This window comes from Micromonospora sp. WMMD1155 (assembly GCF_029581275.1).
Taxonomy (GTDB): domain Bacteria; phylum Actinomycetota; class Actinomycetes; order Mycobacteriales; family Micromonosporaceae; genus Micromonospora.
This window is the reverse complement of record NZ_CP120742.1, coordinates 1,421,481-1,478,540: the sequence shown is the minus strand read 5'-3', so window position 1 is coordinate 1,478,540 and position 57,060 is coordinate 1,421,481. Positions and strand designations below refer to the sequence as shown.

The 57,060-nt window shown below is 71.1% G+C and carries 52 protein-coding genes and 1 tRNA gene (2 of these 53 running past the window's edge); 31 read left to right on the top strand and 22 right to left on the bottom strand.

All coding sequences use genetic code 11. The annotated features are described in order from the left end of the window. The 5 genes from O7617_RS06480 to O7617_RS06460 all read left to right on the top strand — a co-directional run. Positions 1–101, top strand: partial view of a VWD domain-containing protein gene (locus O7617_RS06480; RefSeq protein WP_282262179.1) — the end only. It extends 2,980 nt beyond the left edge of the window; only the last 101 of its 3,081 coding nucleotides appear in the window; its start codon lies off the left edge, out of view; the stop codon is at positions 99–101. A 65-nt stretch (positions 102–166) separates the two neighbouring features. Next, positions 167–242, top strand: a tRNA-Lys gene (locus tag O7617_RS06475). A gap of 465 nt (positions 243–707) precedes the next feature. After that, complete coding sequence (locus O7617_RS06470; RefSeq protein WP_282262178.1) at positions 708–1,127, top strand: carboxymuconolactone decarboxylase family protein; 420 nt, start codon at positions 708–710, stop codon at positions 1,125–1,127. Positions 1,128–1,565: 438 nt separating this feature from the next. Next, entirely contained in the window at positions 1,566–1,958 is a 393-nt protein-coding gene (locus tag O7617_RS06465; RefSeq protein WP_282262176.1) for a pentapeptide repeat-containing protein, read from the top strand. A 15-nt stretch (positions 1,959–1,973) separates the two neighbouring features. Then, positions 1,974–2,543, top strand: coding sequence for a kinase (locus O7617_RS06460; protein WP_282262172.1), 570 nt, complete (start codon positions 1,974–1,976; stop codon positions 2,541–2,543). 62 nt (positions 2,544–2,605) lie between these two features. Here the strand turns inward: O7617_RS06460 and O7617_RS06455 are convergent, their stop codons facing one another. The 4 genes from O7617_RS06455 to O7617_RS06440 all read right to left on the bottom strand — a co-directional run bounded on the left by O7617_RS06455 (position 2,606) and on the right by O7617_RS06440 (position 11,291). Next, positions 2,606–5,728 (bottom strand): hypothetical protein, encoded by a 3,123-nt coding sequence (locus O7617_RS06455; protein ID WP_282262170.1) that lies wholly within the window; start codon positions 5,726–5,728, stop codon positions 2,606–2,608. A 108-nt stretch (positions 5,729–5,836) separates the two neighbouring features. Beyond that, on the bottom strand, positions 5,837–6,949 hold the full coding sequence (locus O7617_RS06450) for a ricin-type beta-trefoil lectin domain protein (protein WP_282262169.1): 1,113 nt from the start codon (positions 6,947–6,949) through the stop codon (positions 5,837–5,839). Positions 6,950–7,388: 439 nt separating this feature from the next. Beyond that, positions 7,389–8,114, bottom strand: coding sequence for a hypothetical protein (locus tag O7617_RS06445; protein WP_282262168.1), 726 nt, complete (start codon positions 8,112–8,114; stop codon positions 7,389–7,391). A gap of 30 nt (positions 8,115–8,144) precedes the next feature. Continuing rightward, positions 8,145–11,291: a hypothetical protein gene (locus O7617_RS06440; RefSeq protein WP_282262167.1), complete on the bottom strand. Its 3,147-nt coding sequence runs from the start codon at positions 11,289–11,291 to the stop codon at positions 8,145–8,147. 284 nt (positions 11,292–11,575) lie between these two features. Here O7617_RS06440 and O7617_RS06435 point away from each other — a divergent pair, with 284 nt between their 5' ends. Continuing rightward, the gene (locus O7617_RS06435) at positions 11,576–14,560 is read left to right on the top strand and encodes a glycoside hydrolase family 3 protein (protein ID WP_282262166.1); all 2,985 of its coding nucleotides are present in this window, start codon (positions 11,576–11,578) and stop codon (positions 14,558–14,560) included. A gap of 366 nt (positions 14,561–14,926) precedes the next feature. Beyond that, complete coding sequence (locus O7617_RS06430; RefSeq protein ID WP_282264655.1) at positions 14,927–17,590, top strand: ricin-type beta-trefoil lectin domain protein; 2,664 nt, start codon at positions 14,927–14,929, stop codon at positions 17,588–17,590. 44 nt (positions 17,591–17,634) lie between these two features. On the opposite strand, the gene O7617_RS06425 is transcribed toward O7617_RS06430, so the two are convergent. Together O7617_RS06425 and O7617_RS06420 are read right to left on the bottom strand one after the other, a co-directional pair. Continuing rightward, positions 17,635–18,846: a DUF1996 domain-containing protein gene (locus tag O7617_RS06425; protein WP_282262165.1), complete on the bottom strand. Its 1,212-nt coding sequence runs from the start codon at positions 18,844–18,846 to the stop codon at positions 17,635–17,637. A 187-nt stretch (positions 18,847–19,033) separates the two neighbouring features. Continuing rightward, positions 19,034–19,333, bottom strand: a complete 300-nt coding sequence (locus O7617_RS06420) for an amphi-Trp domain-containing protein (protein WP_282262164.1) — start codon at positions 19,331–19,333, stop codon at positions 19,034–19,036. Positions 19,334–19,470: 137 nt separating this feature from the next. Between O7617_RS06420 and O7617_RS06415 the strand changes: the two genes are divergently transcribed. Both O7617_RS06415 and O7617_RS06410 read left to right on the top strand, forming a co-directional pair. Beyond that, positions 19,471–19,767: a DUF6582 domain-containing protein gene (locus O7617_RS06415; protein ID WP_282262162.1), complete on the top strand. Its 297-nt coding sequence runs from the start codon at positions 19,471–19,473 to the stop codon at positions 19,765–19,767. A gap of 63 nt (positions 19,768–19,830) precedes the next feature. Further along, complete coding sequence (locus O7617_RS06410) at positions 19,831–20,196, top strand: hypothetical protein (RefSeq protein ID WP_282262161.1); 366 nt, start codon at positions 19,831–19,833, stop codon at positions 20,194–20,196. A gap of 109 nt (positions 20,197–20,305) precedes the next feature. On the opposite strand, the gene O7617_RS06405 is transcribed toward O7617_RS06410, so the two are convergent. Continuing rightward, positions 20,306–20,734: a VOC family protein gene (locus O7617_RS06405; protein ID WP_282262160.1), complete on the bottom strand. Its 429-nt coding sequence runs from the start codon at positions 20,732–20,734 to the stop codon at positions 20,306–20,308. A 175-nt stretch (positions 20,735–20,909) separates the two neighbouring features. Between O7617_RS06405 and O7617_RS06400 the strand changes: the two genes are divergently transcribed. Then, positions 20,910–22,739: a glycoside hydrolase family 15 protein gene (locus O7617_RS06400; RefSeq protein ID WP_282264654.1), complete on the top strand. Its 1,830-nt coding sequence runs from the start codon at positions 20,910–20,912 to the stop codon at positions 22,737–22,739. Positions 22,740–22,744: 5 nt separating this feature from the next. Here O7617_RS06400 and O7617_RS06395 read toward each other — a convergent pair whose 3' ends face one another. Further along, positions 22,745–23,560: a DUF72 domain-containing protein gene (locus tag O7617_RS06395; RefSeq protein WP_282264653.1), complete on the bottom strand. Its 816-nt coding sequence runs from the start codon at positions 23,558–23,560 to the stop codon at positions 22,745–22,747. A gap of 156 nt (positions 23,561–23,716) precedes the next feature. Between O7617_RS06395 and O7617_RS06390 the strand changes: the two genes are divergently transcribed. The 3 genes from O7617_RS06390 (at position 23,717) to O7617_RS06380 (ending at position 28,702) form a co-directional block, all read left to right on the top strand. Then, a complete protein-coding gene (locus tag O7617_RS06390) occupies positions 23,717–24,469 on the top strand; it encodes a Clp protease N-terminal domain-containing protein (RefSeq protein ID WP_282262159.1) in 753 nt (250 codons plus the stop codon). 410 nt (positions 24,470–24,879) lie between these two features. Next, on the top strand, positions 24,880–28,206 hold the full coding sequence (locus O7617_RS06385) for an ALF repeat-containing protein (protein ID WP_282262158.1): 3,327 nt from the start codon (positions 24,880–24,882) through the stop codon (positions 28,204–28,206). A 10-nt stretch (positions 28,207–28,216) separates the two neighbouring features. Next, positions 28,217–28,702: a hypothetical protein gene (locus tag O7617_RS06380; protein WP_282262157.1), complete on the top strand. Its 486-nt coding sequence runs from the start codon at positions 28,217–28,219 to the stop codon at positions 28,700–28,702. A gap of 10 nt (positions 28,703–28,712) precedes the next feature. On the opposite strand, the gene O7617_RS06375 is transcribed toward O7617_RS06380, so the two are convergent. Continuing rightward, a complete protein-coding gene (locus O7617_RS06375; protein ID WP_282262156.1) occupies positions 28,713–29,231 on the bottom strand; it encodes a hypothetical protein in 519 nt (172 codons plus the stop codon). A gap of 121 nt (positions 29,232–29,352) precedes the next feature. Continuing rightward, positions 29,353–29,547 (bottom strand): DNA repair protein, encoded by a 195-nt coding sequence (locus O7617_RS06370; RefSeq protein ID WP_282262155.1) that lies wholly within the window; start codon positions 29,545–29,547, stop codon positions 29,353–29,355. 170 nt (positions 29,548–29,717) lie between these two features. Between O7617_RS06370 and O7617_RS06365 the strand changes: the two genes are divergently transcribed. Further along, entirely contained in the window at positions 29,718–30,380 is a 663-nt protein-coding gene (locus O7617_RS06365) for a GNAT family N-acetyltransferase (protein WP_282262154.1), read from the top strand. 269 nt (positions 30,381–30,649) lie between these two features. Here the strand turns inward: O7617_RS06365 and O7617_RS06360 are convergent, their stop codons facing one another. Beyond that, positions 30,650–32,104: a glycoside hydrolase family 3 N-terminal domain-containing protein gene (locus O7617_RS06360; protein WP_282262153.1), complete on the bottom strand. Its 1,455-nt coding sequence runs from the start codon at positions 32,102–32,104 to the stop codon at positions 30,650–30,652. 168 nt (positions 32,105–32,272) lie between these two features. Here O7617_RS06360 and O7617_RS06355 point away from each other — a divergent pair, with 168 nt between their 5' ends. Then, complete coding sequence (locus O7617_RS06355; protein WP_282262152.1) at positions 32,273–33,448, top strand: ROK family transcriptional regulator; 1,176 nt, start codon at positions 32,273–32,275, stop codon at positions 33,446–33,448. A 109-nt stretch (positions 33,449–33,557) separates the two neighbouring features. Here the strand turns inward: O7617_RS06355 and O7617_RS06350 are convergent, their stop codons facing one another. Further along, the gene (locus tag O7617_RS06350) at positions 33,558–34,568 is read right to left on the bottom strand and encodes an ABC transporter permease subunit (RefSeq protein WP_282262150.1); all 1,011 of its coding nucleotides are present in this window, start codon (positions 34,566–34,568) and stop codon (positions 33,558–33,560) included. Continuing rightward, a complete protein-coding gene (locus tag O7617_RS06345; RefSeq protein ID WP_282262149.1) occupies positions 34,565–35,572 on the bottom strand; it encodes an ATP-binding cassette domain-containing protein in 1,008 nt (335 codons plus the stop codon). Before O7617_RS06345 ends, O7617_RS06350 begins: the two co-directional genes overlap by 4 nt. 131 nt (positions 35,573–35,703) lie before the next feature. On the opposite strand from O7617_RS06345, the gene O7617_RS06340 reads away from it, so the two are divergent. Together O7617_RS06340 and O7617_RS06335 are read left to right on the top strand one after the other, a co-directional pair. Continuing rightward, entirely contained in the window at positions 35,704–36,531 is an 828-nt protein-coding gene (locus O7617_RS06340) for an ABC transporter ATP-binding protein (protein WP_282262147.1), read from the top strand. Between the two features lie 24 nt (positions 36,532–36,555). Continuing rightward, positions 36,556–37,452, top strand: a complete 897-nt coding sequence (locus O7617_RS06335; RefSeq protein WP_282262145.1) for a ribokinase — start codon at positions 36,556–36,558, stop codon at positions 37,450–37,452. A 9-nt stretch (positions 37,453–37,461) separates the two neighbouring features. On the opposite strand, the gene O7617_RS06330 is transcribed toward O7617_RS06335, so the two are convergent. The 3 genes from O7617_RS06330 to O7617_RS06320 form a co-directional block, all read right to left on the bottom strand. Continuing rightward, complete coding sequence (locus tag O7617_RS06330; RefSeq protein ID WP_282262144.1) at positions 37,462–38,190, bottom strand: hypothetical protein; 729 nt, start codon at positions 38,188–38,190, stop codon at positions 37,462–37,464. Between the two features lie 54 nt (positions 38,191–38,244). Beyond that, positions 38,245–38,727: a DUF6232 family protein gene (locus tag O7617_RS06325; protein ID WP_282262143.1), complete on the bottom strand. Its 483-nt coding sequence runs from the start codon at positions 38,725–38,727 to the stop codon at positions 38,245–38,247. A 385-nt stretch (positions 38,728–39,112) separates the two neighbouring features. Beyond that, positions 39,113–39,592, bottom strand: coding sequence for a DUF6232 family protein (locus O7617_RS06320; RefSeq protein WP_282262142.1), 480 nt, complete (start codon positions 39,590–39,592; stop codon positions 39,113–39,115). A gap of 98 nt (positions 39,593–39,690) precedes the next feature. Between O7617_RS06320 and O7617_RS06315 the strand changes: the two genes are divergently transcribed. Both O7617_RS06315 and O7617_RS06310 read left to right on the top strand, forming a co-directional pair. Beyond that, positions 39,691–40,464 (top strand): enoyl-CoA hydratase-related protein, encoded by a 774-nt coding sequence (locus tag O7617_RS06315; protein ID WP_282262140.1) that lies wholly within the window; start codon positions 39,691–39,693, stop codon positions 40,462–40,464. Between the two features lie 85 nt (positions 40,465–40,549). Beyond that, positions 40,550–42,172 carry an acetolactate synthase gene (locus O7617_RS06310; RefSeq protein ID WP_282262139.1) on the top strand — a complete coding sequence of 541 codons (1,623 nt, stop codon included), beginning with the start codon at positions 40,550–40,552 and terminating at the stop codon, positions 42,170–42,172. Positions 42,173–42,219: 47 nt separating this feature from the next. Here the strand turns inward: O7617_RS06310 and O7617_RS06305 are convergent, their stop codons facing one another. The 3 genes from O7617_RS06305 to O7617_RS06295 are packed head-to-tail and all read right to left on the bottom strand — an operon-like array spanning position 42,220 to position 43,358. Continuing rightward, positions 42,220–42,636, bottom strand: a complete 417-nt coding sequence (locus O7617_RS06305) for a PLD nuclease N-terminal domain-containing protein (protein ID WP_282262137.1) — start codon at positions 42,634–42,636, stop codon at positions 42,220–42,222. A gap of 27 nt (positions 42,637–42,663) precedes the next feature. Continuing rightward, on the bottom strand, positions 42,664–42,969 hold the full coding sequence (locus tag O7617_RS06300) for a DUF202 domain-containing protein (protein ID WP_282262136.1): 306 nt from the start codon (positions 42,967–42,969) through the stop codon (positions 42,664–42,666). Then, entirely contained in the window at positions 42,966–43,358 is a 393-nt protein-coding gene (locus O7617_RS06295; protein ID WP_282262135.1) for a DUF202 domain-containing protein, read from the bottom strand. Before O7617_RS06295 ends, O7617_RS06300 begins: the two co-directional genes overlap by 4 nt. Positions 43,359–43,400: 42 nt before the next feature. Here O7617_RS06295 and O7617_RS06290 point away from each other — a divergent pair, with 42 nt between their 5' ends. The 4 genes from O7617_RS06290 to O7617_RS06275 all read left to right on the top strand — a co-directional run bounded on the left by O7617_RS06290 (position 43,401) and on the right by O7617_RS06275 (position 46,551). After that, positions 43,401–44,198, top strand: coding sequence for a GNAT family N-acetyltransferase (locus O7617_RS06290; protein ID WP_282262133.1), 798 nt, complete (start codon positions 43,401–43,403; stop codon positions 44,196–44,198). Further along, complete coding sequence (locus O7617_RS06285; RefSeq protein ID WP_282262132.1) at positions 44,195–44,608, top strand: hypothetical protein; 414 nt, start codon at positions 44,195–44,197, stop codon at positions 44,606–44,608. The genes O7617_RS06290 and O7617_RS06285 overlap by 4 nt, the downstream gene beginning before the upstream one ends. A 189-nt stretch (positions 44,609–44,797) precedes the next feature. Next, positions 44,798–45,577 carry an electron transfer flavoprotein subunit beta/FixA family protein gene (locus O7617_RS06280; RefSeq protein WP_282262131.1) on the top strand — a complete coding sequence of 260 codons (780 nt, stop codon included), beginning with the start codon at positions 44,798–44,800 and terminating at the stop codon, positions 45,575–45,577. Positions 45,578–45,591: 14 nt separating this feature from the next. Further along, a complete protein-coding gene (locus O7617_RS06275) occupies positions 45,592–46,551 on the top strand; it encodes an electron transfer flavoprotein subunit alpha/FixB family protein (protein ID WP_282262130.1) in 960 nt (319 codons plus the stop codon). Positions 46,552–46,646: 95 nt separating this feature from the next. On the opposite strand, the gene O7617_RS06270 is transcribed toward O7617_RS06275, so the two are convergent. Together O7617_RS06270 and O7617_RS06265 are read right to left on the bottom strand one after the other, a co-directional pair. After that, on the bottom strand, positions 46,647–47,456 hold the full coding sequence (locus tag O7617_RS06270) for an anti-sigma factor (RefSeq protein ID WP_282262129.1): 810 nt from the start codon (positions 47,454–47,456) through the stop codon (positions 46,647–46,649). Continuing rightward, complete coding sequence (locus tag O7617_RS06265; RefSeq protein ID WP_282262128.1) at positions 47,410–48,012, bottom strand: sigma-70 family RNA polymerase sigma factor; 603 nt, start codon at positions 48,010–48,012, stop codon at positions 47,410–47,412. Before O7617_RS06265 ends, O7617_RS06270 begins: the two co-directional genes overlap by 47 nt. Positions 48,013–48,242: 230 nt before the next feature. Between O7617_RS06265 and O7617_RS06260 the strand changes: the two genes are divergently transcribed. From O7617_RS06260 to O7617_RS06230, 7 genes are all read left to right on the top strand, one after another. Beyond that, complete coding sequence (locus O7617_RS06260; protein WP_282262126.1) at positions 48,243–49,073, top strand: DUF4397 domain-containing protein; 831 nt, start codon at positions 48,243–48,245, stop codon at positions 49,071–49,073. Next, the gene (locus O7617_RS06255) at positions 49,070–49,723 is read left to right on the top strand and encodes a class F sortase (protein WP_282262124.1); all 654 of its coding nucleotides are present in this window, start codon (positions 49,070–49,072) and stop codon (positions 49,721–49,723) included. The genes O7617_RS06260 and O7617_RS06255 overlap by 4 nt, the downstream gene beginning before the upstream one ends. 102 nt (positions 49,724–49,825) lie before the next feature. Beyond that, entirely contained in the window at positions 49,826–50,995 is a 1,170-nt protein-coding gene (locus O7617_RS06250; RefSeq protein WP_282262122.1) for a cysteine desulfurase family protein, read from the top strand. Positions 50,996–51,139: 144 nt separating this feature from the next. After that, positions 51,140–52,213, top strand: coding sequence for a tRNA 2-thiouridine(34) synthase MnmA (gene mnmA, locus O7617_RS06245; RefSeq protein ID WP_282262120.1), 1,074 nt, complete (start codon positions 51,140–51,142; stop codon positions 52,211–52,213). A 38-nt stretch (positions 52,214–52,251) separates the two neighbouring features. Further along, positions 52,252–53,256 (top strand): methionine synthase, encoded by a 1,005-nt coding sequence (locus O7617_RS06240; RefSeq protein WP_282262118.1) that lies wholly within the window; start codon positions 52,252–52,254, stop codon positions 53,254–53,256. Between the two features lie 54 nt (positions 53,257–53,310). Then, entirely contained in the window at positions 53,311–53,676 is a 366-nt protein-coding gene (locus O7617_RS06235; RefSeq protein WP_282262116.1) for a VOC family protein, read from the top strand. Between the two features lie 27 nt (positions 53,677–53,703). Then, entirely contained in the window at positions 53,704–54,717 is a 1,014-nt protein-coding gene (locus O7617_RS06230; RefSeq protein ID WP_282262114.1) for an ADP-ribosylglycohydrolase family protein, read from the top strand. Between the two features lie 196 nt (positions 54,718–54,913). On the opposite strand, the gene O7617_RS06225 is transcribed toward O7617_RS06230, so the two are convergent. After that, positions 54,914–55,456 carry a type II toxin-antitoxin system PemK/MazF family toxin gene (locus O7617_RS06225; RefSeq protein WP_282262112.1) on the bottom strand — a complete coding sequence of 181 codons (543 nt, stop codon included), beginning with the start codon at positions 55,454–55,456 and terminating at the stop codon, positions 54,914–54,916. Between the two features lie 368 nt (positions 55,457–55,824). On the opposite strand from O7617_RS06225, the gene ligA reads away from it, so the two are divergent. Next, positions 55,825–57,060: the 5' portion of an NAD-dependent DNA ligase LigA gene (gene ligA / locus O7617_RS06220; protein WP_282262110.1), read on the top strand. Its footprint extends 900 nt past the window's final position; only the first 1,236 of its 2,136 coding nucleotides appear in the window; the start codon lies at positions 55,825–55,827; the stop codon falls past the right edge of the window.

Below are 57,060 nucleotides of genomic sequence, written 5' to 3'. Positions count from 1 at the left end.
GCGACATCAGGCCGACGGTGCTTCCGGCCTCGGGCACGTACACAGTGGTGGTGGACCCGTCCGGGATCGCGACCGGGCAGGTCACGCTGACGCTGAAGTAAGGCGGACCCCTGCCTGTTCGGGGCGGCGTGCGGGACGTGCTAGCGTCTCGTCCCGTTGCCGACGAGCGCCGCTAGCTCAACTGGCAGAGCAGCGGACTCTTAATCCGCGGGTTCGGGGTTCGAGTCCCTGGCGGCGCACCACTGAGATAGGCCCTGACCTGGGTTTCCACCTGGGTCGGAGCCTTCCGTGCCCGTAGCCGGGTGATCGGAAGCCGTTGGACGTTCCGTGCCTGGAGCGACAGGGTTTGCGTTGGTGGACGTCGCCGGGCATCTTCGATTCGTGGTCTCAGGTTGGTGCCGTCGGCTGGTGGGCGACAATCGCCGCGTCACTGCGTCGATCCCGCGCCCGGGCGAGCATCCGATCGAATGGCAGATCTCCTGACCACGCGCTGACTCCGTCTCGGGTAACAGGCAGCTCGGTCGGCTGGCCGACCCCGGCAACCGCCACCGGGGTCGGCCAGCGGCCGTCAGCAATGGCTCCCACAGCGAGACGCTGCCCGGTCCCGACATGCGACTTGATCAGCTCGACTGAGGTGACGATCCTCAGTCACCTTCGAAATGCCGGATCCCGACTGCTTTGTCCTCGTAGATGGAAGAGTGATTATCGTGACGACGAACCATCCGACAGACCCGGGGTATGCCGCCGCGCTGGACACGGCTGAGCGTCTGCTGGGATTCCGCTTGGAGCGCTTTCTCGGCGCCACGCCTGGTGAGCCAGCTAACGGCGCAGACTTCAAACGGATCGCGACGATGCACGCCTTCGGCGACGTCTGGCCGCGCACCGAGCACCTGGATACACGGACGCGGGCACTGGTGTCCGTCACCATCGCGGCGACACTCGGCGTCCTGGAGCCCCTCCGTGGTCAACTTCGCATCGCGCTCAACGCCGGCGCCGCCAAGGAAGAGATCGCCGAAGTCTTTCTTCAGGTCGCGGCCTACGCTGGTGTAGCACGCGCGTTCGACGGCTACCAGGTCGCGGCTCAGGTCTTCGCAGAGAACCCGCAACGTTCAGACCCTGGTAAGTAAGGGGTTCAGGGGTCAGGCTCGGTCCGGTTGGACCGGGCCTGACCCCTTCCGGCCGGCGCCATGAGCCGGACGAAGTGCCGGTTCAGGTTCCGCGGCTCGATGGGGTATCGATGCCGGTTGTGAAGACGGGTCGAAGTCCAACCGCCGGCCGACTCCGCTGGCTTCCGTGTCGGATCCGCCGCGATGTGTGGGTGTTCGTCGGGTGCTCGCTCGCCGGACAGGTGGCTAGCGGTTGGCGCGCAGCGGCCGCAGACGCTGGATCAGCACGGGCACGTGGGGCCGTCGATGCCACGTGGGACCCATGAACACGACATAGGCGGCGCTCTCAATCCGCGGGTTCGGGGTTCGCGTCCCTGGCGGCGTACCAACGATCAAGGCCCTGACCTGGTGGGTAACAGGGTGGCGTGCCTACCCCGCGCCCACACAGGTTGAGGACACATGCGCACCACCACGGTCGGCGACGTGAAGGTCCTGCTGCCGGACCTCGAACCGGACGGCCTCGACACCACGACGAACCTGGGCGGCGGCATCACCGAGGCCCTCGTCAACGGTGCGGCGCGGCGCCGCTCGGTCGCCTTCTCCGAGTGCACTCTCACGAACGGCGCGTGGTCTTCCTGCCGGCTACCCCGCATCGCACTGCGATCATGTGACCTCGCCGGTCTGGAACTGGACTCCTGTCAGCTCGATGGGACCGACCTGCGGGGCAGCCGGCTCCAGGGCCTCAAGACGCCACTGGACAACCTGCGCGGCGTCACCGTCGGTGAGGACCAACTTCCTGACCTCACCCGGCTGACCGTGGCCGCCCTCGACCTCACCGTGCGCAACGACTGAAGCCGAGGAGGCATCGTGCTCGCTGAACCCACTGGCAGCCCGGACACGATCCTCGTCTCTATCCGCGGCAACTCCGGCTCGGGCAAGAGCAGCATCGCCCGCGAGCTACGACGCCGGCACGGCCGGGGTTGCGCCCTGGTCGAGCAGGACTACCTGCGCCGCATCCTGCTGCGCGAACGGGACAAGCCCGGCGGCGCGGCACCGGCGTTGATCGGGCAGACCGTCCGGTTCGCTCTGGACCACGGCTACCACGTGGTGCTGGAAGGCATCATGCACACCAGCCGCTACCGAAGCATGCTGACCTCCCTGCGGGACGACCACCGCGGCCGGTCGCTGTTCTGCTACCTCGACGTGTCCTTGGCCGAGACCCTGCGCCGGCACCTCACCCGCCCGCAGGTCACCGAGTTCACCGCCGAGCAGATGAGCGGCTGGTACGCCGCACACGACGTCCTGGGCTGGCCCGGCGAGCTCGTCCTGCCCGAGACCACCGGACTGGACGAGGCGGTCGGGGCCATCGCCGCTGCCGCCGGGCTACCCCAGACCGGACGCGACGACGACCTGCTACCGAACGTTCCGTCCCCGTAGAGCAGCTCAGCCGGCTACCGGTATCGCCGTTCCGGCGCCCCGTTTTCAGGCGCCGTTCCGGCTCAGTCGGCGTGGGTCAGACGTGTGGTGATGCGCAGGCCGGTCAGTGTGTCGTTCAGCCAGGGCACCCGCTCGCGGTGCAGACCGGCGGTCATCTGGTCGGCCCAGACCTCGTACCGCTGGGTCAGCGCGCTGGCGCGGGACCGTGCGCTGGTGACCAGGCAGTCGCCGAGCGGATCACCGGGCAGGTTGGACGAGTCGACGGCGGGCTCACAGGGCAGCTTGAGGCTGACCTGGTCGCGCAACGGTCGGCTGGGGTCGGGCGCGCACGGCGCGGGCCCGCACGCCGCGTAGTTTCCGCCCGCCTTCGCGTACGCATTGCCGATCTTGGCGTCGGTCGGCATGTTCACCGGGATCTGGTACTGCCCGAACAGGTTCGCCGACAGCACGTCGTCCGCGTCGAGGGCGTTGGGCAGACCCAACCTGGTGTACGCCTGGAGCAGCCGCGCCGCCGTGTTCATCTTCTTCAGCGCGGTGGGCACCGGTCCGCTGGTCTGGTTGCTCAGGTCCCGGACCCGGTCGTACATCGACTTCTGTCGGGCCTGGAGGAAACCGCGCAGCGTCGGCGTCAGTGAGGCGTCCAGCGCCGGGTTGGGCACTGCCGTGGCGACGCTCGCGAAGGTGTATCGGCCGGACGGCCACTTCTGGGTCAGCGCCTGGTCCGGGCTGGTTTCGCTGTCACAGTTGAACAGCTCGCAGTCGACCTGGTAGACCTGCTCGTCCGGCCAGGTGAAGTCGGCCGTCCGCGAGGTCTGCCAGGCTGACGAGGAGTTGAGCCGGAACCGGCTGTGGATCTGCAACCGCAGCTTGCCGTAGTACCGGATCACCCCGGTGCCGTAGCCCGTGGTGCGGGTGTGGACCCAGCTCGGCGTGTAGCAGTGGCCCACCTCGGGCAACTCCCGGACCCCTGCCGGTGGCTCGTCGGGGCGTGGCGTGTACGCGTAGTGCAGCGTCCGCACCACGTTCGACATCAGGTCGTAGCGGACGTTGCCGGGTCGGTCGATCTGCCGGGTGCCGTTGCACGACGGCACTGTCGCCTCGTCGGCCTTCGCCGGTGCCGGGGCGAGCTGCTTGTCCGTGTCCCAGAACAGGTCGTAGTCCTTCGGGGTCTTGACCTGCACGCCGTTGGCGTCGGGCTCCCAGCGGACCTGGATCTCGTTGGTCCGGAACGCCCTCAGCGCGGTCGACAGCTCGTTGGTGGCGCCGAGGTACTCGTCGACCAGCCCGGTGATCAGGCTGTTGGCGTTGCCGTCGACCGGTCGGCCGAAGCTGGCCGTGAGGTCGGCGATGCGGGTGCCCTCGGCCTCGATCTGCGCCGCGCGACTGGCGCTGACCTGGGCGGCGTATGTCGGGTTCTGGAGCATCAACATGGAGTACGCCTGCGCTCCGAGGTTCCAGACCGTGGGGTTGCCGACCGGGGTCGCCGGTTCGACCATCGACGGGTCGCGTCCGCGGGCCACCCGGGCCAGGTAGTTGATCGACCGGGCCTCGCCGAAGCTGTTCAGGACGGTGGTCGGGTCGAGCGCGGGGTTGTCGGCGTCGGCCTTCGGCACCACGAAGGCGGCACCGCCGGCCAACTGGGTGGCGGTCAGGTGGAACTCGTTCTCCGGGCCGACGAACTCGCCGTACGTCGGGATCGGTTGGCCGAAGTTCTCCAGGTAGCCGATGTACTTGTTGATGTCCGCGCGGGCGTCGTGCAGGGTGGCGTCGCCGATCGCGGCCAGGACGGTGGCGGCGATGTCCTCCAGTCGCAGCCCGAGCTGGGCGACCTGCTGCTGGACGAGGGTGAGCTGCGCGGTGTTGCCGGCGATCGCCGCGTTCAGCTTGTCGAACTGGGCCATCATGTTCGCGTACACCGTGTTGATCTGGGCCTCGACCCGCGCGAAGCCGGCGCGCATCTCGTCGCCGAGGGCCCGCACCTCGTCGCGCAGTGCCTTGACCTGGGCGAGGATCTGCGCGTCCAGCGACGGGGCGCTGTTGCCGAAGAGTCCGACGATCGACATCACGGCACCGAAGATGTTGCCGGTCATCGCCAACGTCGCGGTGTTGAAGACCGAGCCCGCCAGACCGCGGCCGGTGATCGCCGCCGCGTACTTCGAGATGGCGCTGATCGTGGTGAGGACCGCCTCGCCGATCACCTTGGCCTTCTTTCCGGCGTCGGGGTCGGCGAACCCGATGAGGGTGGACACCATGCCCAGCCCGGCTTTGACGTCGGAGATGGTCTGCTGCCGCGCCTTGTCCCGGTCCTCGGCGGCCTTCTTGGCCGCTGCGGTGCACTCGGCGCTGGGTGGCCCCTCCGGTGGGCACTTGCTGTTGTTGGCGCCGATCTCGAGGCGGATCTCCACGCTCAGGCCGAGCAGTCGGGCGTGCAGGGAGGCGAGCTTCTGCTTGGCCGCCGCGACGTACGCCACCGGGTCGCCCTGTAGCGCCAGGATCGCCCCGAGGTTCACGTGGGACAGCCCGGGATCCTGGGTGAGCTGCTCGTAGGTACGGGTCACGTCGACCCCGAAGGGCGCACCGAGCACCGCGTTCCACGCGCTGGCGACCGGCGCGTCGGCGGTCGCCGCCTGCCGGACCGCGGACCACACGGCGGCGAGGGCGTCGTCGCGACCGCGCAACCACTGGGCGGTACGCAGAGCGCCGGAGGCGAGTTCCTCACGGGTGTCCCACGGCTCGACCGTCTTGCCGATCACCGCGGCGACCAGGCCGGTGATCTCCGGCGCGGTCCGGGTGTCTCCGCCGGGTGTGCCGAGCAGGATGTCGACGGACCGCAGCAGCAGGTCCTGCTCGGGCACCAGGAGGTCGTAGCCGGTCAGCGAGCTGTCGAGCACCTGCTTGCGTGCCGTGAGCTGGGCCTGCGCCTGTTCGGTGGTGGCGTTCGGGTGCAGCCGGTGCCACTGGACGAACTCGGCCGACAGCACGACGGCCTTGATCCGGTCGGCGCCCTGGATGTGGGTCTCGGCGACCTGGCCGAAGGCCCGGTCGGTGAGCGCTGCCGGTGGGATGGGGACGGGGGCGGGGTCGGCCGACGCGGGTTCGCCGAACAGCACGCTTGCCGCGGTGACCGCGATCATCGCCACCACGGCGGTCCCGCGCCTCGTACGCGTGGAACGGTTGAATGTCATGCCGCGAACGTATTGAGCGGCCTGAAAGGGCGCTGAAACCGCGCTGACCCGCGCCGTGCCGCCGAACACCGTCCTCGGCGGCACGGCAGGTCGCCGACGTCGTGTCGGCTATCGGCGGGTCCACTGCTGGTTTGTCTGACCGGTGCAGGTCCACAGGACGAGCTTGGTGCCGTTGGCGGTGCCCTGGTTCACGGGGTCCAGGCAGAGGCCGGACTGCACCCCGGTGATGGTGCCGTTCGCGTTGACGTTCCACTGCTGGTTCGTTCCGCCGTGGCAGTCGTAGATGGTGACCAGGGTGCCCGGGGAGGTGCCGTAGCCGGCGGCGTCGAGGCACTTGTTGCCGTACACGGTCAGGGCCTTGGCGCTCGTGTAGGTCCACTGCTGGTTGGTGCCGCCGTGGCAGTCCCACAGCTGCAGCTGGAGGCCGTTGGTGGTGGACGCCCCGGGGACGTCGACGCACCTGCCGGACCGGGTGCCCACGATGGCGGTGGTCTGCCCGCCGCCGCTGCCCGGGTTGCCGATGCTGCCGGGCACCGACTGTAGGGCGTTGTACCAGCGAGCGGCCATCTTGTCGTAGCCACCGGCGGTGGGATGTACGCCGTCGATCAGGTCGGCGGTGGTGAGGGCGCTGTGCATGTCGACCAGGTGCACCCGCTTGCCGGCGTTCACCTTGCTCTGCACGATGCCCGGGATCGCCGCGTTGAAGGTGCGGACGGCGGCTCCCTGGTTGCTGTTGGAGATCGGGATGAGTTGCGCCACGAACACCTCCGCGGTGGGCGCGGTGGTGGTGATGCGGTCGATCAGCGTGGAGAGCCGGTTCGGTGCGCTGCTCACGTTGTAGTTCTGCAGGATGTCGTTGGTGCCGATGTGCAGCAGGACGGTCTGCGGCCGTTGGGTGTTGAGCCAGTTGACGATGTTGGCGTCGATCTGGTCGATGCGCCAGCCGGGGTGCCCCTGGTGGTCGTGGTCACCCAGGCCGGCGGGCCCGTTGAACTGCGACCCGACGAAGTCCACCGTGTACCGGCCGTTGACCAGTCGCTGCCAGAGCCCGATGCGGTATCCGCCGGGCACCTGGGTGCCCTCGGTGATGGAGTCGCCGAGCGGCATCACCCGTACCCCGCCGTTGGACTCCGCGCTGGCCGGGCCGGTCGGGGTCAGCACACCGGCGGCCACGACACCGAGCGCGGCGAGTGCCGCGAGCCATCTTGCCCTCGTTCGCATAGATCTCTCCTGCCTCAGCACTGGGACGAGTGTGAGCGCTAACAACGAAGATTGTAGATGTGGTCATTCGCCTCGGTCTACCCGCGCACCGCACCCCGCGCACCGCACCCCGCACACCGCACCCCGCACACCGCACCCCGCGCCCCGCACACCGCACCCCGCGCTCCGCGCCCCGCGCCCCGCGCCCCGCGCTCCGCACCCCGCGCCCCGCGCACCGCACCCCGCGCACCGCACCCCGCGCCCCGCACCCCGCGCACCGCACCCCGCGCACCGCACCCCGCGCCCAAGATCCGAGCAACTTCCCGGATGTTGCTGCCTGCGGGAGGCGCGAGGCAGCAACATCCCTGATACTGCGCGGATCTTGGGCGCGGGGGGCGCGGGGGCGCGGGGGCGCGGCGCGCGGCGTGCGGCGTGCGGCGCGCGGCGAGGGTGGCTCGGGCTAGCGGACTCGGGTGGCTGCCGCGGCTGTGGCGATCAGGGCAGCGCCGGCTGCGGCGGCGAGTCGGACGCGGGGAGGTCGGTTCATGGACAGGGCCGTCGTCAGCAGCCCCCACCCGGACGCCAGCGCGAGCGGCAGCCGCCCTTGCCGGCTTCGCGCGACCGTGCCGGCTGCCACGGCGGAGGTGGCGAGTAGTCCGACGGTGGATGCGGTGACCGTGCGCGGCGCGTCCGGGGGCGTGCCGGAGGCGACCTTGGCCGCGGCGATGTTGACGGTGCTCGCCAGGGCCGTCCATCCCAGGAGGAGGCCCGTGCTCAGTGGTGTGAGCGCGGTCCACCTGGTCGTGGTGGGGGTGCGCTGAAGGCGAAGGTGGGCGGTGGCGGCGAGGCCGGCGGCGACCGGCAGCAGGTACGGGGTGTACGCGAAACGATCGGTCTGCGCTGCCACCGACCAGGCGGCGTTCACCGCATAGGCGCCAGCCAACGGCCAACCCACCCGGCGACTCACGGGGTGGCGTCGCCCCCGCGGCAGGCACTGACCAACGGTCGAGGCGACGCACCCGGCGAAGATCGGCCCCCAGACGGCGAAGGCGTAGTCCGGTGGCGTGATGACCGTGTCGTAGCGGGCGGTCTGCTCCCCGTCACCGACCAGCGCCCCGAGTAGGGGTGTGGCGACGAAGGCCGCGCATGTGCTCGCAAGGGCGATCGATCGCGGGCCGTCGTCCATGTCGTCTCCGATCATCGCCGTGCGGACCGGTCAACCTGACGCCGACGCTACCTCAGGATCCGGCGCCCGGCACGGGTCGTCGGCTGCTCCTCGCTGCGTGGTGGGGTCGGGCCAGGGCCGACCGACGGTGGTGGAGCCGTCGGTGCGTTCGGCGACGAGCCGGGCCAACTCGTCGAGGGTCTGCTGCGAGAAGTCGCCGGTCGACAGTGCGGGCAGCCAGGCCGAGCGCCACAGGGTGCGCTGCCGCGGCCAGAATGGACGGCTATCGTCGTCCCGTCGGCGTCGTGCGACGTCGACGATCATCTCGTCCAGGGCGAGCACGGCATCGTCGGTGCAGAGGATGCGCTGGCGGCGAAGGAGGGTCGCCAGCAGCCGCAGACCGTTGTCGGAACTCAGCCCGCCCACCACGTGCCGCATCGCGTCGGCGTCCAGCACGGTCTGCGCGGGCACCGCCAGCAGACGTCGACGGTCGGCCCAGTTCTGCCGAAGATGGGTCCCGGCCAGCCAGATCGCCACCAGGCCGATGAGGGCGTAGGCGACCGGCGTCACGGCGACCAGGGCCCACGGGTGAGTGGCTTCGGCCCACGCTGCCGCCCCGAGTACCAGGTTTGTGACAGCAGCGCTCGCAGCCAGCCCGACGATCCCCTTGAGCCGTCGACGCCAACCGATCCGGACGAATGCTGCGGCGGCCGCTGGGACGACGATCAGCGGAACAAGCGGCCAGGCCAGCTGCCGCGTGGGTGTGCCCCAGGCCACCGCAGCGACCGCAGCGATGGGCCAGACGATGGCGTAGAGCAGCGCGAGAAAGAAGAGCACGCCCCAGAGCCCGTGACCGACGGGAGCGTCCGGCAGCCCCGATTCCCGGTACAGAGCCATGCCCAACCCGATGAACAGGGCCAACGTTCGGATGCCCGTGCTGATGGTCGCGCTCGTCGCCCAGTGGCCGGGCGGTGCCGTCCTGGACCGGGCCCTGCTCGCCATCGTCCCGATGGCCCAGCACCCCGCGATGATGCCGAAGGCGACCGACCCTCCGGTCGCCCAGCCCATCAGCGGCTCGGCGCCCTGGAAGATCGCGCCGGAGACGAAGGTCAGGACGACGAGCAGGCCGGTCACCACCGGTTCCCACCGCAGAAGCCGTGCGGCGCGGATGTGCGGCCGCGGCTCGTACAGCCGGGACAGCTGCGCGCGAACGCTCGGCCAGTCGACCAGCAGACGCCCCTGACCGGCCTGGTCGATGAGTGCCATTCGGAGATGGCGGCTCAGGCGGGCGGACACCACGGGTAGCCGCCCGGCATACCGGTAGGCAGCCCCGCGCAGCAGCACGCTCATCGACGCGAACGACTTCTCCAGGATCGTCTCGGCCGTCGAGGGCTCGGCGAGGAGCGTGGCCTGCACGGCCCACAGTTGGTGGTGCCGGCGCTCCGACGCCCAGGCGGCGTCGAGCAGTGTCGTGACGTCGGCCCGGATCGAGGCGGGCACGTCCTCGGGTCGGGCGGCGAGACCGGTGTCCAGGAGGTCCAACAGGTGCAGGCTGTTGGGGGGCCACTGGAAGGCGGACGGCTCGGCCGGGGCGGCGAGTGTCTCCGCGCCTCGGGCGAGGATCCGGCCGGCCGAGGCGATCAGGGCGTTCACCGCGTCGCCGTCCTGGGTCTGCAGCAGCGCGACGGCGGTCTCCCGCCACCGGCCGTCGAGGAGCAGGGCCTCGGTCGGCACCCGTTCCGGCTCGCGGATCACCACGCAGGTGGCGAAGTACTCCTGGAATCGGCGGTGGGCGAAGGTGAAGGGCACCTCGTCGCCGGAATTTCCGCCCTCCGGCGCCTGGGCCAGCTTGACGTACTCCAGGGCGTCCAGCAGCCGGTTCAACCGCGCCGGGTCGATCGGCCGGCCGCCGACCAGACCGCCGTGCAGCAGCCTGGCCACCTGTGCACGCGAAGGGCTCAGTCCGACACCGAACTCGGCGGTCAGCCGGAACGCGATCTCCTCGGCGACCTGCCGCAGTTCGTCCGGGTCCACCGAGAACCGCTTGTCGATCCGCTCCCGGTCCCGCTCCAACCGGCTCTTCACGAAGGTCTCGAAGATCGCGTGCGAGGAGTTCGGGAACGAGCCGGTCGTCCGCACGTGCTCGCAGAGCAGGCCGAGCAGCATCGGGTTTCCGGACAGTCGGGTCACCATCGGGTCCGCGCCGGCCAGGGCGGCGTACACCTGGCCCTCGGCGTCCGGTGCCAGGTCGGCCTTGCGGATCAGCTCGCGCTTCTGGCGGTCGGTCAGGCGTTGCACGGTGAACCGGGGCCAGCCGAAGCGGCGCGGGCCCTTGAACTCGCGGGACGCGATGACGCCGGGGCTGACGTTCATGCCGTGCAGGAAGTCGTAGAGGGCGTCGGCGTAGCGGCCCACCGTGGCGTCGAGTTCGGTGGCGGTGAGGACCTCCGGGATCTCGTCGAAGGAGTCGAACAGGAACAGCCACGTGCCGTCCCGCATGCCCGAGGTGAACTCGTCGTCCAGGAACTGCTCGACGTCGCGGCTGTTGGCCCGGTTGAGCTGGTCCAGCACGAACGACCGGACGGTCTCCGCGTCCAGGCGCCCGTCCACCGGGCGCAGTTGCTTCAGGTTGACGTAGAGCGGGATCCGGCTGTCCAGCCGAGGACGTCGCATGGCCCGGACCGCGAGCACCCGCGCCGCGTTGCGCATCGCCACGCTCTTGCCCGACCCCGGTTCGCCCTGCAGGACGATCAACCGTTCGCTACTGCGTTGCAGCGCCGAGGACAGCGACTTCTCCCGCCGGAGGCCGTCGCGCCGGTGGTGGAGCCAACGGGGCAGCAGGAGGTGTCGAGCGCCCTCCGTCTCCACCTCGGCCTCCAGCCGGGCGAACCGATGGTCGCGCCACTCCTCGCGCTCGTCGAGTCGACGGAGTTGGCTGTCGACGTGGTCGGCGAACAGGGCCCGCCGTCGCACTCGTCGAGGGTCGCGGTGCCGGTCGAACCACCCCTTGAGCTGACGTACGGCGGCAGCCGCGCCGCGCAGGAGCGGGGCCAGCGAGAGCAGCGTCACCGTCGCCATCAACGCCCCGAACAACCAGGGTGCCCACGCGGGCCGACCGAGCCCCAGTCCGGAGAGGAGGACGAGGAAGTACTGGTAGAGGCTGGCCGAACCACCGGGATCCGGATCGGTCTGACCCACGTGTCACCCCTCCGACGGCGGCTGGAGATCCACGCTATCGACTCGGCGTCGGTGCGACGGTCGGCAATGAGACACATGCGTCCCTCGCCGCCCGAGTCGGCCTTGTTCATCAATAGATGCACACCTATAGTTGCGCGATCGCACACCTTTCTGACCGTGGTGGTGCGGTGGGGTCGTCGAAGCGCTTCGATGATTCGTCGTTCAGGCCCGTCAGCCGGGTGTCGAGCCTGGCCGAGCGGTCTTGGCGCTGAATCGCGCCTGTCGTACGACACGAGGAGAACCCCATGCGGAAGTGGCGCCTTCGGCGCGGAATCACCGCGCTCGCGCTCGCCCTGCTGGCCCTACCAGCCGTTCCCGGCACCGCGCTCGCCGAACCGACCTACCCGTTCCGAGATCCCGACCTGCCGGTGAACGCCCGGGTCGACGATCTGCTCGGCCGGCTCACCCTGGACGAGAAGATCTCCTGGCTGCACCAGTACCAGCCGGCCGTGCCCCGACTGGGCATCGGCCTGTTCAAGACCGGCACCGAGGCCCTGCACGGGGTCGCCTGGTCGACCGATATCGACAACAACGGCGCGGTGGTGAAGGCCCGTGGCACGGTCTTCCCGCAGCCGGTGGGCATGGCGAGCACCTGGAACACCGACCTGGTCCAGCGGGTGGGTTCCGCCGTCGGTGACGAGGCGCGCGGCTACCACGCGCAGAACCCCCGGGTCTGGGGTCTCAACCTCTGGGCGCCGGTGGTCAACCTGCTGCGCGACCCCCGGTGGGGCCGCAACGAGGAGGGCTACTCGGAGGATCCGGTGCTCACCGCCGCCATGTCCACCGCGTACGGCTCGGGGATGACCGGCGGCGACCCGGACCACCTGAAGAGCGCGCCGACCCTCAAGCACTACCTGGCCTACAACAACGAGCTCCGGCGGGACGTCACCTCGTCCAACGTGCCACCACGGGTGCTCAACGAGTACGACCGCGCCGCCTTCAAGCCCGCCCTCGCCGCCGATGCGGCGACCGGGGTGATGGCCGCGTACAACCTGGTCAACGGCCGTCCGGCCACCGTTGATCCGGACCTGAACACGGTGTTCCCCACCTGGACCGACCGGCCGCTGATGAACGTCACCGACGCCTGGGCGCCGAACAACCTCGTCAACTCACAGAAGTACTACGCCACCCAGGCCGAGGGGAACGCGGCGATCGTCAAGGCCGGCCTCAGCAGCTTCATCACCGACGACACGAACGCACAGCCGACGGTCACCGCCATCAGGCAGGCCCTCGCCACCGGCCTGCTGACCGAGGCCGACATCGACGCCCGGATCCGGGAGATCCTGAACATCCGGTTCCGGTTGGGTGAGTTCGACCCGGGCGGCGGTCGGTACGGCGGCATCACCCCGGACGTCATCAACAGCCCGCAGCACCAGCGACTCGCCCGCGAGGCCGCCGGTGAGGCCATGGTGCTGCTGAAGAACTCCCGGCAGGCGCTTCCGTTGAATCCGGCCCGGACCCGCAAGGTCGCCGTGCTCGGCCCGCTGGCCGACACCCTCTACACCGACTGGTACGGCGGTGACCTGCCGTACCAGGTGACGACGCTCGACGGCGTCCGCGAACGGTTGGGTGGCGCGGCCGACGTTCGAGGGCTCGACGGGGCGGACCGCATCGCGCTGAAGGTGGCGTCGACCGGCCGGTACGTCTCGGCCACCGGCACCACCGACGCCGACCCGGTCGCCGCCACCGGCGAGACGGCGTCACCCGCCGCCCAGTTCGACGTCGTCGACTGGGGGCAGGACGTGGTGACGCTGCGCAATGCCGCCAACGGCCGCTACCTCGGCTACAACTGGGGGCCGTTCGTCACCCGTGACGAGCAGCCGAACGGCTGGTACGTGCAGCAGCAGTTCAAGCTGGAGCCGCAGGCCGACGGCACGGTGGCGCTGCGCTACGTCGGCTACGAGACCAAGGAGAGTTGGTTCGGCGCGAACACGTACGTCACGGTCGGCGACGACGGCGCCCTCAAGCTCGGCGCGTCGACGGCGGCCGACGCGACCCACTTCAGTCGCGAGCTGATCAGCAGCGGGCTCGACCGGGCCGTGGCGGCGGCGAAGGCGGCCGACACCGCCGTGCTGGTGGTCGGCAGCAACCCGTTCATCAACGGCCGGGAGGCGCACGACCGGACCTCGACGGCGTTGAGCGCGAGCCAGGAGGCGCTGGTCAAGGCCGTGACGAGGGCCAACCCGCGGACCGTGCTGGTGCTCCAGACGAGCTACCCGGTGACGACGACATGGGCGCAGGAGCACGTCCCGGCGATCGTCTGGACCACGCACGCCGGGGCCGAGACCGGGCACGCCGTCGCCGACGTCCTGTTCGGCGACCGCAACCCGTCCGGACGGCTGACCCAGACCTGGTACCGCTCCGACCGGCAACTGCCGCCGGACCTGCTGGAGTACGACATCATCTCGTCCGGGCAGACCTACCTGTACAGCAAGGCGAAGCCGCTCTACCCGTTCGGCCACGGGCTGTCGTACACCCGCTTCCGGTACGGCCCGGCCCGCGTCGGTGCCGGGTCGGTCACCGCCGACGGCACCATCGCGGTCGACGTCGACGTGACGAACACCGGCGGGCGGGCCGGCTCCGAGGTGGTGCAGCTCTACACCCATCAGCGCACGTCCCGGGACCGGACGCCGATCCAGCAGCTCAAGGCGTTCCAGCGGGTGGAACTCGCACCCGGGCAGACCCGTACCGTGACGCTGCGGGTGCCCGCCGTCGACCTGGCGCACTGGGACGTCACCCGCAGCCGGTGGGTGGTCGAGTCGTCCACCTACGACCTGATGGTCGGGGCCTCCGCCGGGGACATCCGGGCTCGGACCGCGGTGCGCGTCGACGGGGAGACGATTCCGGCGCGCGACCTGTCCCGGCCCACCCGGGCGGAGAACTTCGACAGGTACGCGGGGGTCCGGCTCGTCGACGAGACGAAGGTCAGGGGTACGGCCGTCGGTGCCACCGAGGCCGGTCAGTGGATCTCCTTCGCGGGTTCCGCCCTGCGACCCGGCGCGCGCACCTTCACCGCGACCGTCGCCAGGGCCGGGACGGGCGTCGGTGCGATCCAGGTCCGGCTGGGCTCACCCACCGGCCGGCTGTTGGGGACGGTCACCGTGCCCAGCACCGGCGACGACTACCGGTACGTGAGCACCAGCACCGAGTTGGCCCGGGTGGCCGGCACCCGTGACGTGTACCTGGTGTTCGACTCCGCGCTGCGGCTGGCGGACTTCTCCATCAGGTGACGGGAGGTTCGGGGGTCGGGGCGGATGCCCCGCCCCGACCCTCGGCCGGCGCATCACCGGCATCGGTGCGGATTCATCTGATGATCAATCGACAGCGCCAAGCAGTGAAGGGTGATCCGTCCGGAAAATCAGCATTAGCGCATAGATGTACTACGATTCATGGTTGCATTCATCACACGTGTGACCTACGCTTCGGGAAGATTTCGTAGCGATTAACAACAGAGTGCGGTCGGGCGACAGGTGCCCACCGGTCCTTAGTGGTGTCGCTGTTTCCGCGCTCGTCGCTCGATACGCACGGGGCCCCCTGTCGACGGCAAATGAGAGGAACCGTACGTGAGGTCAAACGTGTCCACCGCTCGAACGTCGATGCTGGCGGTGGCGGCCCTCGTTGCCGCCACACTGCCGGCCGTGCTGAGCGCCCAAACACCGGCCGCGGCTGCGGTGCAGGCCACCTACTACGTCGCCCCCGACGGAAACGACGCCAACGCGGGGACGCTCCAATCCCCGTTCCGGACCCTGCAACGCGCACGAGACGTCGTTCGTACGGTGAACGCGAACATGACCGGCGACATCAACGTGTATCTGCGTGGTGGGAGTTATCCGATCAGCAGCACGGTCGAGTTCGGTCAGAGCGACTCGGGCACCAACGGATACCGGGTCATCTACGGCGCGTACGCCAACGAGAAGCCGATCCTCGACGGCGGCGTCCAGGTGACCGGTTGGACCCAGCACAGCGGCAACATCTGGAAGGCGCCGCTGGACCGCGCCAACAAGCTGCGGGCGCTCTACGTCAACGACAAGCGCGCCGTCATGGCGACGAAGACGGTCAGCTCGGGCGGCTGCTTCGGGACGTACAACATCACCGCCGGTCAGGCCGCGTGGGCCTGGGAGTCGGGGTCGCAGTGCGACGGCGCCAGGTACAACCAGAACGACTTCCCCGCCATCGCGCGCAACCAGGACGACATCGAGATCGAGACCGGCACGACCTGGACCACCGCCATCGTGGGCGTCCGCCAGGTGACCACCGACGGTGGGAGCCGCGTCGCCCTGTTCCAGCAGCCGGGTGCGGCCATCGCCCAGGGGGCCTTCAACGGCAACGCCCAGGTCGGCGGCACCCACAAGCTGATGAACGCGTACGAGTTCCTGGACGCGCCCGGTGAGTTCTACTACGACAAGGGCGCCAAGACGGTCTACTACTACAAGGCCGGCACCGAGAACATGTCCACCGCGACGGTCTACGCGCCGAACAACGTGACCACCGTGCTGCGGGTCGCCGGCACCTCGACGACCAGCCACGCCCGCAACATCACGTTCTCCGGTCTGACCGTGCGGCACTCGGACTGGAACCTGTTCAACGTCGCCGGTTCGTCCTACAAGCAGGCGCAGCAGGGCAACCTCGGCGCGCAGGCGTACGCGAAGGGCAACTTCCACGTCTACCACTACCGCAACGTGGACCTCACCCCCGGCATCATCCAGATCCAGAATGCCGACGGCCTCCTGCTGCACCGCAACCGGATCGAGCACACCGGCGCCGACGGCATCAGCCTGGTCAACGACGTGCAGGGCACGCAGTTGATCGGGAACGCCACCAACGACATCGCGGGGTCGGCCATCAACGTCGGTCATCCCCAGCACGTCTACATCGGAGACGGCACGTCGACCAACCGGGAGAAGTACCTCCCGCAGGTCGAGGGGCTGCCGAAGAACATCGACATCAAGAACAACTACATCTACGACAGCGCTGTCCTGTTCAACGGGCACAGCCCCATCTCGGCGTACTTCGTCGACACCCTGTCGATCCAGCGCAACCGGATCGAGAAGGCCCCGTGGTCGGGCATCACCATGGGGTGGGGATGGTGGAACTTCGACGGGTCATCGGGCTCAATCCAGCCGAACCGCCCCACCACGACGGCGCGGAACAACACGATCAGTCACAACCACATCATCGACACGGTGCAGCGTCTGAGTGACACGGCGCCGATCTACACGTTGGGCAGCCAGCCGGGGACGACGATCACCAACAACTATCTCCAGGGCGTTCCGTCGGGTCACAAGTACGGCCTGCACCCGGACGAGGGGTCGGCGTTCATCACCTTCCGGGACAACGTGCTGAGCATCGACAAGAACGTCACCTGGATGATCAATTCCGACGACTTCGGTCGGAAGCACGACCTGAGCATCACGCAGATCTACGGCCCGATCAACAAGGTCTCGAACAAGAACCTGCCGAACAGCACCGTCGCCGACATCCTCGTCTCCTCCGACTACGTCTGGCCGGCGGCGGCCTACAGCATCGCGGCGAACTCCGGCCTCGAGGACGCCTACCGGGACATCGTCCCGGCGAGCACCTTCACCTCGCCGAACTACGTGCTGCCGGCCAGCACGTTCGTCACCAGCGCCACGGCGTCGATCCCGATCCGGAGCACCGGCGACGCCACCAGGTCGGTCTGGCTGGCGCCGCCCGGCACGACCAGCTTCACCGCCGGGGCGACGATGACCAGGGCGGCCGGCAACGCGACCACCATCGCCGTGCCGGCGACCCCGGGTGAGTACCGGCTCTACGTCGTCGACGCCCAGGGCAACCGGTCGGCGGAGTCGACGTGGATCGTCCGCCAGCAGCAGGGCGGCGGCAGCGGTACGGGGCAGGGACAGCTCGTGGGCGGCCAGTCCGGTCGCTGTGTCGAGGTGCCCAACTCGTCGACCACCAACGGCACCCAGACGCAGCTCTGGGACTGCGGCAGCGGCGCCAACCAGCGGTGGACCCACACCAGCGGCAGGCAACTGACCGTGTACGGCAACAAGTGCCTGGACGCCTCCGGGAACGGCACGGCCAACGGCACCCAGGTCATCATCTGGGACTGCCACGGGGGCACGAACCAGCAGTGGAACGTCAACACCAACGGCACCGTCACGAACGTCCAGTCGGGGCTCTGCCTCGACGCCAACGGCGCCGCCACCGCCAACGGCACGAAGATCATCCTTTGGTCCTGCAACGGTGGCACGAACCAGCAGTGGACGCTGCGTAGCTGACCCAACCCGACCCCGGGGCCAGGCCGACACGGGCCTGGCCCCGGCTATTTCTGGTAGCCGTAGTTGTCGCAGGTCCGCCGCTGCAGGACGCAGTTCTTGGTGCGCTTGTTCATGGTGTCGACGTCCCACATCACGAACGCGTCCCCGTGCATCGACGAAGCGCTCTTCCCCTCCTTGTCGGAGGAGAGGTAGTAGCCCGCCGGAGTGCCCTTCGCCGGGTACTGGATGTCGAAGGTGATCGCCGGGATCCGCACCGGGTGGCTGCTCGGGCAGCCGTTGCCGCTGCCGTACGCCACATGGTCCTTGTGGTTGGGGCTGTCCAGGTGCTTGCCGTCCCAGCAGTCGGGGAACTGCATCATGAAGTGCAGGGTGGCGTCGCCGCCGCAGATGGGCCAGTTGCCGTTGGTGCTGCGGGCGATTCCGTCGAGGTCACCGGGGCCGTAGAAGGCGCAGTAGAACTGGCCGGTCGCGCCGCGCGGCGTCGGCTTCTTCTTCTTGGCGTCACCGGAGATCATGCGCAGGCCGTTGGGCATCGGCATCTGGCCGGTCGAGTTCTTCGCCAGCGAGCGGTAGTAAACCCGGAAACCGGTCGTCTCGACCGGCTTACCGGTCGCGTTGTCGTAGAGCGTGGGCACCCAGTAGGCGGAGTGGTCCTGGACCGGCTTGCAGGAGGTGGCGGTGAACTTCGTCAGGTCCCCGGCGACGGTGTCGGCGTCGACCGCCTTGTTCCCGACGAAGGAGTGCATGTGGGAGGCGCCCGGGAGACCGGGAGCGACGATCGGGTCGTCCGGCAGCCGGTGGCTGTACTGGCAGTCCGCCCGGAACTCCGGGAGGTTGCCCACGCCGGCCGGGACAGGATCGATCTTCAACCTCTGGTACGCGTCGGCCTGCGCCTTCCAGGCGGCCCGGTCCACGGGTATCCAACCGGTCGTCGGGACCTTCGGCGTGGCCGCGGTCGACGGTGTCGTGGAGGCCGACGGGGTCGAGGAGGCCGCCGGTGTCGCCGAGGTCGACGCCGCCATGGCAGGGGATCCGGGCTGCCCGGCCGACGTCGACGGGTCGTCGAGGGCGTTGGACGCGTTCGACGGCTCGGGTGTCACGTCACCGTTGCCCAGGTACACGCCGGTGGCGGCGATGACCAGCGCGACCGTCGCGCCCGCGGCCATCGCCAGTCGGGTGCGGGTGAACCGACTCGGCGGGCGGTGCCGGGACGGGGGTGGGCTCGCGTCCGGTTCGGGCGACGGGGCGTACGACACGGGTCACTCCCAACGAGCGGACGACGGCGTTGACCCGGACGGCCACGGCCGCCGTATGGTAGGCGCTTCCCGATCACACCCGACAGCTTCTTAAAGCTTCTTTAAAGGATGTTGGTCGTTCCGCTCTCGGCGTGGTGGCGGCCACCGGGGTCGATGGCCGCCGTGCGACGTGTCGTCGCCCCCGGGATCACGCCTCCGGCGCGGCCTCGTCCTGCTGCTCCCCGCTCGGCGATTCCTCGACCTCGTCCGCCGCCTGCCCGGACGTCGGCACCGTCCAGGAGAACTCGATCTCGACGGACAACTCCGTCTCGCTCTCCTGCTCGATCTCCAGCTCGCAGCGCACGGTGTCCGCCACGGACACGGAGCCCGCCGCGCCGTAGAAGATCCGCCCATCGGACTCCAGCTGGCTCGCCAACTGACGCAACCAGGCGGCCAGATCCGAACGTGACACCGTACGGGCGTCCTCGTAGATATCCATGTCGGCCATGCTCGCACTCCACAAGGGACGATCCGGTGCAGGGCTTCGGCCGGACCCGGATCGGCCGCATGATATGGATCTTGTGGTGGCCCGGAAAATCTCGTCGCCGGAGGTGCTGCCGCGCAGGTTGTGGGTACTGGTGACTGATGACGTCGACCTGGAAACCCCACGAGAAGCACGGTGGCCTGTCGGACAAGGACAAGCGCGAGCTGCCGGAGAGCGTCTTCGCGTTCCCCGACAAGCGCAAGGAACCGATGACCGACGCGAGCCACGTCCGCAACGCCATCGCCCGGTTCGACCAGGTGCAGGGGGTCACCGACAAGGAGCGTGACCAGGCGTTCCAGAACATCCTCGCCGCCGCCGAGCACTACGACGTCGAGGTGGCGGAGACGAACTGGCGGCAACTCGGCAAGTTGCCGCACACCCCGAATCCGGCCCACTGAGGCGAGCGACGCTGCTCCGCGTCGCCGACGGGATAGATCCGGCACCGCCGGGTAGACCGCGCGATGCCCGCGAAACAGGAGTCGTCAGGCGACTCCGACCCGTCCCCGACCGATCGGGCGTTGGCCGGCCTGCGTGACCGGCTGGGATACGGCGTGCGCTCCCGCGCCTGGCGACTGCGCCTCAACGGGCTGCTCGCCGTGCAGGCCGGCATCGCGGCGTCGCTCGCCTGGTTCGTGGGTCACCAGTTCCTGGACAATCCCGCCCCGGTCTTCGCGCCCACCACGGCGGTCGGCATCGTGGCGGCCTCGATGGGATCACGCCTGCGGCGCACGATCGAGCTGCTGGTCGGGGTGGTCCTCGGGCTCGCCCGATCCCAACCGCCTGCACGCCCACCGGTTGGGCTACTCGGGCATGGTCGCCGCCGGTGAGTTCCGTACGGCGGCGAACGACCTGCTCATCGCCAGCGGGCTCGACGCCGACGACGCGGCGCTGTTGGTGCGGCGGACGGCGGATCCGGACGAATGGGACTGACCCGCCTCAGGTCGCCGTGAGTGCGGCGAGGACGTCGAGGTAGTGCGGGTTCCTCATGACGCCCAGCACATTGCCGAACGGGTCGACCACCGACGCGGTGACGAACCCCCCGTCCCCGTGCGGCGTGATCGGCTGGTACTCCGTCGCGCCCAACGCCAGCAGTCGGTCCACGGTGGCGTCGAGGTCGTCGACGTGCCAGTGCATGACCGCGCCACCCGGGCCGGTCGCGGTGGCCGTGGGTGGTGCGTGCCGGCGGTCGATGATGCCCAGTTCAGCTTGGTAGTCACCGACGCGGAACTCGGCGTACGCGAGGTGTCCGTCCGGCCCGGGGCGCGTGAAGTACGCCTCGACGCCGAGGAGGTGCGCGTACCAGGCGGTGGCCGCCTCCACGTCGTCCGCCCAGATGTTGAGTGTGGCAAATCCTCGCAGGCTCATCCGCGGTCCTCTCGTCGCTGTCGTCGATGAAGACGTTATCGGCGATTGCGGACAGATCCCTTCCGCAATGCCGTCGGGTTCGACGCGGTCGAGTCAGGGGACGGGTGCGGGCAGTGTGTCGCCGCCCTTTTCCGGGTAGTCGCCGCCGTTGCCACGACGGATGGCGGGGGACAGCGTGGAGAGCTACCCGGCGGTCGAAAACCATGGCCTCATCGGTGACCTGCAGACGGCGGCGCTGATCAGCAAGGACGGCATTGTCGACTGGTTCTGCGCGCCCCGCTTCGATTCACCGAGCGTTTTCGGAGCGCTGCTGGACCGCCGGAAGGGCGGCTACTTCCAACTCGCGCCCGACGGCATCGACTACGCGAGCAAGCAGCTTTACCTGCCCGGTACGCCGATCCTCATCACTCGTTTCCACAGTGCTGACGGTGTGGGCGAATTGGTGGACTTCATGCCGGTCACCGGTGAACACGCCACCAACCGGCACCGGTTGGTCCGGCTCGTCCGCATGATCCGGGGCAGTATGCCGTTTCGCTTCGACTGCCAGCCTCGATTCAACTACGGACGCGACCCGTTCGAGCTTGAGGTGCACCCCGGGGGAGACGTGTTCCGGAGCGCGACGCTGAACCTCACCCTGACCCCCTTCAAGGAGGGCAAATGGCTGATCGGCGAGGCGGACATCCACCGCGACGAGCAGGGCGTGTCGGCCCGGTTCACGCTGCACGCCGGCGACATCGGCGGGGTGGTGCTGGAGACGGCCCGACCACAGGCACCCCGACCGCTCAACACCGATGAGGCATGCGAACTGCTCGCCCAGACCCGCGACTACTGGCGACGGTGGATTGACGGCTGCCGTTACACGGGTCGGTGGAGGGAGGTGGTCGAGCGGTCCGCGATGACGCTCAAACTGATGACGTACGCCCCGACCGGCGCTCTGGTCGCCGCGCCCACCACCGGGCTGCCGGAGCAGATCGGCGGGCAGCGGAACTGGGACTACCGCTACACCTGGATCAGGGACGCGTCCTTCTCGGTACACGCGCTGCTGAGTATCGGCTTCACCGACGAGGCCCAGAAATACCTGCTCTGGCTGGACGCACGCATCCGGGAGGCCCGAGATCCCGATCTGCCCCTACAGATCATGTACCGGATCGACGGCTCACCGCACCTGCCCGAGGAGGTGCTGGACCACCTGGAGGGGTACCGGGGTTCGGCACCGGTGCGCATCGGCAACGCCGCGTCGGGCCAGCTGCAACTCGACATCCACGGCGAGGCGCTCAACTCCTTGGAACTCGCCGACCGCAACGGCCTCATCGCGCCGTACGAGGGTTGGCGGAAAACGGCAGAATTGATGGACTGGCTCTGCGAACACTGGGACCAACCCGAGGATGGCATCTGGGAGACCCGGTCAGGACGGCAGGACTTCACGTACGGGCGGGTGATGTCCTGGGTGGCGCTGGACCGCGCCATCCGCCTCGCCCAACGCCGCGGGCGCCCCGGTGACACCACCCGTTGGACGACCGAGCGCAACGCCGTCTACGAGCAGATCATGACCCGGGGCTTCCACCCGGGTCGGCAAGCCTTCGTGCAGCATTACCGCACCGACATCCTGGACGCCTCGCTCCTGGCCATGCCCGGGATCGGCTTCATCTCACCGATGGACCCGATGTGGGAGTCGACGTTGCGGGCGATGGACGCCGAACTGGTCTCCGACAGCCTCGTCTACCGCTACGACCCGAACGCCTCGCCGGACGGTCTGGCCGGCACCGAGGGCACCTTCAGCATGTGCACCTTCTGGTACGTGCAGGCCCTCGCCCAGGCCGGCCGGCTCGACGACGCCCGACTGACCTTCGAGAAGATGCTCACCTACAGCAACCCGCTGGGCCTCTACTCCGAGGAGATCGCGCCGACCGGTGAGCAGATCGGGAACTTCCCTCAGGCGTTCAGTCACCTGTCGCTGATCAGTACCGCGAACCACCTCGACCGTCTGCTCGACGAGCAGGGTTGACCCGTTCAGAACAGCGTCAGGGGTTCGACCGGGATCGGCTCGGGCAGTGCGTCGAGCGTGGGCACCTGCGCGCGTACCTCGTCGTGGAACCGGCGGGCGAGCGCGGGCGCGTCGGCGTTGTCCGGCGTGTGGACGAACATCGTCGGTGAGCGCCCCTCCCGGAGCCAGGTGGCTGTCACGTCGACCCAGTGCTGCCACCCCTCGACAGTGCGAGCGGAGTCGTCGCGGCCGAGATAGCGGACGATCGGCCGATCGGTCAGTGCCAGCGACCGCAGCGGCACACGGGGTTTCTTGGTCCAGGCGTCCCGCTCCGCGTCGCTGGTCGGCCGGCTCGCGAAGAAGGCGGTCGTGTCGAAGGGGATCCACTCGGCCGACACGGATCCGAGGGTCGCCTCCAACAGCCGGATCGCGCGGTCGTCGGTGAAGAACGCCGGGTGGCGGACCTCCACCGCGTACCGGTGGGATCGGGGAAGTCGGGTCAGGAAGCGGCCCAGGGTCGGCACGTCGGCGGGCGCGAACGAGCCGGGCAACTGGATCCAGAGAGCGTGCGCGCGGGGGCCGAGCGGCTCGATCGCGTCCAGGAAGGCGTGCAGTGGTTCGCCGACGTCGGTGAGTCGGCGTTCGTGTGTGACGACCTTCGGAAGCTTGGGGACGAACCGGAACGTGGGATCGGTCTGCGCGGCCCACGACGTCACGGTGTCCCGGGTCGGGGTCGCGTAGAACGTCGTGTTGCCCTCCACGGCGTCGCACCAGCTCGCGTAGTGCGCCAGGCGTTCCCCGGGCGGCAGTCGGTGCCCCGGCCACGACCGGTGACTCCACATCGCGCACCCCACGTGGAGACGCATGACCGCACCCCTCCCACCGGTGACCGTGCTCGACGCCGCCCACCGTATCCGGGCCGGTACCGGGGCGACGGCCGACCTCCTGTCGTCAACTAGGAGTTGACGATGGGAGGTGCGTCAACCTATGGTTGACGCATGACAGAACCTCTTCAGATCGGTGTCACCGTCAAGCTCGACGACCTCATCCAGGCGATCAAGAAGGCGCACACCGATGCGCTCGACCAGCTCACCGACGCGGTCATCGCCGCCGACCACCTCGGTGAGGTCGCCGATCACCTGATCGGTCACTTCGTCGACCAGGCCCGCCGCTCGGGTGCCTCCTGGACCGACATCGGCCGCAGCATGGGCGTCAGCAAGCAGGCCGCCCAGAAGCGTTTCGTGCCGAAGGCCTCGACCGATGCCGCCGCGCTCGACCCGAACGCCGGCTTCGGCCGGTTCACCCCCCGGGCCCGCAACGTGGTGATGGCCTCCCAGGAGGAGGCCCGCGCCAGCAGGAACGCCGAGATCGGGCCCGAGCACCTGGTGCTGGGTCTGCTCGCGGAGCCGGAGGCGCTGGCCGCCCGGGTGATGGCCGACCTGGGCGTCACCCCCGAGGCGGTGCGGGAGACTGTCGCCGCCGCCCTTCCGCCACGGGTCGAGCAGGTGCCGGACCTCATCCCGTACGACGCTCGCGGCAAGAAGGCGTTGGAGTTGACCTTCCGGGAGGCGCTGCGCCTCGGGCACAACTACATCGGCACCGAGCACATCCTGCTCGCCCTGCTGGAGCAGGAGGACGGTGCGGGGGTGCTCACCAGCCTCGGCCTGGAGAAGGCGGCGGTGGAGGCCGACCTCGCCACCGCGCTCGCCGCCGTTGTCAAAGACGCGTCGAAGAGCGACGACGCCGGTTAGGCGCTCCGGACCGTTCCAGCCGTCCCGGAGTGGCGAGGCCACTGCGGGACGGCGCGTGCCGTCGCCGGATAGTCACCGGCAGCCCACGTCGCAGCAGCACTCATCACGCCTCCCTCGTCGCGGAAGGCGCCCTTGAAGCCGATGCTCCGGGGTGAGCGTGGCGGACCCGGTCCGTCGCAGCGACTCTCACTCCGGCATCACCGACCGTAGGTGGCGCAGGCGGGTCCTGACAAATTGCCCGTCTTCGCACCTTGATCCGGCGTCCGGAAAGTTGCATATGCCGTCACGGGTCCTCGTGCCGGACCGCGCTCACCTAGCCTCGGCTCAACGCGTCATCCATCGACGCATCGGCATTCGTTGAACGGGGGAGCGCATTGAGGCATTCATTCAGACGGTTGCTGTGGCGCACCATGGGAGCCGCCGTCGTGTTGACAGTGGCCGGCGGGATGTTCGCCGCGCCGGCACAGGCCGACCCACCGACCCCAGCCGACCGGCAGCGCTGCGTCGACCTTCTGCTGACCGGTGGCCCGGAGGTCGTCCGCGCCGCCGAGTTGGCGCTCACCGGTTCGGACGCCGACCTGCGGGCCTTCCTGGACGCCGGATTGGCCGCCGCCCAGGCGCACGACGACCGGGTGCAGGTGGCGCAGTTGCAGGCCGCGGGCGGTAGCACCACCCGCGCCGCGGCCGAGGCCGCTCTGGCCGGCTCGCCCGCCGATGTCCGGGCCTTCCTCGACAGTGGCTACGAGGAACCGTTGGCCATCGACCTGCGCATCAAGCTTGGCCAGGTCATCTCCGCTGGTGGGCCGCAGGTCAAGGCCGCCGGTCAGACCGCGCTGAACGGCGATCACCAGCAGGTCCTCAACTTCTTCTACCTCGGCCTGGACCAGGCCCGCACCCTCGACGACCGGATCCGCATCGCGCAGATCATCTCCGCCGGCGGCCCGGTCGTTCGGGAGTCCGCCCAACAGGCACTCAACGGCGGCACCGGTCAGGACCTGCGGGAATTCCTGATCGCCGGGCAACACGTGGCGCGGGCGCGCGACCAGGAGATCAGCACGCTGTCGTCGCTGGTGAGCCGGGCCAAGGAAGCCGGCGAGTTGGCGGCCGAGGAGACCGAGGCCGCGAAGCTCGCCTCCGCCCAGGCGGTGGAGGCGTCCCGGCTGGCCAAGGAGGCCGCCGAGCGCGCCAAGGCCGAGACCCAGGCCGCGCAGAACTCCGCCGAGCGGGCCTCCCGCGCAGCGGCCCGGGCCGCCGACGCGGCGGCTCGTGCGGCGGACGCGGCGCGGACCGCGGTCAGCGCGGCGAAGGCGGCCAACAACGCCGCCCGACTCGCCTCGAACGCCGCGGCCCGGGCCGCCTCGGCGGCGACCCTCGCCGGCCAGGCGGCCTCCAAGGCGTTCGGGGCGGCAGCCGCAGCGGCGACCGACGCGAGCAAGGCGGAGGCGGCCCGCCAGGCCGCCGCGACGGCGCGCAAGGTGGCGGCGGACGCCCGGAAGGCGGCCGACGCCTCGAAGGCGGCCGGCAACGCGGCGCAGGCGGCCAGTGGAGCGGCGCTCAACGCCGCCAACGCCGGAGCGCACGCGGCGGCTGCCGCTGCGGCAGCCGCCGCAGCCGGTGGGCAGTCCAACGTGGCGGCGGCGGAGGCGGCGCGGGCCCGCGCGGCGGCCGAGGCCGCACAGCGCAACGCCGCCGCCGCGACCCGTGCGGCGAACGAGGCCGACCGGTTCGCCCGGCAGTCGGCGCAGGCGGCCAACCAGGCGTACCAGGCGGCGATGGACGCCGCCGCGCACGCGACCGCGGCTGCCGCAGCGGCCGACGACGCGGCTGCGCACGCTGGTGACGCCGCGACAGCCGCAGCCAAGTCGACCCAGCACGCGGCCGGTGCGCTGGCCGCCGCCAACACCGCCACCGCAGCGGCGAACCAGGCCGCGGCGGTCGAGGAGGCCGCCCGGGTCGCGGACGTGGAGCGGTTGGCGGCCCAGACGGAGTACGGCGTGCAGGACGCCAAGGAGGCCCGGCTCGCCGAGCAGGCGGAGTCGGCCCGGGCCGCCGACGACGCGGCCGAGGAGGCCCGGCTGGACGCGCAGACGCGGCAGTGGTTGGCCGAGGCCAGCGCAGCCGGAGCGCCTTCGGCAGTCGTGCTGTCCAGTGGCCGGCTCGCGGCCGCGCGCCTCGTCCGCACCGGTGGTCAGTGGACCCGTCAGGCAGCCTCCGAGGCCCTCGCGGGTTCCGAGGCGGACCTGCGGACCTTCCTGGCCTCCGGACGGGCCGTGGCGGCGGAGGAGGACGACCGCGCGCGCGTGCGGCACATCGGTGCCCTGGGCAAGCCCGCACTGCGCGACGCGGCGAAGGCGGCCCTCGCCGGTGACCACGACGACGTCGAGGGGTTCCTGCGCACCAGGGACTACGTGGGCAAGGAGCAGGACGACCGCATCCAGATCGGTCAGCTGATCACCGCGGGTGGGCCGACCATGAAGACCAGGGGGCAGGCGGCGCTCAACGGCACCGAGGCCGACCGGCACGAGTTCCTGATGACCGGGCAGTACGCCGCGGCCGAGATCGACGACCGGATCAAGGTCGGCCAGATCATGTCCGCCGGTGGCCCCGAGGTGAAGTCCGCCGCCCAGGTGGCCCTGGAGGGTTCCCGGGCGTTCCTGAAGGACTTCCTGGCCGACGGGCAGTTCCGGGCGCAACGGCGGGACCTGGAGGCGGTCACCCACGTGGCGCGGGTGCGCGGCCTGGTCGCCGAGGCGGCCGGTTACGCCGCCAACGCGCGTAAGGACGCCGCCGAGGCGGCCCGGGTCGCGGCGGTGGCCCGCAAGGCGGCCGAGGACGCGGCGCGGTACGCACTGGAGGCCCAGCAGGCGGCCAGCCAGGCCGCCGGCTACGCCACCCAGGCCATGCAGTCGGCGCAGTCGGCAGCGGCATCGGCGATCCAGGCCGCGCAGGCGGCGCAGGTCGCGAAGGCCGCCGCCGCCTCGGCGCGGCAGAGTGCGGCGAACGCCGCCGCGTCGGCTGCCAGGGCCACTGACGCCGCGGCACGGGCGAGCGCCTACGCCAGCGCGGCGTACGACGCCGCGGACCGGGCCCGCGCCTCGGCGTTGGCCGCCGGTCGAAGTGCCGACCAGGCCGCCGCGGAGGCAGCGGCGGCGCTGGCCGCAGCCGTCACCCTCCAGCGCCAGGAGGCGGCACAGAACCCGGGCGGGCCGCCCGACGGGCCGCGACTGGACCAGCCGACCGGGGAGGACCCGAGGCGGTTGGGTAATCAGTTGCTGGGCAACAACGCCCTCGCCTTGACGGCGCTGGCGATGTGGGGAGGCAACTGCTTCACCGGTGCCAAGCAGATCATCTGCACCGATGTGAGTACGCCGAAGGACCGCACGATGACCATCGGCGATTACATGCTCTATCCGAAGAGTCGGGACGAACTCGACGACCTGCTGGAAGAGGAGGCGCGGGACCGGGAACTGCTGCGGGCCGCGGGTGTGGACGCCAGCACCTACGGCCCCAACCTCCTCGAACATGAGGCGCGGCACTCAGACCAGTGGCAGTATCTCCCGCCAACTCAATTCCTTACGCTGTACTACCTCGGCGCAGGGGTCTCCAATCTCCTGACCGGCACAGATGGGAATGGCAACCCCTGGGAGGTCGGTGCCAATCCGTACATGGGGAAGTACTGGAAGTACGGAGAGCCGTTCATCGAGTTCGAAAGATGTTGGATCAACATCTTCTGTTAGGTGGAGACCGATGAATCGATCACTTGTCCGGGCGGTGGGCGTCTTGGCGGCGCTCGCCGCCCTGGCAGGGGCCACCGCGTGTAGCCCGGTGGACAAGCCGGTGCTCGCGCTGCGCGTCGTCAACGAGCAACCGACCCTGCTCGTGGCCGAATGTGGCGTGTTCACGGCGGACCGGATCAGCGTCTTCACCATCGGTGTAACGCCGACCAAGAAGTGGGCGATCATCCGGGAGGGCGGTGCGGAGGCTGAGGCGGTGACCCTGCTGGAGCCACCGCCCGCCTGGACGGTCGAGCAGCAGACACTCGCCACCTTCGAGCCCGCCGTCGAGTACGCGGTCACCGCTTACGGTGATCAAACCGATGCTGATTCCGTTCACTTCACCCTGGCGCAGCTGACCGAGCTCGGGCCGGACCAGGTTCTCGTGAGCGACGGCGGCACGAAGCGGAAGGCGGTCACCGAGACCGCCTTCCGCGACAAGGCGAAGAAGGCCTGCTGACGCGGTCGGGTCAGGAGGCGTCGGAGAAGCCGTAGCGCAGGGCGTGCTCCGGATCGGCAGGGTCGATCTGGCGCACGCCCGCGTCGGCGAGGCGCTTGTTGACCTCGTCGAGCTGCTCGCGTACCAGTCGGGCCTCCTCCTCGGTCACCCGACCACGGTGCGGTTTGCCGGCGTGCTCCAGCGTGCCGTAGTCGATCTTCTCGGCGCTCTTGCGGGCCTTGGGCGGGCGGACCCGCTCGGCCGTCTTCAGTAGTTGGGCCATCGGTACGTCGGTGGCCATCGCGTCGAACTCGCTGGCTGTCAACACCACCCGGCGGGGCTCGCCGCCGCCGTGCCGGTCGTGGATCTCGACCACCGCCACGTCCAGGGCGGCGTCGTCGATGTTCTCCACCTCGGTCGGCGTGGCGTCCAACTGCACGGGCCCGGCGACCAGGTCCGGGTGCTCCAGCACCACGACGCGGACCACCTCGTCGTCCTGCTGCAGAACCGTGCCGGTGAAGTCGGAGACGTGGATCGTCTTCTTGCCCATGCGCGGAGCTTCTCCTGTCGTTGGCCGGGATGCCGGACCACAAGAAATTACCCGACAGGTGTGCGAAAGCCGCCGCTGGACCTCCCCGGTGTGTCGCCCGCGCGGGAGCCTCGCTGCTGCGTCACTGGCGGTTCAGGCGGTGTCGAGTGGAACTGCCGGAGGACATCTTGTTCAGTCCGCTCCACGGCAGGTCGCCGGCGCCGACCGCGCGGGGGTGGCGGTAGCGCGGCTGCGGAGGGATGCCGCCGACGGTCTCCGCCGCCCGCCAGAGTCGCTCGGGGTCCTGCTGGTAGTTGTCGCTCGGCTGCATCGGCATGCGTTCACCGTCCCAAACAAAGGTGTCCAGGTATGGAAATAGATATGACGGTCGATTCGTTCGCCTGGTTCCGCCCCACGGCGGTCGGGTCCGGCCCGCACGGTTCGTCCGCCCGATCGGGCCACCCGGCGTACGGTGATCCACGACGGGCCGGGTGACGGGGAGGTCTGATGCTCGACCGGCGGCTCCAACTGCACCTGGCCAGCTGGCTCGGCCAGTGGCCGGCCGGGCCGGGGTTGCACGTGGTCGCCTCGCGCCGACGGGCCCAACCGGCCTGGGACGGTCGGCTGCGCCCCGCGCTCGCCGTGGACACCGGGCAGAGCGGTGTCCTCTCCGTGGCACCGGAGCGGGTGGCGGCGATCCGCTCGTTGGTGCGGCGTACGCCCGATCGGCTGCTCGCCGCGCTGCCGGAGGCCGTCGGGCTGCCGGAGTGGTGCGTGCACGACGGCGCCTTCCGGTGGAGCGTGGCTCCCGCGCCGCTTCCCGACGTGGGGGAGTGGACCGAGCCGACGGCTCCCGGGTTGCCGCCCTGGTTGCGGCTCTTCGACCAACCTGTGCTGGTGGTTCGTGACCCGGACGGCACCTACCTGGCGGGTGCCGGGATCAAACGGCACGACGCGTACGGGCACGAGTTGGCAGTGGGCACGGTGCCGGCCGCCGAGGGGCGCGGCCTGGCCCGTCGGCTCGTGGCGCAGGCGGCACGGCGGGTCCTCGACGAGGGAGCGGTGCCGACCTATCTGCACGAGCGGGGCAATCACGCGTCCGCCCGGGTCGCCGACGCGGCCGGGTTCCCGGATCGGGGCTGGCGGGCGTACGGGGTCTACCCACGCTGAGCGGCCAGCAGGCCGGTAATGGGCGCGGACCGTGGATCCCGGGCCGGATCCACGGTCCGCAACCTCCCCCCAGGCCCCGGCTCCGGTGCGCCGGTCACGCTCTGCGCGAGCCGGAACATGTCGATCACGCTACGTATCGAACAGGCGTGGAGCAAGGCTTAGGCTGTCGGTTCGGAGTGTCGAAAAGTGGACTTGACCTGCGGCTGGACCGGTCACGGTAGCTCAACCGCCGGTGACGTAGCGTGCCGTACCGGGGTCGATCGCTCCGTTCACCCGGTCAGGCCGAGCGCCTCGGCCGCCGCACGCCCGTTGGCGTGGCTCGCTCCGTAGGTGGTGACGAAGGCGCGTACGCCGGCCGGCCGCCACTGTGCCGGCCAGCCCATCTCCACCACCGTCACCGCGTGCTGGGCGGCCAGGTCGGTGATCAGCTCCGGGCCGCCGGGAAGGCGGTGCAGGTGCCGCCCGACCAGCACGATGGGTCGGTCACCGGCCAGCCCGCGCAGCCCCGACGGGTCGGCCTCGGTGGCGATCACCCGGAGCTCCTGCACGCCGTCGAGGTGTGGACCGAGGCCCCACGGCACCCGCCCCTCGGCGATCGTCGACTCGGTGTGCAGGTGCACCACGAGTGGTTGGTCCAGGCCGGTGAGCAGGCCGTCCACCCGCACGGCTCGCCGCGCTGCCGCGTACCCCAGGTCGTTGTCGAGGGTGGTCGGCGAGGCGACGGCGGCCCGGGTCCAGGCGGCGAGTTCGGCGGCGCGACCGGCCGCCTCCTCGACCCGCGCGGTCGTCAACCGGCCGTCGGTGAGCGCGCCGACGATCTCGGCGGCGACCAGCTCGACCAGCTCGACGTCGACCTTGGCGCCGATGCAGAGCAGATCGGCGCCCGCGGCCAGGGCGCGGACGGCGGCCGGGCCCACCCCGCCGGCAGCCACCGCCGCGCCCTTCATCTCCAGGGCGTCGGTGATGACGGCGCCGGTGAAGCCGTACTCGGAACGGAGCAGGTCGACCAGGACGGCCCGGCTGAAGGTGGCCGGGTCGGCGCCGGTGAGTTCCGGAACCCGGATGTGCGCGGTCATCACGGCCCGCGCCCCGGCGGCGACGACCGCCGCGAACGGCGGCAGGTCCCGCTGGCGCAGCAGGGTCAGTGGTGCGTCCACGGTGGGCAACTCGTGGTGGGAGTCGGTGATCGTGGCACCGTGCCCGGGGAAGTGTTTGGCGCAGGCGGCCACGCCGGACGCCTGCAGGCCGGCCACGGCGGCGGCCGAGTGGGCGGCGACCCGCACCGGATCCGCGCCGAAGGACCGGGTGCCGATCACCGGGTTGTCGTCGGCGGTGTTGACGTCCACCGTCGGGGCGAGGTTGACGGTGATGCCGAGCGCGGCCAGTTCGGCGCCGATCGACTGGTAGACCCGTCGGGTGAGCGCCACGTCGCCGATCGCGCCGAGGGCGGCGTTTCCGGGGTACGGGCTGCCGGTGGCGTGCGCCAGCCGGGTCACGTCGCCACCCTCCTCGTCGATGGCGATGAGCACGTCCGGTCGTCCGGCGCGCAGCGCGGCGGTGCTTGCCGCCACCTGCGCCGGGTCGTGCACGTTGGTGCCGAACAGGGTGTGCCCGGCCAGCCCGTCGGTCAGCAGGTCGACCGCCCAGTCCGGCGGGACCTGCCCCGAGTACGCGGCCAGTAGCGTGCCGAGCGCCAGTCGGCGCAGTCCTGGATCCAGCCCCACGTGATCTCCCCCTTCGGTGCCCGGCGGGTACGAAACGTCATACCTGTGGTGGTCTTGGCCCTGCCGAGTCGGCCGAGCGTCCCACCGTCGGGTGACCGTTACGCTACGGCTACCCGTTCGCAGGTCGGTTTACAGTTAGCAAAGTTTACTAAAACTAGAGGACGTGTCATGAGTGCGACCCGGCTACCCGGCACCCCCCGCCTGTTGCGGGCGCTCAACGACCGTGCCGCGCTGGAACTGCTCCTCGAACGCGGTCCGCTGACCAGGGCCCGGCTCGGCGAGCTGACCGGGCTGTCCAAGGTCACCGCGTCGCAGCTCGTCGAGCGGCTGGAGGAGCGCGGTCTGGTCACGCGCGTCGGCGAGCAGGCCGGCGGGCGGGGGCCGAACGCCCAGCTCTACGCGGTCCGCCCGGGCAGCGCGCACGTCGTCGGGGTCGACGTCGGGCCGGACCGGGTGGTGGCCGCCTGTGCCGACATCACCGGTGCGGTCATCGGCCGGGTGGAGCAGTCGACCCGGGACACCGACGATCCGGTGGGTGTGGTGCACAACGCCGTGGTGCAGGCCGCGAGCAGCGCCCAGGCGCAGCTGAGCAGCGTACGCCGGATCGTGCTCGGCACGCCGGGCCTGGTCGACCCGGGCACCGGCGACATCACGTTCGCCTTCAACCTGCCGCGCTGGCACAGCGGCCTGCTCGCCGCGTTGCGGGAGGACCTGCACACCCCGGTCGTCTTCGAGAACGACGTCAACCTGGCCGCGGTGGCCGAGGCGCAGTCCGGCGCCGCGCAGGGGCTCTCGGACTTCGTGCTGGTGTGGGTGGGTGCCGGCGTCGGGCTGGCGATCATGCTGGGCGGGCGGCTGCACCACGGCAGCAGTGGCGCGGCCGGCGAGATCGGCTACCTGCCGGTGCCCGGCGCGCCCATCCCGCGTGATGTCTCCCGTCGCGCCAAGCCGGCCTTCCAGCAGCTCGTCGGCGCGGACTCGGTGCGCGCGGTGGCCGGTGAGCACGGCTACCCGGACGCCGACGCCGCCGAGGCGGTCCGCGCGGCCGTCGCGGCCGGCGCCGACGGCGGCCCGATGCTCGACGAGCTGGCCCGCCGGCTCGCGATCGGCGTGGCCAGCACCTGCGTGGTGCTCGACCCGCCGCTCGTGGTGCTCGCCGGCGAGGTGGGTCAGGCCGGTGGCGCCGCGCTCGCCGACCGGGTGCAGCAGGAGGTGGCGGCGATCACCCTGGTCCGACCTCGGGTGGTGTCGACCGGGCTGACCGAGGAGCCGATCCTGCACGGCGCGCTGCGCACCGCGCTGGACGCCGTGCGCGACGAGGTGTTCGGCTCCACCGTCGGCTGAGCCCGCTGCGGCGGTCATGTGAAGGAATATTTCACCGCGGGGCGACGGGTTGCAAGCTCTTGCCGATCCGTCGGGCCGACTCCGGTACCGCCGGCCCGACGGACTCGACTCAGATCAGGTCACGACGACGGAACACGGCGAACGCCGCCGCGGTCAGCCCACCGGTGAGCGCGAGCAACACCACCAGGGACGGCCCCCAGGTCAGGCTGTAGGAGCCATCGCAGTACGCGGTGCCCGAACTGCCGGGGCAGGTGTCCCAGAAATCCGCCTTGGCGGTGAGCCAGGCCTGGATGTGGCTGGAGAGCATGAACCGGTCCGGTCGTCGGGCGTCGACGATCTCCAGGATCAGACGGCCGCCCAACTCCCACACCACCAGGTACGCGGCGGCCGCCCCCAGCGCCGCCGACGTGTGCCGACCCAGGGTCGCGATCGCGAAGCCCAGCGCGGAGGCCAACAGCACCAGCACCAGGCCACGGACATGCACCGCGCCGAGCGAACGCCAGAACTCACCGGTCAGCCGGCCGGGTAGCCCGGCGGTCTGCCCGATCACCCAGAACGTGCCGAGGTAGGCCACCGACGCGATCACGGCCAGGACCAGCACCGTGCCGAGCAGGGTGCCCAACTTGGTCGCCAGCACCGTCAACCGGCGTGGTCGCCAGAGCAGCAGGTTCACCACGCCACCGGAGTTCAGGTCGGCGCCGATGTAGGAGGCACCGACCAGGAACCCGAACAGCACCAGGAACGCGATGAGGAAATAGAGCAGCGGCAGCGCCTGCTTGGCGAAGCTGAACACCCCCGGCAGGAAGTCCGCGGCGATCGGCAGCCGATCCTGCCGGATCGGGTCGATCTCCGAGCAGTCCTGAGGGAAGTACTGGCCCATGTCGGCCTGCGGAAGCGTGCCGTTCTGTCGCGCCAGGCACTGCTGGTGAGCCAGGTCCATCGCCTGCCGCGCCTCGACGGCCTGAGCCCGCGCCGAGTTCAACTCTTCCGCGTTGGGCTTGTGCGAACCAGCCAGCGTGGTCGCCGCCGTGACCGCGAAGGCGAACGCCAGCAGGACGACCATGAGCTGCACGAAGCGACGGGCCGACAGTCGCTCCACCTCTGCACGGACCAGGTTCACGCGTCCACTCCCCGATCGATGTCGATCACCGCGCCACCCTGGTCGGTGTACGGCAGGTGCGAGTCGTCGACCTGGCGGGGCACCGACGGATGCTCGTACGCGCCCGTCAACTCCAGGAAGACACTCTCCAGATCCGGCCGCAGCGGGGTCAGCTCGCCCACCCACAGGCCCTGCTCGCCGAGCGTCCGGCTGACCACCGTCGGGTCACTCACCCCGCTCACCACCAGCGTCTCGCCGTCGACGGCCGCCGTCAGCCCGGCCGCGTGCAGCAGCTCGACAGCGCGTTCGGCCTCGGCCACCCGCACCAGGAACTCGTGCCGGTCGTAACCCGCCAGCACCTCGTCGACCCGGCCGGCAGCGACCCGACGCCCGTGCGAAATGATCGTGACGTGGTCGCAGATCAGCTGGATCTCACCCAGGATGTGACTGGACACCAGCACTGTCACCCCGGCCGCCGCCAGCGACCGCATCAGGTCCCGCATCTCCCGGATGCCCGCCGGGTCCAGCCCGTTCGCCGGCTCATCCAGGATGAGCAACCGTGGGTCCTTCAGCAGCGCGGACGCGACCGCGAGGCGCTGCTTCATGCCCAGCGAGTAGCCCTTCACCCGCTCGTCGCCCCGGTCGCGCAGGCCCACCAGGTCCAGCGCCTCATCCACCCGCGAGACCGGCATCCCGCCGGCACGCGCCAACAACCGCAGGGTGCGGTAACCGGTGAAGTTGCCGAAGAACTGCGGACTCTCCACGATGGCGCCGACCTGCCCGGCCACTCCGGGCAGCGACTCGGGCGACGGCGCACCCAGCACCGTCATCCGCCCGCTGTCGGCGCGTACCAGCCCGAGCAGGGCGCGCAGGGTGGTGGTCTTGCCGGACCCGTTGGGGCCCAGGAAGCCGTGGATCTGGCCCTCCTCGACCAGCAGGTCGAACCCGTCCACCGCCACCCGTCGGCCGTTGCGCAGGGTGTGGAAGGTCTTGCGCAGACCCTCGATCTCGATGGCCGCGCTCATCCGCGCGGCTCCGTACCTCGGCGGGGCATGAGTGGTCCTTCGGTCTTGGTGAGCAACGACACGGTGCATCACCCTATGGCCGGGGCGCCGCCCGTGGGGGGCGCCTCGTCGTTGCGTGGTTGGATGGAGCGGTGACTGGTGACCTGCTCCCCGGCGCTGCCGGCGCCCCCGTCGACCCGGATCTGGTGGTCAGCCTCGACAGCGTCGGCGTACGCCGCTCCGGCACCGCCCTCCTGCAGGACCTGACCTGGCGTGTCGAGCTGGACGAGCGGTGGGTCGTGCTCGGTTCCAACGGCGCGGGCAAGACGACACTGCTCAACCTCGCCGCCGGCCGACTGCACCCCACCACCGGTGTCGCGCACGTGCTCGGCGAGCGGATCGGCCGCACCGACGTCAACGAGCTGCGTACCCGCATCGGGCTCACCACCGCCGCGATCGCCGAACGGCTGCCCGCCGACGAACAGGTCAGCGACGTGGTGGTGACCGCCGCCTGGTCGGTCGTCGGCCGCTGGCGGGAGAACTACGACCGCGGCGACGAGGCGCGGGCGCGGGCACTGCTGAGCCAGCTCGGCGTCGGCGGGCTCGCCGAACGCCGGTACGGCACCCTCTCCGAGGGGGAGCGCAAGCGGGTGCAGATCGCCCGTGCCCTGATGACCGACCCGGAGCTGCTGCTGCTCGACGAGCCCGCCGCCGGGCTCGACCTGGGTGGTCGGGAGGACCTGGTCGCCCGACTGGCCGAGCTGGCGTACGACCCGGACGCCCCGGCGATGGTGCTGGTCACCCACCACGTCGAGGAGATCCCGCCGGGGTTCACCCACGCGCTGCTGCTGCGGGAGGGTGGCGTGGTCGCCCAGGGCCTGCTCGCCGAGACGCTGACCGGCGACAACCTCTCCAAGACCTTCGGCCTGCCGCTGGTGGTCGAGCGTTCCGGCGACCGCTACACCGCTCGGGCCGCCTGAGCGACGGTCAGGGCGGAGACGACAGTGCCGCAGACCCGCGTCGCCGTGGTGGGCAGCGCCAACATGGACCTGGTCGCGATGGCGCCGGCGTTGCCGAGACTGGGCGAGACCATGCTCGGCACCGACTTCATGATGGTGCCCGGCGGTAAGGGCGCCAACCAGGCCGTCGCCGCGGCCCGGGCCGGCGCGTCCTGTGCCTTCCTCGGCGCGATCGGCTCGGACGCCTTCGGCGTCACCCTCAAGGCCCGCATCACGGCGGCCGGGGTGGACACCAGCCAACTACGGGTGGTCTACGGCACCTCCGGCGTGGCATTGGTGATGGTGAACGCCCAGGGCGAGAACGCCATCATGGTGACCCCCGGCGCGAACGACGCGTTGACCGGTCTCACCGAGGACGAGCTGGCCACGGTGAGCGCGGCGGACGTCCTCGTCGCCCAACTGGAGATCCCGGTGTCGACGGTGACGGCCGCCGCGGTGGCCGCCCGCGCCGCCGGCACCCGGGTCATCCTCAACGCCGCCCCGGCCCGCGATCTCCCGCCCGAGCTGCTCGCGTCGGTGGACCTGCTGGTCGTCAACGAGGGCGAGGCGCGCACGCTCGCCGGTCGAGGTCGGGAAGAACCCCGGGCGCTGCTGGACCTGACTCCCCGGGCCGTACTCACCCTCGGTGGAGAGGGCGCCTGGTACGTCGACCGGGACGGCGTCGAGGTGCACGTGCCGGCTGTCCGCGTCGACGTCGTCGACTCCACCGCAGCGGGTGACGCGTTCACCGCCGCGCTGGCCGTCGGCTGGGGCGAGGGACGCGACCTGGTCGACGCGGTGCGCTGGGCGTCGGCGGCCGGTGCCGCCTGCGTACGCAAGCTCGGTGCCTCGGTGGCGCTTCCGCAGCGCGCCGAGATCGACGAGCTGTACGAGCCGGCCTGAACCGAGGGCTCAACCGGCGTCGTCGTCGCTGAGCTTCTCCCCGCGTCGGCGCAGCATGCCCAGCCCGGGGATGCCGGCCACGGCGAGCTTGAGGTCACGGGTCACGTCGAGCAGATCGTGCAGGTCGGGCCCGACCCGGTCGAGGGTGGCCAGGATCGGCAGGATGTCCGCCGTCAGGTGCTGTTTGAGCTTGGGCAGCTCGTCGATCAGGTGGATCGCGGCGGTGATCTCCTCGTGACTGAGCTGTTCGACGAACCGTTCGGTCATCGGCGCGGCCCGCCGGAGCGCCGGCTCGTACGCTGCCAGCAGCTCGGCCGCCGTGGCCGCCGCCTCCGTCGCGGTGCCTACCGTCACCGCAGCCCGGCCGGCCACCGCCTCGGCGTCGGCGACCACCGTGCCGGCCATCCGGGCGACGGTGTCGGCCTCCTGAACCACGACCGCGGCTGCCGACGCCACCTCGGTGGCGGTGTCGATGGCGGTGGTCGCGGCGGCGCTGATCACGGCCACCTCACGGACGGCCGCCTCGGCGTCGGTGAGCACCTGGTCGGTGCGGTCCAGCGTCGTCTCGATCCGGTCGACCACGCCGTTGATCCGGGCCAGCAGCGCCTCCACCCCGTCCAGCACCGCGAACGCGCGGGCGGGCACGGCGGCGAACGAGGCGGCCGAGCCGAGCGCCTGGTCGAGAGCGGAACGGGTCAGGCCGACCACGGCGGTCGGGGTGGGGAGGGGAATCGCCATGGGATCAAGTGTGCGTCGGCCGGGCCGCAACCGCCGGGTGGGCGACGCCGACGGTCACCGGTGGTCGCCCTGCTGTTCGACGGCACGCTGCACGGCCCGGTAGATCTGGCCGAACCGTAGCGCGTCCGGGGTGCGCAGGAGCAGATCCTCCCGACCGTGGTGCTGCACCCACAATTCGTGCACATGGCTGCCGCGCTCGTAGGAGCGGTCCAGCCAGCCCAGGGGGATCTCCAGGAACGGCAGCGACACCAGGGCCCCCACCGCGCAGGCCGCCAGAATGATCAGCGCCAGTTGCCAGTTGCCCCGGTCCTGCGCCGACCAGGCCAGCGACAACACGCAGACCATGGCGACAAGCGGCGGCAGCGAGAGCAGCAGGACCAGGACACCGCGACCCAGCACCCGGCCGCGTACGGCGAGGCTCTTCTGCCCCCGTGCGTGCCAGACGAACGTCACGTCGGACAGGGCGATCACGTGACCGCCAGCCCGGATCGACTCGGACGTGACCTGCACCGCGTCGTCCCGGTAATAGAGGGTCATCACTAAGCCTAACCACCGGAGGGCAACTTCCGCCCGGCTCGGCGGCCGGCACTCGGCCCTCGCCCGCCCCGGATTCGCCGTACGTCGTCGGGCGGGTGGAGCTGATGTCGCGATGGTCCTATGGAGCTGAATCGTTTGCGACATCACGTGTGACGGCATCGCTGTGTCATCGCGCCGTGTCGCCGCGCCGCCATGTCGTGGCGCCGGGGTCCTTCCTGGTCGTGGCCGGCGGCGTCTGTCGCCGTGTCGCGGCGGGGCGCTGCGGCGCCGTGGCGCTGTGGCGCTGTGGGCCCGGTCTGATTCGTTTGTGATATCAGCTCCATAGGCACCGGACGAACACTGCGCCCGCCGCCCGCCGCCCGCCGCCCAGGTCGGGCCGCGACGGCTAGCGACGGGCGCCGGGGCGGGCCGGTTGGCTGTGCTCGACGGCGCGCTGCAGGGCACGGTAGATCTGCCCGAAGCGCAGCGCGTCACCCGTCCGCAGCAGACGGACCGGCTGGCCCCGCCAACGGGCCCAGATCTCCAGTTGGCGGCTGCCCCGGGCGTACGAGCGGTCCAGATGTTCGAAGAGGAAGTCGGCTACGGGCCCGACGGCCAGGCCGACCAGCACCGACGCGCCGACGATCGCGATCGTCACGGTGGGGGAGCGGTGCAGCCAGACCGCCACGCCGATGCCGAGCACCGCCGCGACCAGCGGACCGGCGAGCGCCGCACCGATCGCGCCCCGCCCGGCGAGCACGCGCCAGGAACGGGTGCCGCGGCGGTGCCAGATCATGCTGATGTCGGACAGCGCGTAGCTGCGGCCATCGACCCGGACGGTGGTGGAGGTGACCTGCACCGACCTGTCGTCGTAGTACGTCGTCATGGCTGGACTCCCGCCCACGGGGCTGACACCACACTACTTACCCAAACGAGCCGGGTCGTAAGGTTGGCACGCGACTTCGACGAGGAAGTGAGGGCAGCGTGGGCGAGTTCGTTCGGCTGGAGACCACTGACGGCATCGGCACGATCCGGCTGGAGCGGCCGCCGATGAACGCGCTCAACACCCAGGTGCAGGAGGAGTTGCGCGCCGCCGCGACGGCCGCCACCGACGACCCCGAGGTCCGCGCCGTCATCGTGTACGGCGGGGAGAAGGTCTTCGCCGCCGGTGCGGACATCAAGCAGATGGCCGAGATGTCCTATGTCGACATGGCGGACCGGGCGGCGAACCTGTCCAGCGCTCTCGGTGCGATCGCCCGGATCCCGAAGCCGGTGGTGGCCGCGATCACCGGGTACGCCCTCGGTGGCGGCTGCGAGCTGGCGCTGGCCTGTGACTGGCGGATCGTGGCCGACGACGCGAAGCTCGGCCAGCCGGAGATCAAGCTCGGCATCATCCCGGGCGCCGGCGGCACCCAGCGGCTGGCCCGCCTGGTCGGCCCGGCCCGCGCCAAGGATCTGATCATGACGGGTCGGATGGTCGACGCCGAGGAGGCGCTGCGGATCGGCCTGGCCGACCGGGTGGTCCCGGCAGCCGAGGTCTACGACGCCGCGGTCGCCTACGTGAAGCCGTACCTGACCGGCCCGGTGCAGGCGCTGCGCGCGGCGAAGCTGGCTGTCGACGGCGGCCTGGACATGGACCTCAACTCGGGCCTTGCCTGGGAGAGCCAGCTCTTCGCGGCGCTGTTCGCCACCGACGACCGGCGGGAGGGCATGTCGGCCTTCGTGGAGAAGCGCAAGCCGGACTTCACCGGCCGCTGACACGGCTTAGCCGAGAACGGTTCACATTGTTCCTACCGGCCAGTAGCGTGGGGCCTCGGTCATGAGGAACGAAGGGGAGCGGCGAATGACGGAGCGGATCGAGGGTCACGGCGGCGAGTTGGCGCTCGCGGCCCTACGCGCGCACGGCGTACGGGAGATGTTCACCCTCTCCGGAGGGCACGTCTTCCCGCTGTACGACGCCGCGTACAAGACCGACTTCCCGATCTACGACGTCCGGCACGAACAGTCCGCGGTCTTCGCCGCCGAGGCGGTCGCCAAGCTGCAGCGTCGCCCCGGTCTCGCCGTGCTCACCGCCGGGCCCGGTGTCACCAACGGCATCTCCGGCATGACGAGCGCGTTCTTCAACGCCTCCCCGGTGCTGGTGCTCGGTGGCCGCGCGCCCGCGTTCCGCTGGGGCTCCGGCAGCCTGCAGGAGATGGACCACCTGCCGCTGGTCGCCCCGGTCACCAAGCACGCCGAGACGGTGTTCAGCACCGACGACATCCCGCGTGCGGTGGGTGCGGCACTCACCGCCGCGCTCACCCCGCACCGCGGCCCGGCCTTCCTCGACTTCCCGCTCGAGACGGTCTTCTCGGTGGCCGAGGCCGAGCTGCCCGCCGCGACCGGCGTCGACCCGGTCGCGCCGGACCCGGAGGAGGTCGGCCGCGCCGCCCTGCTCATCGCCGGGGCACAGCGACCGGTCATCATCGCCGGCTCCGACGTGTACGCGGGCGACGCGGTCGCCGCGCTGCGCGAGGCGGCCGAGGCGCTGCAGGTCCCGGTCTTCACCAACGGGATGGGTCGCGGCTCGCTCCCGCCGGAGCACCCGCTCGCGTTCGCCAAGGCCCGCCGGGCCGCGCTCTCCGGCGCCGACGTGGTCGTGGTGGTGGGCACCCCGCTGGACTTCCGCCTCAGCTTCGGTGACTTCGGCGACGCCAAGGTGGTGCACATCGTCGACGCGCCCAGCCAGCGGGCGACGCACGTGCAGCCGGCCGCAGCCCCCGCCGGCGACCTGCGCCTGATCCTCTCCGCGCTGGCCGACCACGCCGGCGACCGGACCGACCACTCCGACTGGATCGCCGACCTGCGCGTCGCCGAGGACGCGGCGAAGGCGCGGGACGCCGCCGAGATGGCCGCCGAGACCGACCCGATCCGCCCGGCGCGGATCTACGGCGAGCTTCGTCGGGTGCTGGCCCCGGACGCGATCACCATCGGCGACGGCGGCGACTTCGTGTCGTACGCCGGGCGGTACCTGGAGCCGTCGCAGCCCGGCACCTGGCTGGACCCGGGTCCGTACGGCTGCCTGGGCACCGGCATGGGTTACGCGATGGGGGCCCGGGTCAGTCACCCGGACCGGCAGATCTGCGTACTGATGGGTGACGGCGCGGCCGGCTTCTCGCTGATGGACGTCGAGTCACTGGTCCGCCAGAAGCTGCCGGTGGTGATCGTCGTCGGCAACAACGGCATCTGGGGGTTGGAGAAGCACCCGATGCGCGCCATGTACGGCTACGACGTGGCCGCCGACCTCCAGCCGGAGCTGCGCTACGACACGGTGGTCAGCGCGCTCGGCGGTGCGGGGGAGACGGTCGCCAAGGCCGCCGATCTCGGTCCGGCGCTCCAGCGGGCGTTCGACTCCGGAGTGCCGTACCTGGTCAACGTGCTCACCGACCCGACCGACGCGTACCCCCGGTCGTCGAACCTGGCCTGAGTCGCACCTGCCGCCGCCGTCGCTCCTGGGGGGCGACGGCGGCGCGCTCACACCTCCGGCCGGTCACCCTCGCGGGGCGGCTCGCCGTCGCGGCGGCGCAGGTCGTCCTCGCGCCGACGCAGGTCCTCCTCCCAGCGGCGGAAGAGCTCCTCGTCCTGTTCCTTGGCGCGCTCCTGCACGGAACGCAGGAACTCCGGGTCGTCGTCCGGCGCGACCGGCCGGGGGCGCTGCCGTTCGGGCGAGCCGGTGCCACCCAGCCAGCCCTTGCGGGCGCCGGAGCCGGGCTCGCGGCCGACGATGAACCAGGCGATCGAGCCGATCAGCGGGAAGAACAAGATGATCAGCACCCAGGCGATCCGGGGCAGGGCACGGATCTGCCCCTCCTCGGCGGAGAGACAGCTGATCAGCGCGCAGACCGCGAGGACGATCTGCACCAGGAAGAGGAGTACGCCAAGCCGGGCCATACCCCCATCATGGCGCACCGTTTCCCGTCACCCCAGTCCGCGGAGCACCAGCAGCACTCCCAGTAGGGCGAGCCCCACGGTGCCGAAGGCGACCAGCGGTAGTGTCCGGCCGCCGGTGCGGGCCGCCCCGGTGCCTGTCGCGCGGGGCCAGCAGAGCACCAGCAGAGCGCCCCACACCAGCACCGTGACGCCGGCGACCAGCGCCCCGGCCCGGCCTCCGGTCGACGCCAGCCGGATGGCGAGCGCGGTCACCACCGTGACCGTGAGCAGGGTGCGCCGCCAGGCCAGTCGGGTCCGCTCCGGTTGCAGCCCCGGATCGCGTCCGGTGCTCACCGCCCGCCGACGGCCCGGGTCAGGACGGCCACGACGAGCAGCACCGCCCCGGCGCCCACGGCGATGGCGAGGACGGCGGGGAAGCGCGACGCGGGCAGCTCCTCACCGAGGCGGATGGCCCGTTCGGTACGCGCCCAGTGGTCCACGGCGCGGATCGCGACCAGCCCGCCGAGCAGCAGCAGCGTCACCGCGATCGCCTCCCGCAGGTGACTCATCGCGAGGGGCGGCAGGAACTGTGCAGCGGCCAACCCGCCGCCCACCAGCGCCAGCCCGGTGCGCAGCCAGGCGAGGAAGGTTCGCTCGTTGGCCAGGGAGAACCGGTAGTCGGGCGTCTCACCGACCGAGCGCAGCTCCGCCGGGTCGAACCATCGTCTGATCGCCTCCCACACAGTGGGAGATTATCCGCTTCCCATGCCGCTTAGCCTGGGCCGGTGACTGATCTCGACGTGATGACGCTGCGCGACGCCTACGACAACCAGCTCCGCCCGGAGATCCCCGACCCGGTTCCGGCCGGGGTGACCGTTGAGCGGGACGGGCCGCTGGTCCGCATCATCGGGCTCGACGCCGGCGGGTTCCTCACCTATCGCGACCTGGGCGGGCTGACCGGTGACGCGCTGGACGAGCTGATCGGCCGGCAGGTGCGACTGTTCCGTGAGCGTGGCCAGTCGGTCGAGTGGAAGCTCAACGAACACGACGAACCGGCCGACCTGGCGGACCGCCTGCGCGCCGCCGGCTTCGTGCCGGAGGACCGGGAGACCGTCGTGGTCGGGCCGGTCGCCCCGTTGGCCGCCGCGCTGCCGGTCGTCCCCGAGGGGGTACGCCTGCGTGAGGTGACGTCCCGGGAGGACCTGGAGCGGATCGCCGCCATGGAGGAGGAGGTCTGGCAGGAGGACCGCTCGCACCTCGTGACGGGTCTGGCCAAGGAGATCGACGCCGACCCGACCTCGATCACCGTGGTGGTCGCCGAGGCGGACGGGACGGTGGTGAGCGCCGGCTGGGTGCGGTTCCCGGCGAACACCGGCTTCGCCACGATGTGGGGTGGCTCGACGTTGCCGCAGTGGCGGCGCAAGGGCATCTACCGGGCGTTGGTCAACTACCGGGCCCGGCTGGCCGAGCAGCGGGGGCGGACGCTCATGCAGGTCGACTGTTCCGAGGACAGCCGGCCGATCCTCCAGCGGCTCGGCCTCGTCGCGGTCACCACCACCACCCCGTACGTCTACACTCCGTGATCATGGAGCAGCGGTTGACGGACGAGGAGCGCCTGATCATCAAGACCGGTGCCTTCGGTGCCGTCTTCCTGGTCTCCAACGCCGATCCGGGGGTGCTGGGGGTGATCCGGGAGAGCATCGCGGCGTCCGGCGCGCTCGCCGACGCCAGTGGTGCCGTCAAGGAGGCGCTGACCACCGGCCCGTTGCCGCGGCTTCCCCGGGACTCGCAGTTGGAGATCGAGTCGGTGGTGCTGCCGGCGTTGCGGGAGGCGGTGCTGATCCTGCGCGAGAAGTCGCCGCCGGACGTGGAGGCGTACCGGTCGGTGGTGTTGGCCGCGGCGGACCGGGTGGCCCGGGCGCACGACGGGGTCGCGCCCGCCGAGGCGGCCGCCATCGACCAGATCAGGGTTGCGCTGGCCGAGCCGGCCTGACCGCCCCCCGCCGTCGGTGAGCTGTGTCACTCCGTGCCCCTCGGGAGCGCAACCTACTGGCAGGTAACATTGCCTCGTGGGAAACCGCACAGCAGCCCGCGGTTGACCTGGCGTCGACCGACGCGCGACGCTGCGCCCCATACCGGGCGAGCGAATCGCAACACCACACAGGAGGGTCGTCGAAGCGCGATGAATATCGTCGTACTCGTCAAGCAGGTGCCTGATTCGGGCGCGGACCGCAACCTGCGCAATGACGACAACACCGTCGACCGCGGTTCGGCGAACAACGTGATCAACGAGATGGACGAGTACGCCATCGAGGAGGCCTTGAAGATCAAGGAGGCCCATGGCGGCGAGGTCACCATCCTGACCATGGGTCCGGACCGGGCGACCGAGTCGATCCGCAAGGCGCTCTCCATGGGTCCGGACAAGGCCGTGCACGTGCTGGACGACGCCCTGCACGGCTCCTGTGCCGTCGCCACCTCCAAGGTGCTCGCCGCCGCCCTCGGTCAGCTCGATGCCGACCTGGTCATCTGCGGTGCCGAGTCCACCGACGGTCGGGTCCAGGTCATGCCGCACATGATCGCCGAGCGGCTGGGCGTCGCGGCGCTCACCGGCGCCCGTAAGCTCACCGTCGACGGCGCGACGCTGACCGTCGAGCGGCAGACCGAGGAGGGGTACGAGGTCGTCACCGCCTCCACCCCGGCCGTGGTCTCCGTCTGGGACACGATCAACGAGCCGCGCTACCCCTCTTTCAAGGGCATCATGGCCGCGAAGAAGAAGCCGGTTCAGACGCTCGCGCTGGCCGACCTCGGTGTCGCGCCCGCCGAGGTGGGCTTCGACGGTGCCACCAGCGCCGTCGTCGAGCACACCAAGCGCCCGCCGCGTTCCGGCGGAGCCAAGATCACCGATGAGGGCGAGGGCGGCGTCAAGCTGGTCGAGTTCCTCGCCACCGAGAAGTTCGTGTGAGAGCGGGTCTGGACATGTCTGAGGTTCTCGTCGTCGTCGAAGCCACCAAGGAATTCGGCGTCAAGAAGGTCACCCTGGAGATGCTCACCCTCGCCCGCGAGCTGGGTACCCCGAGCGCGGTGGTGCTCGGCGGTGCCGGCGCCGCCGAGGCGCTGAGCGGCAAGCTGGGCGAGTACGGCGCGGAGAAGATCTACGCCGCCGAGGGTGACGACATCGACGGCTACCTGGTGGCCCCCAAGGCCACCGTGCTGGCCGAACTGGTCAAGCGGGTGCAGCCGGCCGCCGTGCTGCTGGCCTCCGCCCAAGAGGGCAAGGAGATCGCCGCCCGGCTCGCCGTCAAGCTGGACAACGGCATCCTGACCGACGTGGTCGGTCTGGACGCCGACGGCACCGCCACGCAGGTCGCCTTCGCCGGCTCCACCATCGTCAAGGCCAAGGTCACCAAGGGTCTGCCGCTGGTCACCGTACGACCCAACTCGGTCACCCCCGCTCCGGCGGCGGCCACCCCGACGATCGAGCAGCTCACCGTGTCGGTCACCGACACCGACAAGCTCGCGAAGGTCGTCGAGCGGGTCGCCGAGCAGAAGGGCTCCCGCCCCGAGCTGACCGAGGCCGGCGTGGTCGTCTCCGGCGGTCGCGGTGTCGGCAACGCCGACAACTTCAAGCTGGTCGAGGAGTTGGCCGACCTGCTCGGCGGTGCCGTCGGCGCGTCCCGCGCGGCGGTCGACTCCGGCTTCTACCCGCACCAGTTCCAGGTGGGCCAGACCGGCAAGACGGTCTCCCCGCAGCTCTACGTGGCGCTCGGCATCTCCGGCGCCATCCAGCACCGGGCCGGCATGCAGACCTCGAAGACCATCGTCGCGGTCAACAAGGACGGCGAGGCGCCGATCTTCGAGCTGGCCGACTTCGGCGTGGTGGGCGACCTGTTCAAGATCGTCCCGCAGGCCGCCGAGGAGATCCGCAAGCGCAAGTGACCCGGTCACCACGGAAGTGGCCGCCCGTCGCGACGGGCGGCCACTTCCATTGTGGGAGCTGATCGGCGGGCCGGGGAGCTGAACCGGCCCACCGATCAGCCCGTCAGGGTGCCCCTCAACAGGCTGTCGCCGGAGTGGCGGGTGTTGTTGTCGTACTGCTCGGCGGACACGTCGACAACCGAGTAACTCGCGAGGTCGACGTTCGGAGGCAGCGGCAACAGCGCATCCGAACCGCCTCCCAGGGTCCCCACCGAGAACATCTCCATCGTCGTCGGATTGATGAGCCAGACCTCGTAGTACCCAGGGACGCGCGGGAGATTCGCCACATGCAGATGCAGTTGGCCGTTCTGGAGAACCCGCGCGTCTCCCGTGGCCGCCGGTGGCGTCGATCCGTACGCCGCCAGTGGCGCACTCGCCACCACCACCTGCGGTGGAGCGGGCGTCGGGTCGTCCGGCCGGAGCACGGAGACCGTGCCCACCACACCGACCGCCGCGGCCGCCGCCGCGGTCACCGCGGTGGCCGCCCACCGCGACCAGCCGGAGCCCCGGCGGGACCGGCGCGTCGGATCCAACCGGGTGACCGTCGCCCCGGTGGTCGTGTCGTCGACCCTCTCGACGCTGGTGGCATCGGCTTGCGCGGGCACCTGCCGGCGACCGGACCCGGTCGGTGACGCCCCGGCTTCCGCGGCCTCGACCTGGGCGATGACGCCCTGCCAGACGTGCTCCGGCGGGTCGGGCAGGTCGGCGAGGCCCTGCGTCTCGGTGCCGAGCCCCGCCACCCGTTCGAGGGTGGCCAGCTCCGCACGACAGTGCGCGCAGGTGTCGAGGTGGGTGCTCTCCCCGTTGTCCGCCTCGCTCTCACCGAGCGCCAGAAAGACCAGCCGGTCGTGGTCCAGGTGCTGCACCGTCCACCTCCCATCTGCGTTTCAAGCTCGCCATGCCGCGCCGGATGTGGCTCTTGACGGTGCCCAACGGCACTCCGGTCATCGTGGCTATCTGCTGGTGTGTCAGGTCGTCGTAGAAGGCCAACTCCAACATGCGCCGCTGGTCGTCCGGGAGGCGGGCCAGCTCGTCGGCGATCACCAGCCGGTCCACCACCCGGTCCGGGTCCGGCTCGGTGGAGGTCGGCTCGGGTAGTTGCCGCACGGTCTCCACCACCCGGGTCTCCCGGGCCGAGGCGCGCATCCGGTCGATCACCTTGCGGCGGCCGATGCCGAGCAGCCACCCGACCAGCGACCCCTTCGCCGGGTCGAAGGTGTCGCGACCCAGCCAGGCGGCGACGAACGTCGCCTGGGTGACGTCCTCGGCGTCGGTGCGGTTGGCCAGCATGGAGGTGGCCAGGTGGTGCACGGCGCGGCCGTACCTGTCGTACGCCTCGCGCAGCGCCCCCTCGTCGCCGTCGCGGAAGCGCAGGTCGAGGTCGTCCACCGGAGGGTCCGGTTCCTGTCGGGGGGCCGTCATCGGGCGGCTCGCCTTCGATGGGGCATGCCCGACTGTAGCTGCCACAGTCTCCGCCCCACTCTCCCGGTCGATGTCATCTCACCAGCTCTTCGTTCCCGGAGCCCCGCCCGGATGCGGGCGCCGCCGAAAAAGAAAAGTGCGCATCCGGCGCATCCGCCCGTCGGAGAGCCGGCGTAACCCGTTCTGCAAGCCAGGCCTGACGAATCAGCAGTTATCACCAGGAGGCAGACATGCAGCTCTCGTACGTCCGTCGGGTAGCCGCGGGTGGCGCGGTCGCCGCGTTGACGTTCGCCGGTGTCGGCGCGTTCACCGCCACCCCCGCGTACGCCGCCACGTCGAAGGTCTCCGTCGTGCACGGCATCCCGGACACCCCCGTCGACGTCTACGTCAACGGCGAGAAGACGCTGGAGAACTTCAAGCCCGGTGACGTCGCCGGCCCGCTGAACCTGGAGGAGGGCGACTACGACATCGCGCTCACCAAGCCCGGCGAGCCGATCGGCAGCGCGATCCTCAAGGCCGACGACGCGGCGGTGCCCGGCGGGGCGAACATCAGCATCGCGGCCCACCTCGACGCCGCCGGTCAGCCGAAGATCACGCCGTTCGTGAACGACGTCTCGAAGGTCGGTGCCGGCAAGGCCCGGCTCGTCGTCCGGCACACCGCCGCCGCCCCGGCGGTCGACGTACGCGCCGGTGGCACCCCGGTCTTCGAGGACCTCACCAACCCGAACGAGGCCAAGGCCGACGTCGACGCCGGCGGTGTGCAGGCGGACGTGGTGCTGGCCGGCACCGAGACCGTGGCGATCGGCCCGGCGGACCTCAACCTCAAGGAGGGCACCGCCACGATCGTCTACGCGATCGGCTCCGCCGAGGGCAAGACGCTCGGTGTGGTGGCACAGACCATCTCCGGCCTGCACTCCGCCCCCGGCGGTGTGCCGAGCGGTGACGGTGGGCAGGCCGGCACGGGCGTGCAGACCTGGTGGTACGTGCTCACCGGTGCCGGCGTACTCCTGCTGCTCGGTGGTGGGGTGCGGATGGCCACCGCACGGACCGGTCGCAAGTGACGGTGCGCAACCGCGGCGCGCTGGCGGCAGTGGCCGCCGGCGTTGCCGCGCTCACCGTCGCCGCCCTGGTGGCGTGCGGCTCGCAGCCGGCGGCGAACGTGGGCGCCGACGAGGCGACAGCCCTCGCCGACACCCCACCGCCCGTCGCCACCGGCCCGTCGGTCCCGGTGACCGCCGGTGAGCTGCCCGCCGAAGCGGAGGTCGTCCGACCGGTACGGCTGGTGATCCCGGAGATCGGCGTCACCGCCACCGTCGACGCGGTCGGCATCAACGAGCGGACCGACGAGTTCGAGGTGCCGCCGAGCGTCGACCGGATCGGCTGGTACCGCCACGGCCCCGGCCTGGAGGCGGCGGCCGGATCGGTGGTCATCGCCGGTCACGTGGACAGCGCCGAGCAGGGCAGGGGTGCGTTCTTCCGGCTCCGGGAGCTGGACCAGGGCGACACGGTGACCGCGACCGGCAGTGACGGCGAGGCCCGGCGGTACCGGGTCGTCGCCCGGGAGGAGTACGCCAAGACCAGGATCCCCCTCGACCGGTACTTCGCCCGCGACGGCAAACCGCGGCTGACCCTGATCACGTGCGGTGGACCGTTCGACGCCGAGGCCCGCAGGTACCGGGACAACATCGTCGTCACCGCGGTACCCGCCTGACGAGGCCCACCACGTGCCGGGGTGGTGAGTCCCACCCCGGCACGTGACGTGAAGCCCCTCCGGCATCCGGCTCCCGACGTGTCGGCCGTACGCTGGACGGTGATGGCTTACCTGGATCACGCGGCGACGACTCCGATGCTCGACGAGGCACTGGAGGCGTACGTCGCTACCGCCCGCGAGGTTGGCAACGCGTCCTCCCTGCACGCGGCGGGTCGCCGTGCCCGTCGCCGGGTCGAGGAGTCACGCGAGCGGGTGGCCGCGGTGCTGGGTGCACGGCCCTCCGAGGTGATCTTCACCGGCGGTGGCACCGAGAGCGACAACCTCGCGGTCAAGGGCGTCTTCTGGGCTCGGCGGGACGCCGACCGCCGCCGGGTGGTCTCCAGCGCCGTCGAGCACCACGCCGTGCTGGACGCGGTCGACTGGTTGGCGCAGCACGAGGGTGCCGAGGTCGGCCTGCTGCCGGTGGACGCCGTCGGCCGGCTCGACCCGGAGGACCTGCGCGCCGAATTGGCCGCGCACGCCGACCGGGTGGCGGTGGTCACCGCGATGTGGGCGAACAACGAGGTGGGCACCCTCCAGCCGGTCGCCGAGCTGGCCGCCGTCGCCGCCGAGTACGGTGTGCCGTTCCACACCGACGCCATCCAGGCGGTCGGTCAGGTGCCCGTCGACTTCGCCGCCAGCGGGGTGGCCGCGCTGACCGTCACCGGGCACAAGCTGGGCGGCCCGGCCGGGGTGGGCGCGCTGCTGCTCGGCCGGGACGTGGCGGCCACGCCGCTGCTGCACGGTGGCGGGCAGGAACGGGACATCCGCTCCGGCACCCTCGACACCGCCGGCATCGTCGCCTTCGCGGTCGCCGTCGAGGCCGCCGTCAAGGGCCAGCAGGAGTACGCGGCCCGGGTGGCCGCCCTCCGCGACGACCTGATCGAGCGGGTGCGCCGGGCGGTACCCGAGGTGATCTACAACGGTGACCCGGTCGACCGGCTGCCCGGCAACGCGCACTTCTCCTTCCCTGGCTCCGAGGGCGACGCCCTGCTCCTGTTGCTCGACGCGCAGGGGATCGCCTGCTCGACGGGGTCGGCCTGCTCGGCCGGGGTGGCCCAGCCGTCGCACGTGCTCCTGGCGATGGGCGCCGACGACGACCGCGCCCGCTCCTCGCTGCGCTTCTCCCTGGGCCACACCAGCACCCAGGCCGACGTCGACGCCGTCGTGGCGGCCCTCCCGGCAGCAGTCGAGCGAGCCCGCCGAGCCGCCGCCCCCCGCACCCCCCGCTAAACCCTTCACGGGTCGACCACCTTGTGCCGGGTGACAAAAGGCGCCTTTTCGTCGTCTCCGGGCACCACAACTCCATGATCGACGGGGATGGCAGGGTGGTGGATAAGGTTGGGGGCGTTCGGGTGGGGTGGAGGGAGTTCGTAGGTGCGGGTTCTGGCGGCGATGTCGGGCGGGGTTGACTCGGCCGTGGCGGCGGCGCGGGCGGTGGCGGCCGGGCACGACGTGACGGGCGTGCACCTGGCGCTGGCCCGCAACCCACAGACCTATCGGACCGGGGCGCGCGGCTGCTGCACCCTGGAAGACTCCCGCGACGCCCGCCGGGCCGCCGACGTGATCGGCATCCCCTTCTACGTGTGGGACATGGCCGACCGCTTCCACGAGGACGTGGTGGACGACTTCGTCGCCGAGTACGCCGCCGGTCGCACACCGAACCCCTGCCTGCGCTGCAACGAGAAGATCAAGTTCGCGGCGGTGCTGGACCGGGCGGTGGCGCTGGGCTTCGACGCGGTGGTCACCGGGCACCACGCCCGGCTCGGCCCGGACGGGCTGCTGCGGCGCAGTGTCGACGTGGCCAAGGACCAGTCGTACGTCCTCGCCGTGCTCACCCGCGAGCAGCTCGACCGGTCGATCTTCCCGCTCGGCGACTCGACCAAGGCGCAGGTCCGCGCGGAGGCCGCCGAGCGTGGCCTGGCGGTCGCCGACAAGCCGGACTCGCACGACATCTGCTTCATCGCCGACGGCGACACCCGTGGCTTCCTGGCCGGGCGGCTCGGCGAGGCGCCCGGCGACGTGGTGGACGCGAGCACCGGCGCGGTGGTCGGCACCCACACCGGCGCGTACGCGTACACGGTGGGGCAGCGTCGCGGGCTGCACCTGGACCGGCCCGCCCCGGACGGCCGGCCGCGCTACGTGCTCTCCATCACGCCGAAGACCAACACGGTGACCGTCGGCCCCGCCGAGGCGCTGGAGGTGTCCGAGGTCCGTGCCGTTCGTCCGGTCTGGACCGGCGGCCCGCTTCCGGGCTCCCCGGTGGAGTGCGAGGTGCAGTTGCGCGCGCACGGCAGCGTGGTGCCCGCCACCGTCGCCCTCGACGGTGATCTGCTGCACGCCGAGCTGCGTCGGCCGGTACGCGGCGTCGCCGCCGGTCAGGCCCTCGTCGCGTACCGGCCGGACCCGGCCGGTGACGTGGTCCTCGGCTCGGCGACCATCACCGGCTGACCGCACGGCCCGGGTGTTCGCGGGATAGCCTTTCGGCCGTGACAGATCAGGCGTGGCCCTGGGCGGCGGGTTCGGCGACCGGGATCGGCTCGTTGCCCGGCACCGACATCGGCGAGGCCCAGCGGGTGGTCCTCGGTGAGCTTCCCGACCTGCCCCACCTGCCCGAGCTACCGGCCCGTGGTCCCGGCGCGGACCTGATCGGCCGCTCCGCCGGGCTGCTCGTCGACCTGCCGGTCGAGGTCTACGCCGGCCGTTGGCGGGTCGCCCCGCGCCCGGGCCGGGACCTGCGCCGAGCCCTCGACCTGATGGAACGCGACCTGGACCAGCTCGCCGAGCAGGCCGAGGAGTACGCCGGACCGATCAAGGTGCAGGCCGCCGGCCCTCTCACGCTCGCCGCCTCCCTGGAGCTGCCGATCGGTGGTCGCCTGTTGCGTGACGCCGGCGCGGTCCGCGACCTGGCCGGCTCCCTCGCCGAAGGGCTGCGCGCCCACGTCGCGGCGGTGGCCCGGCGGCTTCCCCGGGCGTCGGTGCTGCTCCAGGTGGACGAACCGTCGCTGCCGGCCGTGCTGGCCGGGCGGGTGCCGACCGAGAGCGGGTTCGGCGCGTACCGTGCGGTCGAGTCGGCGGACGCCGCCGCGCTGTTACGCACCCTCGTCGAGACGGTCGGCGTGCCGACGCTCGTGCACTGCTGCGCCCCGGACGTGCCGCTGGAGCTGATCCGCTGCACCGGTGCCGTCGCGGTCGCCCTCGACCTGGACCTCGTCACCGACCTGGACCCGCTGGGCGAGGCGATCGACGCCGGTCTCGGGTTGCTGGCCGGGGCCGCGCCGACCCGGCCGCCGTCGGCCGGTCGCGCTCCGACCTCCGCGCAGATCGCCGATCGGGTACGCCAGCTCTGGGACCGCCTCGGCTTTCCCCGCCGACAACTCGCCCAGCAGGTGGTGGTCACTCCCGCCTGCGGTCTCGCCGGTGCCACCCCGGAGTACGCCCGGGCGGTGCTCACCGCCTGCCGGGACGCCGGCCGACGGCTCGCCGAGGTGTGAGGTTTCCTGTCGTACCCGGGTTTCCTGTCGTACCCGGTGGGCAGCATGACGGTCATGATTGGACAGCTGCGTTCAGTGGTGATCGACTGCCCGGATCCGCGGGCGCTGGCGGCGTTCTACGCCGAGCTGCTCGGCATCCCCTTCGCCGAGGGTGACTCCGACGACGACTGGGTGGTGTTGGGCGGCCCGCCCGGTCACCAGCCACGTCTCGCCTTCCAGCAGGCGCTCAACCTGCGGTCACCGGCCTGGCCGGACCCGGAGCGCCCGCAACAGTTCCACCTGGATGTGACGGTGGACGACATCGAGAGCGCGGAGAAGGCGGCGCTCGCACTCGGTGCCCGACGGCTGCCCGGTGAGGGCGAGGGTTTCCGGGTCTACGCCGATCCGGCCGGCCACCCGTTCTGTCTCTGCTGGGAGTGACCCCGGCGTGGGTTGCGGCGGCCGGGCATGATGGCCGCCGTGATCCACAACTCAGCGCTGCGCGCCTCCGGTTCGCTCTACGGCCTCGCCTACGGTGACGCGCTGGGCAAGCCGACCGAGTTCCTGACCGTCGCCGAGATCGAACGCCGGTACGGTCCGGCCGGGCCCCGCGAGCTGTCCGGCGAGCCGGCCCTGGTCACCGACGACACCCAGATGGCGCTCGCCGTGGGCTGGGCACTCCACGAGGCGCCCTCGTTGACCCCGGAAGCGGTGGAGCCGCTGCTGCGGCAACGCTTCGTGGCCTGGTCGGTCAGCCCGGACAACAACCGCGCCCCGGGCATGACCTGCCTGCGCGCCTGCGCCGAGCTGAGCCGTGGGGTGCGCTGGCAGGAAGCGACAGTGGCCGGGTCGAAGGGCTGCGGGGCCAACATGCGGGTCACCCCGGTCGGCCTGCTCGACACCGACCTGGACACCCTCGCCGGGCTGGCCCAGCTACAGGCCGGGCTGACCCACGGTCACCCGACCGGGCTGGCCGCCAGCGAGCTGACCGCGTACGCGGTCTTCGCGCTACGCGCGGGAGCCACACTGCCCGAGGTGCCCGCGCTTCTCATCGAGCGGGCGCGGTCCCAGCGCCTGGTTTACCGAGAGCACTGGCTGGGTGACCTGTGGCAGCGCCCCGGTTCGCGGTCTCCGGAGGAGTTCATCGCCCAGGGCTGGGACGAGTGCCTGGTGGCGCTGGGCCGACTGGTGAACGCGCTCGGGCGGCCGGACGACGGCGGTGACCCGTGCCGGGCCACCGGAGAGGGTTGGGTCGCCGAGGAGGCGCTGGCCACCGCGCTGCTCTGCGCCGTACGGCACGTCGACGACCCGGTCACCGCCCTGGCCCGGGGCGCGACCACCGCCGGCGACTCCGACTCGATCGCCGCCCTGGCCGGCGCGTTCGTGGGCGCGGCGCTCGGGATGGCCGCCTGGCCGACCGAATGGGCCGACCGCATCGAGCACGCGGACCAGCTCGCCACCCTCGGCGCCGTCTGGGACTGACCGGCCGCGTGCCGTCCCGCTCGGCGGGGCCGCGTGCCGTCCCGCTCGGCGGGGCCGCGTGCCGTCCCGCTCGGCTGGCGGCCGTGATCGACTCGGTTTTCTGGAAGTCGGGGTGTTGCAAGGCCGCTGATGCCGCGCTTTTCAAGAAACCGAGTGGATCACGGCCCTGGGCACCCTTCCGGGGTGACCGAGATGGTCAGGCGGTGGGCAGGTGACGCAGGCCGCGTATCGTGCGCCACAGGTCGGCGTCGCAGCGCCCGGCGTGGTCGGCGAATGCGGCGAAGTCGAGTCGGATCGGCTCGGTCAGGCTGAGGTAGCTGTCGTGCTCCGCGCCGGGGTCCCAGTCCCGGGTGGGGATCCGCACGTGGTCGTCCCGGTCGCTCTTGTCCTGGCTGGTGATCTTCAGAACGTCGGCGCCCCGGGAATCCGCGCGTAGCACCAGGCACGGGCGCACCTTCGATCCGGTGCCGTCGGCGTACGGCACGTCGGCCCACCAGATCTCGCCGGGTGCCGGGACGTCGTGCCGGTCGGAGTCGCGTGGGCGGGGCTTGGCCGCGGGCCGGTCGGTGCCGCGCGGTCGAGGCGGAGCCGGACGTCGACCGCCGGGACGGGCCGGGGCGGCGCGATCCGGGCGGGTGCCCGGAGGGCGGGTCGACACCCGGTGCCGCCAACTGTTCCACGCCCAACCAGCGGCCACCGCCAGCAGGATCGCCGCGGCCCAGAGCAGCGCCTCGGGCATCCGTACCTCCGCCTCCCGGCGACCCCGGGAGGTCGCACCGTCCGGCGATCCTCGCACGTCATCGCCCGGACCGCCCGCCGACAACGCCGCAGCGTCGCCACCCCACGTCGCCGCATTGGGGTGGCGGGGTGGCGCCAGGTCGGCGATGTGGCGGTGTCGGGGTGGCGGGATGGGACCACGTCGCCGATGTGGGGTCGATCATGGAAGCCGAGAGGACGGCAGCGCGTCGCCGAGGTGGGGTCGATCAAGGGAGCGGGTGAGGGCGGCGTCGCTTCCGGCGCGGGCGGACGGCAGATTGTCCCACCGGCCCGATACCGTGCCGGAGTAGCGTGATCAGGGAGGTCGCAGGCGTGTCCGAAGGTGGCGGTGTGTCCGAGGAGCAGATCGGTCAGCAGGTCAGCCCGGCTCAGGAGGCGGCGGCTGGTGCGGAGCCGACGCCCCAGGCCCGGGAGCGGCACGCCACGCTCAGCCAGGAGCTGACCGAGCACCAGTACCGCTACTACGTGCTGGATTCGCCGACCATCACCGACGCCGACTTCGACAGGCAGTTGCGCGAGCTGGAGGCGCTGGAGACGGAGTTTCCGGCGCTGCGCACGCCCGACTCGCCGACCCAACGGGTGGGTGGCACGTTCTCCACCGACTTCACCCCGGTCACCCACGCCGAGCGGATGCTGTCGCTCGACAACGCGTTCGCCGACGAGGAGTTGGCGGCGTGGGCCGAGCGGGTCGAGCGGGACGCCGGTGGCGCGGTGCCCTACCTGTGCGAGCTGAAGGTCGACGGGCTGGCGATCAACCTGACCTACGAGAAGGGCCGGCTGGTCCGTGCGGCCACCCGGGGCGACGGTCGCACCGGTGAGGACGTGACCGCCAACGTCCGCAGCATCCGCGACGTGCCCGGCCGGCTCACCGCGTCGGCCGACTTCCCGGACGTGCCCGATCTGATCGAGGTTCGGGGCGAGATCTACTTTCCGGTGGCCGCGTTCGCCGACCTCAACGCGGGCCTGGTGGAGCAGGGCAAGGCACCGTTCGCCAACCCTCGCAACGCCGCTGCGGGCAGCCTGCGGCAGAAGGACCCGCGGATCACCGCCTCCCGGCCGCTGCGCCTGGTGGTGCACGGCATCGGCGCCCGCCGGGGGTTCCAGCCCACCGCCCAGTCCGAGTCGTACGCGGCGCTGAAGGCGTGGGGGCTGCCGACCAGCGACCGGTGGCGGGTCGTCCCGGATCTGGCCGGGGTGGCGGAATACATCGCCTACTACGCCGAGCACCGGCACGACGTCGAGCACGAGATCGACGGGGTGGTGGTCAAGGTCGACCCGGTGTCCATCCAGGGCCGGCTCGGCTCGACCAGTCGCGCGCCGCGATGGGCGATCGCCTTCAAGTACCCGCCGGAGGAGGTCACCACCAAGCTGCTCGACATCGACGTCAACGTGGGGCGCACCGGGCGGGTCACCCCGTTCGCCGTGCTCGAGCCGGTGCGGGTGGCCGGCTCGACCGTCGCGCTGGCCACCCTGCACAACGCCCGCGAGGTCGAACGCAAGGGCGTGTTCATCGGCGACACGGTGGTGCTGCGCAAGGCCGGCGACGTGATCCCCGAGGTGCTCGGC

Coding starts and splice junctions, on each gene's coding strand:
- O7617_RS06465 (WP_282262176.1), top strand. CDS start 1,566: ATGCGCACCACCACGGTCGGCGACGTGAAGGTCCTGCTGCCGGACCTC.
- O7617_RS06455 (WP_282262170.1), bottom strand. CDS start 5,728: ATGACATTCAACCGTTCCACGCGTACGAGGCGCGGGACCGCCGTGGTG.
- O7617_RS06450 (WP_282262169.1), bottom strand. CDS start 6,949: ATGCGAACGAGGGCAAGATGGCTCGCGGCACTCGCCGCGCTCGGTGTC.
- O7617_RS06445 (WP_282262168.1), bottom strand. CDS start 8,114: ATGGACGACGGCCCGCGATCGATCGCCCTTGCGAGCACATGCGCGGCC.
- O7617_RS06435 (WP_282262166.1), top strand. CDS start 11,576: ATGCGGAAGTGGCGCCTTCGGCGCGGAATCACCGCGCTCGCGCTCGCC.
- O7617_RS06430 (WP_282264655.1), top strand. CDS start 14,927: ATGCTGGCGGTGGCGGCCCTCGTTGCCGCCACACTGCCGGCCGTGCTG.
- O7617_RS06420 (WP_282262164.1), bottom strand. CDS start 19,333: ATGGCCGACATGGATATCTACGAGGACGCCCGTACGGTGTCACGTTCG.
- O7617_RS06415 (WP_282262162.1), top strand. CDS start 19,471: ATGACGTCGACCTGGAAACCCCACGAGAAGCACGGTGGCCTGTCGGAC.
- O7617_RS06410 (WP_282262161.1), top strand. CDS start 19,831: ATGCCCGCGAAACAGGAGTCGTCAGGCGACTCCGACCCGTCCCCGACC.
- O7617_RS06405 (WP_282262160.1), bottom strand. CDS start 20,734: ATGAGCCTGCGAGGATTTGCCACACTCAACATCTGGGCGGACGACGTG.
- O7617_RS06395 (WP_282264653.1), bottom strand. CDS start 23,560: ATGTGGAGTCACCGGTCGTGGCCGGGGCACCGACTGCCGCCCGGGGAA.
- O7617_RS06390 (WP_282262159.1), top strand. CDS start 23,717: ATGACAGAACCTCTTCAGATCGGTGTCACCGTCAAGCTCGACGACCTC.
- O7617_RS06385 (WP_282262158.1), top strand. CDS start 24,880: ATGGGAGCCGCCGTCGTGTTGACAGTGGCCGGCGGGATGTTCGCCGCG.
- O7617_RS06380 (WP_282262157.1), top strand. CDS start 28,217: ATGAATCGATCACTTGTCCGGGCGGTGGGCGTCTTGGCGGCGCTCGCC.
- O7617_RS06375 (WP_282262156.1), bottom strand. CDS start 29,231: ATGGGCAAGAAGACGATCCACGTCTCCGACTTCACCGGCACGGTTCTG.
- O7617_RS06370 (WP_282262155.1), bottom strand. CDS start 29,547: ATGCCGATGCAGCCGAGCGACAACTACCAGCAGGACCCCGAGCGACTC.
- O7617_RS06365 (WP_282262154.1), top strand. CDS start 29,718: ATGCTCGACCGGCGGCTCCAACTGCACCTGGCCAGCTGGCTCGGCCAG.
- O7617_RS06355 (WP_282262152.1), top strand. CDS start 32,273: ATGAGTGCGACCCGGCTACCCGGCACCCCCCGCCTGTTGCGGGCGCTC.
- O7617_RS06345 (WP_282262149.1), bottom strand. CDS start 35,572: ATGAGCGCGGCCATCGAGATCGAGGGTCTGCGCAAGACCTTCCACACC.
- O7617_RS06330 (WP_282262144.1), bottom strand. CDS start 38,190: ATGGCGATTCCCCTCCCCACCCCGACCGCCGTGGTCGGCCTGACCCGT.
- O7617_RS06325 (WP_282262143.1), bottom strand. CDS start 38,727: ATGACCCTCTATTACCGGGACGACGCGGTGCAGGTCACGTCCGAGTCG.
- O7617_RS06320 (WP_282262142.1), bottom strand. CDS start 39,592: ATGACGACGTACTACGACGACAGGTCGGTGCAGGTCACCTCCACCACC.
- O7617_RS06310 (WP_282262139.1), top strand. CDS start 40,550: ATGACGGAGCGGATCGAGGGTCACGGCGGCGAGTTGGCGCTCGCGGCC.
- O7617_RS06305 (WP_282262137.1), bottom strand. CDS start 42,636: ATGGCCCGGCTTGGCGTACTCCTCTTCCTGGTGCAGATCGTCCTCGCG.
- O7617_RS06280 (WP_282262131.1), top strand. CDS start 44,798: ATGAATATCGTCGTACTCGTCAAGCAGGTGCCTGATTCGGGCGCGGAC.
- O7617_RS06275 (WP_282262130.1), top strand. CDS start 45,592: ATGTCTGAGGTTCTCGTCGTCGTCGAAGCCACCAAGGAATTCGGCGTC.
- O7617_RS06265 (WP_282262128.1), bottom strand. CDS start 48,012: ATGACGGCCCCCCGACAGGAACCGGACCCTCCGGTGGACGACCTCGAC.
- O7617_RS06260 (WP_282262126.1), top strand. CDS start 48,243: ATGCAGCTCTCGTACGTCCGTCGGGTAGCCGCGGGTGGCGCGGTCGCC.
- O7617_RS06250 (WP_282262122.1), top strand. CDS start 49,826: ATGGCTTACCTGGATCACGCGGCGACGACTCCGATGCTCGACGAGGCA.
- O7617_RS06235 (WP_282262116.1), top strand. CDS start 53,311: ATGATTGGACAGCTGCGTTCAGTGGTGATCGACTGCCCGGATCCGCGG.
- O7617_RS06230 (WP_282262114.1), top strand. CDS start 53,704: ATGATGGCCGCCGTGATCCACAACTCAGCGCTGCGCGCCTCCGGTTCG.
- O7617_RS06225 (WP_282262112.1), bottom strand. CDS start 55,456: ATGCCCGAGGCGCTGCTCTGGGCCGCGGCGATCCTGCTGGCGGTGGCC.